Annotated in this window: 49 protein-coding genes and 2 tRNA genes (2 of these 51 only partly in view); 26 read left to right on the forward strand and 25 right to left on the reverse strand. The window is 68.2% G+C overall.

The window, feature by feature from the left end; all coding sequences use genetic code 11:
- From ACTJIL_RS02840 to ACTJIL_RS02860, 5 genes are all read right to left on the reverse strand, one after another.
- Positions 1-557: the start of a dicarboxylate/amino acid:cation symporter gene (locus tag ACTJIL_RS02840; RefSeq protein ID WP_440754085.1), read on the reverse strand. 721 nt of this gene lie to the left of the window's left edge; the window shows 557 of its 1,278 coding nt (coding positions 1-557); its start codon is at positions 555-557; its stop codon lies off the left edge, out of view.
- A gap of 130 nt (positions 558-687) precedes the next feature.
- On the reverse strand, positions 688-1,458 hold the full coding sequence (locus tag ACTJIL_RS02845) for a L,D-transpeptidase family protein (RefSeq protein ID WP_440754086.1): 771 nt from the start codon (positions 1,456-1,458) through the stop codon (positions 688-690).
- Between the two features lie 23 nt (positions 1,459-1,481).
- Positions 1,482-2,333, reverse strand: coding sequence for a MurR/RpiR family transcriptional regulator (locus tag ACTJIL_RS02850; RefSeq protein WP_440754087.1), 852 nt, complete (start codon positions 2,331-2,333; stop codon positions 1,482-1,484).
- Positions 2,334-2,348: 15 nt separating this feature from the next.
- On the reverse strand, positions 2,349-3,446 hold the full coding sequence (locus ACTJIL_RS02855; RefSeq protein WP_440754088.1) for a dipeptide epimerase: 1,098 nt from the start codon (positions 3,444-3,446) through the stop codon (positions 2,349-2,351).
- A gap of 42 nt (positions 3,447-3,488) precedes the next feature.
- On the reverse strand, positions 3,489-4,883 hold the full coding sequence (locus ACTJIL_RS02860; RefSeq protein WP_440754089.1) for an SH3 domain-containing protein: 1,395 nt from the start codon (positions 4,881-4,883) through the stop codon (positions 3,489-3,491).
- 404 nt (positions 4,884-5,287) lie between these two features.
- On the opposite strand from ACTJIL_RS02860, the gene ACTJIL_RS02865 reads away from it, so the two are divergent.
- The 4 genes from ACTJIL_RS02865 (at position 5,288) to ACTJIL_RS02880 (ending at position 12,201) form a co-directional block, all read left to right on the forward strand.
- Positions 5,288-6,727 carry a transglutaminase-like domain-containing protein gene (locus ACTJIL_RS02865; RefSeq protein ID WP_440755822.1) on the forward strand — a complete coding sequence of 480 codons (1,440 nt, stop codon included), beginning with the start codon at positions 5,288-5,290 and terminating at the stop codon, positions 6,725-6,727.
- A 119-nt stretch (positions 6,728-6,846) separates the two neighbouring features.
- On the forward strand, positions 6,847-9,783 hold the full coding sequence (locus tag ACTJIL_RS02870) for a TonB-dependent receptor (protein WP_440754090.1): 2,937 nt from the start codon (positions 6,847-6,849) through the stop codon (positions 9,781-9,783).
- A 94-nt stretch (positions 9,784-9,877) separates the two neighbouring features.
- Positions 9,878-11,494, forward strand: coding sequence for a serine hydrolase domain-containing protein (locus ACTJIL_RS02875; RefSeq protein WP_440754091.1), 1,617 nt, complete (start codon positions 9,878-9,880; stop codon positions 11,492-11,494).
- An 11-nt stretch (positions 11,495-11,505) separates the two neighbouring features.
- Positions 11,506-12,201 carry a M15 family metallopeptidase gene (locus tag ACTJIL_RS02880; RefSeq protein ID WP_440755823.1) on the forward strand — a complete coding sequence of 232 codons (696 nt, stop codon included), beginning with the start codon at positions 11,506-11,508 and terminating at the stop codon, positions 12,199-12,201.
- Between the two features lie 385 nt (positions 12,202-12,586).
- On the opposite strand, the gene ACTJIL_RS02885 is transcribed toward ACTJIL_RS02880, so the two are convergent.
- Positions 12,587-12,838, reverse strand: coding sequence for an acyl carrier protein (locus ACTJIL_RS02885; protein WP_440754092.1), 252 nt, complete (start codon positions 12,836-12,838; stop codon positions 12,587-12,589).
- A gap of 123 nt (positions 12,839-12,961) precedes the next feature.
- On the opposite strand from ACTJIL_RS02885, the gene ACTJIL_RS02890 reads away from it, so the two are divergent.
- A complete protein-coding gene (locus tag ACTJIL_RS02890; protein ID WP_440754093.1) occupies positions 12,962-15,064 on the forward strand; it encodes an ATP-binding protein in 2,103 nt (700 codons plus the stop codon).
- A gap of 21 nt (positions 15,065-15,085) precedes the next feature.
- Here the strand turns inward: ACTJIL_RS02890 and ACTJIL_RS02895 are convergent, their stop codons facing one another.
- The 4 genes from ACTJIL_RS02895 to rnd all read right to left on the reverse strand — a co-directional run bounded on the left by ACTJIL_RS02895 (position 15,086) and on the right by rnd (position 18,770).
- Entirely contained in the window at positions 15,086-15,991 is a 906-nt protein-coding gene (locus tag ACTJIL_RS02895) for a crotonase/enoyl-CoA hydratase family protein (protein WP_440754094.1), read from the reverse strand.
- A gap of 43 nt (positions 15,992-16,034) precedes the next feature.
- Entirely contained in the window at positions 16,035-17,270 is a 1,236-nt protein-coding gene (locus ACTJIL_RS02900; RefSeq protein WP_440754095.1) for a beta-ketoacyl-[acyl-carrier-protein] synthase family protein, read from the reverse strand.
- Positions 17,271-17,550: 280 nt separating this feature from the next.
- Positions 17,551-17,626 (reverse strand) — tRNA-Ala (locus tag ACTJIL_RS02905).
- Between the two features lie 13 nt (positions 17,627-17,639).
- Positions 17,640-18,770: a ribonuclease D gene (rnd, locus tag ACTJIL_RS02910; protein ID WP_440754096.1), complete on the reverse strand. Its 1,131-nt coding sequence runs from the start codon at positions 18,768-18,770 to the stop codon at positions 17,640-17,642.
- Positions 18,771-18,934: 164 nt separating this feature from the next.
- On the opposite strand from rnd, the gene ACTJIL_RS02915 reads away from it, so the two are divergent.
- Positions 18,935-20,758 (forward strand): formylglycine-generating enzyme family protein, encoded by a 1,824-nt coding sequence (locus tag ACTJIL_RS02915; protein ID WP_440755824.1) that lies wholly within the window; start codon positions 18,935-18,937, stop codon positions 20,756-20,758.
- Between the two features lie 32 nt (positions 20,759-20,790).
- Positions 20,791-21,702 carry a M48 family metallopeptidase gene (locus tag ACTJIL_RS02920; protein WP_440754097.1) on the forward strand — a complete coding sequence of 304 codons (912 nt, stop codon included), beginning with the start codon at positions 20,791-20,793 and terminating at the stop codon, positions 21,700-21,702.
- A gap of 145 nt (positions 21,703-21,847) precedes the next feature.
- Here the strand turns inward: ACTJIL_RS02920 and phbB are convergent, their stop codons facing one another.
- The 6 genes from phbB to epmB form a co-directional block, all read right to left on the reverse strand.
- On the reverse strand, positions 21,848-22,588 hold the full coding sequence (phbB, locus tag ACTJIL_RS02925; protein ID WP_440754098.1) for an acetoacetyl-CoA reductase: 741 nt from the start codon (positions 22,586-22,588) through the stop codon (positions 21,848-21,850).
- Between the two features lie 13 nt (positions 22,589-22,601).
- A complete protein-coding gene (phaR, locus tag ACTJIL_RS02930; protein WP_440754099.1) occupies positions 22,602-23,096 on the reverse strand; it encodes a polyhydroxyalkanoate synthesis repressor PhaR in 495 nt (164 codons plus the stop codon).
- Between the two features lie 60 nt (positions 23,097-23,156).
- A complete protein-coding gene (locus ACTJIL_RS02935) occupies positions 23,157-23,897 on the reverse strand; it encodes a beta-ketoacyl-ACP reductase (protein ID WP_440754100.1) in 741 nt (246 codons plus the stop codon).
- Between the two features lie 52 nt (positions 23,898-23,949).
- Positions 23,950-24,864 carry a tRNA glutamyl-Q(34) synthetase GluQRS gene (gene gluQRS, locus ACTJIL_RS02940; protein WP_440754101.1) on the reverse strand — a complete coding sequence of 305 codons (915 nt, stop codon included), beginning with the start codon at positions 24,862-24,864 and terminating at the stop codon, positions 23,950-23,952.
- Between the two features lie 96 nt (positions 24,865-24,960).
- Positions 24,961-27,045 carry an EAL domain-containing response regulator gene (locus ACTJIL_RS02945; RefSeq protein ID WP_440754102.1) on the reverse strand — a complete coding sequence of 695 codons (2,085 nt, stop codon included), beginning with the start codon at positions 27,043-27,045 and terminating at the stop codon, positions 24,961-24,963.
- Positions 27,046-27,093: 48 nt separating this feature from the next.
- Complete coding sequence (gene epmB / locus ACTJIL_RS02950) at positions 27,094-28,128, reverse strand: EF-P beta-lysylation protein EpmB (RefSeq protein WP_440754103.1); 1,035 nt, start codon at positions 28,126-28,128, stop codon at positions 27,094-27,096.
- A gap of 101 nt (positions 28,129-28,229) precedes the next feature.
- On the opposite strand from epmB, the gene efp reads away from it, so the two are divergent.
- From efp to folE2, 6 genes are all read left to right on the forward strand, one after another.
- Complete coding sequence (efp, locus tag ACTJIL_RS02955) at positions 28,230-28,796, forward strand: elongation factor P (protein WP_440754104.1); 567 nt, start codon at positions 28,230-28,232, stop codon at positions 28,794-28,796.
- A 91-nt stretch (positions 28,797-28,887) separates the two neighbouring features.
- Positions 28,888-30,234 carry a TRZ/ATZ family hydrolase gene (locus ACTJIL_RS02960; RefSeq protein WP_440754105.1) on the forward strand — a complete coding sequence of 449 codons (1,347 nt, stop codon included), beginning with the start codon at positions 28,888-28,890 and terminating at the stop codon, positions 30,232-30,234.
- A gap of 124 nt (positions 30,235-30,358) precedes the next feature.
- The gene (gene ubiG / locus ACTJIL_RS02965; RefSeq protein WP_440754106.1) at positions 30,359-31,084 is read left to right on the forward strand and encodes a bifunctional 2-polyprenyl-6-hydroxyphenol methylase/3-demethylubiquinol 3-O-methyltransferase UbiG; all 726 of its coding nucleotides are present in this window, start codon (positions 30,359-30,361) and stop codon (positions 31,082-31,084) included.
- Entirely contained in the window at positions 31,074-31,772 is a 699-nt protein-coding gene (locus ACTJIL_RS02970) for a phosphoglycolate phosphatase (protein WP_440754107.1), read from the forward strand. The genes ubiG and ACTJIL_RS02970 overlap by 11 nt, the downstream gene beginning before the upstream one ends.
- Positions 31,773-31,841: 69 nt before the next feature.
- Positions 31,842-32,501: a phytoene/squalene synthase family protein gene (locus ACTJIL_RS02975; RefSeq protein WP_440754108.1), complete on the forward strand. Its 660-nt coding sequence runs from the start codon at positions 31,842-31,844 to the stop codon at positions 32,499-32,501.
- Between the two features lie 243 nt (positions 32,502-32,744).
- Positions 32,745-33,668 carry a GTP cyclohydrolase FolE2 gene (gene folE2 / locus ACTJIL_RS02980; protein ID WP_440754109.1) on the forward strand — a complete coding sequence of 308 codons (924 nt, stop codon included), beginning with the start codon at positions 32,745-32,747 and terminating at the stop codon, positions 33,666-33,668.
- A 229-nt stretch (positions 33,669-33,897) separates the two neighbouring features.
- On the opposite strand, the gene ACTJIL_RS02985 is transcribed toward folE2, so the two are convergent.
- The 3 genes from ACTJIL_RS02985 to yidD are packed head-to-tail and all read right to left on the reverse strand — an operon-like array spanning position 33,898 to position 36,314.
- Positions 33,898-34,731 (reverse strand): M23 family metallopeptidase, encoded by an 834-nt coding sequence (locus tag ACTJIL_RS02985; protein ID WP_440754110.1) that lies wholly within the window; start codon positions 34,729-34,731, stop codon positions 33,898-33,900.
- A complete protein-coding gene (locus tag ACTJIL_RS02990) occupies positions 34,731-36,077 on the reverse strand; it encodes a dihydroorotase (protein WP_440754111.1) in 1,347 nt (448 codons plus the stop codon). The genes ACTJIL_RS02985 and ACTJIL_RS02990 overlap by 1 nt, the downstream gene beginning before the upstream one ends.
- 9 nt (positions 36,078-36,086) lie before the next feature.
- Positions 36,087-36,314, reverse strand: coding sequence for a membrane protein insertion efficiency factor YidD (gene yidD, locus ACTJIL_RS02995; protein ID WP_440754112.1), 228 nt, complete (start codon positions 36,312-36,314; stop codon positions 36,087-36,089).
- A gap of 133 nt (positions 36,315-36,447) precedes the next feature.
- Between yidD and dksA the strand changes: the two genes are divergently transcribed.
- Positions 36,448-37,455, forward strand: coding sequence for an RNA polymerase-binding protein DksA (gene dksA, locus ACTJIL_RS03000; RefSeq protein ID WP_440754113.1), 1,008 nt, complete (start codon positions 36,448-36,450; stop codon positions 37,453-37,455).
- A 70-nt stretch (positions 37,456-37,525) separates the two neighbouring features.
- Here dksA and ACTJIL_RS03005 read toward each other — a convergent pair whose 3' ends face one another.
- From ACTJIL_RS03005 to cysS, 3 genes are all read right to left on the reverse strand, one after another.
- On the reverse strand, positions 37,526-38,755 hold the full coding sequence (locus ACTJIL_RS03005; RefSeq protein WP_440755825.1) for an MFS transporter: 1,230 nt from the start codon (positions 38,753-38,755) through the stop codon (positions 37,526-37,528).
- A 20-nt stretch (positions 38,756-38,775) separates the two neighbouring features.
- Positions 38,776-39,213, reverse strand: a complete 438-nt coding sequence (locus tag ACTJIL_RS03010; RefSeq protein ID WP_440754114.1) for a SufE family protein — start codon at positions 39,211-39,213, stop codon at positions 38,776-38,778.
- A 287-nt stretch (positions 39,214-39,500) separates the two neighbouring features.
- Positions 39,501-40,871, reverse strand: a complete 1,371-nt coding sequence (gene cysS / locus ACTJIL_RS03015; protein WP_440754115.1) for a cysteine--tRNA ligase — start codon at positions 40,869-40,871, stop codon at positions 39,501-39,503.
- 164 nt (positions 40,872-41,035) lie between these two features.
- Between cysS and ACTJIL_RS03020 the strand changes: the two genes are divergently transcribed.
- The 9 genes from ACTJIL_RS03020 (at position 41,036) to ACTJIL_RS03060 (ending at position 51,836) form a co-directional block, all read left to right on the forward strand.
- Entirely contained in the window at positions 41,036-41,482 is a 447-nt protein-coding gene (locus ACTJIL_RS03020; protein WP_440754116.1) for a hypothetical protein, read from the forward strand.
- A 305-nt stretch (positions 41,483-41,787) separates the two neighbouring features.
- Complete coding sequence (locus ACTJIL_RS03025) at positions 41,788-42,810, forward strand: N-acetylornithine carbamoyltransferase (protein ID WP_440754117.1); 1,023 nt, start codon at positions 41,788-41,790, stop codon at positions 42,808-42,810.
- A gap of 55 nt (positions 42,811-42,865) precedes the next feature.
- On the forward strand, positions 42,866-44,098 hold the full coding sequence (locus ACTJIL_RS03030; RefSeq protein WP_440754118.1) for an argininosuccinate synthase: 1,233 nt from the start codon (positions 42,866-42,868) through the stop codon (positions 44,096-44,098).
- Positions 44,099-44,272: 174 nt separating this feature from the next.
- On the forward strand, positions 44,273-45,376 hold the full coding sequence (locus tag ACTJIL_RS03035; RefSeq protein ID WP_440754119.1) for an acetylornithine deacetylase: 1,104 nt from the start codon (positions 44,273-44,275) through the stop codon (positions 45,374-45,376).
- Between the two features lie 110 nt (positions 45,377-45,486).
- Positions 45,487-46,803 (forward strand): acetylglutamate kinase, encoded by a 1,317-nt coding sequence (locus tag ACTJIL_RS03040; RefSeq protein WP_440754120.1) that lies wholly within the window; start codon positions 45,487-45,489, stop codon positions 46,801-46,803.
- A 3-nt stretch (positions 46,804-46,806) separates the two neighbouring features.
- Positions 46,807-47,424, forward strand: a complete 618-nt coding sequence (locus ACTJIL_RS03045; RefSeq protein ID WP_440754121.1) for a GNAT family N-acetyltransferase — start codon at positions 46,807-46,809, stop codon at positions 47,422-47,424.
- Entirely contained in the window at positions 47,417-48,385 is a 969-nt protein-coding gene (argC, locus tag ACTJIL_RS03050; protein WP_440754122.1) for an N-acetyl-gamma-glutamyl-phosphate reductase, read from the forward strand. The genes ACTJIL_RS03045 and argC overlap by 8 nt, the downstream gene beginning before the upstream one ends.
- Before the next feature lie 206 nt (positions 48,386-48,591).
- Entirely contained in the window at positions 48,592-49,884 is a 1,293-nt protein-coding gene (gene argH, locus ACTJIL_RS03055) for an argininosuccinate lyase (RefSeq protein ID WP_440754123.1), read from the forward strand.
- Positions 49,885-49,910: 26 nt separating this feature from the next.
- The gene (locus ACTJIL_RS03060; protein ID WP_440754124.1) at positions 49,911-51,836 is read left to right on the forward strand and encodes a CocE/NonD family hydrolase; all 1,926 of its coding nucleotides are present in this window, start codon (positions 49,911-49,913) and stop codon (positions 51,834-51,836) included.
- 16 nt (positions 51,837-51,852) lie between these two features.
- Here the strand turns inward: ACTJIL_RS03060 and ACTJIL_RS03065 are convergent, their stop codons facing one another.
- Together ACTJIL_RS03065 and ACTJIL_RS03070 are read right to left on the reverse strand one after the other, a co-directional pair.
- On the reverse strand, positions 51,853-53,115 hold the full coding sequence (locus ACTJIL_RS03065; protein ID WP_440754125.1) for a CynX/NimT family MFS transporter: 1,263 nt from the start codon (positions 53,113-53,115) through the stop codon (positions 51,853-51,855).
- 113 nt (positions 53,116-53,228) lie between these two features.
- Positions 53,229-53,305: transfer RNA gene (locus ACTJIL_RS03070), tRNA-Pro, on the reverse strand.
- Positions 53,306-53,448: 143 nt separating this feature from the next.
- Here ACTJIL_RS03070 and hisS point away from each other — a divergent pair.
- The 3 genes from hisS (at position 53,449) to ACTJIL_RS03085 (ending at position 57,336) form a co-directional block, all read left to right on the forward strand.
- Positions 53,449-54,828, forward strand: coding sequence for a histidine--tRNA ligase (gene hisS, locus ACTJIL_RS03075; protein WP_440754126.1), 1,380 nt, complete (start codon positions 53,449-53,451; stop codon positions 54,826-54,828).
- 235 nt (positions 54,829-55,063) lie between these two features.
- Entirely contained in the window at positions 55,064-56,962 is a 1,899-nt protein-coding gene (locus ACTJIL_RS03080) for an HAL/PAL/TAL family ammonia-lyase (RefSeq protein ID WP_440754127.1), read from the forward strand.
- Entirely contained in the window at positions 56,959-57,336 is a 378-nt protein-coding gene (locus tag ACTJIL_RS03085) for a hypothetical protein (protein WP_440754128.1), read from the forward strand. The genes ACTJIL_RS03080 and ACTJIL_RS03085 overlap by 4 nt, the downstream gene beginning before the upstream one ends.
- A gap of 109 nt (positions 57,337-57,445) precedes the next feature.
- Here ACTJIL_RS03085 and ACTJIL_RS03090 read toward each other — a convergent pair whose 3' ends face one another.
- Positions 57,446-57,671 carry the 3' end of a sensor domain-containing diguanylate cyclase gene (locus ACTJIL_RS03090; protein WP_440754129.1) on the reverse strand. Its footprint extends 1,574 nt past the window's final position, so the window shows 226 of its 1,800 coding nt (coding positions 1,575-1,800); its start codon lies off the right edge, out of view — the gene reads right to left on this strand; its stop codon occupies positions 57,446-57,448.

Raw genomic sequence — 57,671 nt, forward strand, 5'->3', positions numbered from 1 at the left:
TCGGCGATCGCCTGCACGAAGTCCAGCAGCCGCGTCTTGTGCGCCGGATCGATGCGGTTCAGGGCGAAGCCGAAGAACAGCGCGAACACCACCAGCGGCAGCATCGCGCTCGCGGCGGCGGCGGCGACCACGTTGGCCGGGATGATCGCGGCGACCGCCTCGCCGAAGCCGCCCGGCGCGCTGCCGGCGGCCACCGGCGTCAGCGCGGTGCGGAACGACTGCACCAGCGCCTCGTCGCGCGGCAGCAGCGAGAGCAGGGCAGGTGCGGCGAGCGCGGTGTAGATCGCCGCCAGGGTCAGCAGGATGAGAAACACCACGATCGCCTTGCGCGCGGTGCGGCCGGACGAAGCGGCGTCGCTGGCGGTGTTGACGCCGAGCACGATCAGCGCCGCCACCAGGGGCACCACCGTCATCTGCAGCGCGTTGAGCCACAACCGGCCGACCGGCTGCACGAAGCCGGCAACGGTGACGGCCGTAGCCGGATCCCAGAACGCGAGCGAGAGGCCGATGACGGCGCCCAGCGCCAGTCCGAGCAGTACGCGGGTGGTCATCGACATGCGGTGCGGTTCTCGTGTGGAAAGGAGGACATCATTGTTGTAGGAGCGGCTTCAGCCGCGAGCTTTTGCTGTCGCCCCTTCCCCTGCGAAGGCCGGGGGAGGGAGTAAAGGCTCGCGGCTGAAGCCGCTCCTACAGGGAAGGCGAAGGCAGGTGCCAGACAGCTTGCAGGCGATCATATTCGGCCGTCGGCAGCAGCACGAACACCGGCTTCGAATCGGGCCGCAGCCAGCCGTACAGCCGCTGCATCGTGGCGTCGGCCATCGCCGTGCAGCCGGCGGTCGGCGCGCCGGGCGCCTTCCACAGGTGGGCGAAGATGCAGCTGCCCGCGCCCCTGCGCGCGTCGGGGTTGTGTTCGATCACGAAGCCGCTGCGGTAGCGCTGGTCGCCATCGTTGTGCAGGTCCAGGCGCATCGGCTCGCTGGAGCCCTGCACCGCGGCGTCGCCGACCTGCCTGGCGTCGACGATGCGGTTGTACAGCGGCGAAGCCACGACATCCATACACCAGCTGCTGGCCTGCATCTGCGCGTAGGGCAGGGCGGTGCCGCCCTGTGCCGCGTAGCCGAAGGCCTGGCCGATGGCGAACACGCCAGCCGGCGCGCGGCCGTCGCCCTCGCGCTTGATCGGGCCACCGGCTTGCGCAGCGTGCAGGCCGATGCCCCAGGCCGACCCGCTGCGGCCGATGCTCACCGGTGCGGCTTCGCCCTGTTCGCGCCAGGCATCGCCATCGTCGCGCACGAAGGTGCGCAGGGTGCCGGTGGTGGCATCCCAGTCCGCGGTGGTGACGAGCACCAGCTGGCGGGCATCGCGCCACGCGCTGGCATCGGCGCGCGGGCCGACGGTGGTGCAACCGGCGAGCAGCAGGACGGCGAATGCGAGAACGATGCGAAGGGTGGTGTTCATGGTGATCGGGGCGCTCCTGCGGATCAGGTATCGAGCATCGGGTGCATCAGCTCGAGGTTGATCGACAGTTGCTGCAGGCGGCCTTCGTCCTCGCACAGCAGCTGGAAGATCAGGTCAAGCAACTGTTGCAACGCGGTCTGGTACAGCAGCGGCTGGATGTGCGCGCGCTCGTCGTGCGCGGAGACCAGCAGCGACAGGTCGGCGTGCGCGCGCAGCGGATTGGCCGTGTGCCGTGTCACCGTGACCACCTTGCCGTGTCGTTCGTGGAACAGCCGCGCGATCTGGCACAGCGACGACTGCCGGCCATGTTCGGAAAACACCAGCAGCACGTCGCCGTCCGACGTGGTGGACACGGCCGCCGGCATCAGCACCGGGTCGAAGTGATGGACGGCGAGGATGCCCAGCAGCGACAGCCTCATGGCGAAGCCGCGGGCCTGGATGCCGTCGGCCCCCAGCCCGATCACGAACACCTTCTGCGCGCCGCGGATCGCATCGGCGATGGCGTCGATCGTCTCCGGTGGGTTGATCAGCCGGGTTTCCTCCCCGGCCTGCGCCTTCGCGCGCCACAGGCCCTCGGCCAGCGCGGCGTGCGGGTGCGGCGGGTCCTCGCTGGCGGCGGGCAAGCCGTTCTCGTCGTTGCCGTCGCCGCGTGCGAGCGACTCGCCGACCGAGTACTTCAGGTCCGGATAACCCTTGAACCCGAGTTTCTGGCTGAACTTGACCACGCTCGACTGGCTGATGCCCAACGCGCTGGCCAGCTGCTGCGAGGAGTAGTCGCGCAGCAGGTGCGCGTTATCGAGCACGAAGTCGGCGATGCGGCGCTCGATCGCCGACATCTGGTCGCGCTCGGAGCGGATCTTGAGCAGCGGCGACATGGCGTTTCCCGGGGGTCAGACCGTGAGCGGCTCGAGGCCGCGGATCTCGCGGATGCCCAGCCCCGGCGCATCACTGATCGAGATCTCGGATTCGTTGAACGTCACCCCGCCGTCGACCGGGTCGAAGGCGCACAGCGACGGGCCATCGAGGTCGACCTTGGTGATGACGCCGGACTTGGCCACCGCCACATGCACCGCGGCGGCGACGCTGATGCTGGTCTCGAGCATGCAGCCGATCATGCACTCCACCCCGTACAGCGCCGCGATGTCGGCGATGCGGATCGCATTGGAGATGCCGCCGGTCTTCATCAGCTTGATGTTGATGATGTCGGCCGCGCGGGCCTTGATCAGGTCGATCACCTGCAGCGGCCCGAACACGCTTTCGTCGGCCATCACCGGCGTGTGCACGCGGTCGGTGACGTACTTCAGGCCGTCGATGTCCTGCGCCTTGACCGGCTGCTCCAGCAGTTCCAGGCGTACCCCGGCGTCCTCGAGTGACTGCATGGCATAGACCGCCTGCTTGGCGGTCCAGCCCTGGTTGGCGTCCAGGCGTAGCAGCGCGCGGCCCTCGACCGCGGCATAGATCGCCTTGACCCGCTCGATGTCGACGCCGATGTCCTTGCCGACCTTGATCTTCAGCGACTCAAAGCCGCGGTCCACCGCGGACAGCGAGTCGGCGACCATCTTGTCGATATGGTCGACGCTGATGGTGATGTCGGTGGTGATCACCGGCTCGCCACCGCCGAGCATCTTGTACAGCGGGGTGTCGTAGAGCTGCGCCCACAGATCGTAGACCGCGATCTCGACCGCCGCCTTGGCGCTGGTGTTGCGTTCCAGCGCGCCCTGGATCAGGCGGGTGATGCGGTTGAGGTTGGCGACCTCCTCGCCGATCAGGCGCGGGGCGATGAACTTGTTGATCGCCGAAACGATCGAGCCGTGGGTATCGCCGGTAATCACCGCGGTAGCCGGCGCCTCGCCATAGCCGACGTGTCCGGTGTCGGTGTGGATGGTGACGACAATGTCCTCGACAAGCTCGACCGTGCGCAGCGCGGTCTTGAACGGTGTCTTGAGCGGAACCCGCAGCATGCCGAAGCGGATGTCGGTGATCTTCATTGCGTCGCCTTGTGTGATGGGATGCCAGGCCGGACGGGACCGTCAGGGCCGGATGCGCTGGATGTTGGTGATGCGGTCGACGTAGGTCTGCGAGGCGTTGAACCGCAGCGGCGTCAGCGGCGTCACCGACACCCCGTTGAGGTGGCCGCTGACCAGCTTGCCGTCGGGACCGAGCCAGCTGCCGCCGTTGGTGTCGTGGATGACATAGGGCATGCCGTTGTCGTGCCCGATCACCATCATCACGTGGCCGGGGATGTAGACCAGGTCGCCCACCTGCAGGTCGGCGACCGCGTCCATGCGCTTGTCGCGGCTGTCGGCGGCATCGAACGCAAGCCGGTTCAGCGCCGGGCTCACGCTCTGATCGCGGGTGTTGCGCGGCAGTTGCACGCCGAAGCTGCGATAGACCTCGGACACGAAGCCGCTGCAGTCGCGGGTGTTGTACGAATGGCCCCAGCCGTAGCGTTCGCCAAGGAATTTGAACGCCTGGCGGATCAGGTTGGCGCGGGTCAGCGGCAGGTAGTCGGGCGAGACGTCGGCCGTGCGCGGCAGCAGCGCGGGCACGATGCGCAGGCTGCCGTCGTCGTTGCGCACCGGCAGCTCGACCACGTGCGAGGCGTAAGCGGCCTGGCCGTTGACCGTCTGCGTCCCCGGCCATTCGCGCAGCACCGGCACGCGCACGCCCATGTCGAGCTGCAGGTCCGAGACCGCGGGCAGGTCGGGCGTGAACGTGGTGCGCACGTGCGCACCGGTGACCACCAGGTAAGGCACCTTGCGGGTATAGGAGAAGACCTGGGTCTTGCTGCCCTCCGCCACGGACTGCTTCTCGATCCAGGCCGCATAGAGGTTGCCGACCACGAACCACCACTTCTTGTCGCGGCTCTCGTGGACGATCGCCACCGGGGTGCCGGGGAAGAAGGCGCTTTCCTGGAAGCGGTCGATGTCGGTGTCGCCGATGCTGCCGAACACCCGCGTCGTGGTCGGGAAGGTGCGCAGGTCGGCGCGCCGGACGACCAGCCCGTAGCGGGTTTTCTGGGTCTTCGGGATTGCCTTGAGGTTCAGGGCGTCCATGAGTCCGTCGAGGGTCTTCTTCGACACCGGCTTGCCCTGCACGTCGTACAGCGGCTTCGACGGGCGCGACGACAGGTCTTCGATCCACTCGCGCACTTGCGCCGCATCGAGTTCGGCGGGCAGGCCCTCGACATCGTGCAGCGAGGGATCGTCCTGCTGCAGCTTGCGGTTCTGCGATGCGATCGCGCCGCGGTCGAGGATCACCTTGTCGGCCTGGCGCTGGCGGCCGACCCAGTAACCGGGCGTGAGCTGGGTGGTGTCGACGCCGATCACACCGGTCGGCTGCGGCGCGATACGAGCGTCGGCGTGCGGCGCGAAGGCGCCTGCGGACAAACCCAGCAGGGCAGCGAGGAGGAAGGTGCGCTTCATCGGATCGATCCTGCGTCAATGGGAGGAAGAACAGTGTCCGTGACTTGCGCGGATACAGGCGTGCAGGACGCCGGAGAGCACCGTGCGGATCGCGCAGGCATTGCTGGAACAAGTTTCTTGCACTGCAGCATGAATTCCCCCCGACGCAGATGCAGCGCGCCCGTCGCGGGCATCATGGAATACATATTTCTTCCTATGCAAGTTTTTCGAATAAATTATTGACGATGGTGTGGGCGCATGTTACACAGCCGTGACGATGGGACACATGTAGCGGGGCGGGAAGCGGCGTGTATTTCACCTTGATCCATCCGGTTCGCACGCTGCCCACGACGTCGGTGGCGGCAGGCCGACGCCCGCGCCTCTGGCTGGCCGGCAGCCTGCTGTGGGCGGTGATCGCCTGTGGCGTGGCAGCCGTGCAGGCCGCACCCGTACCGCCATCCGTGGGGCAGGTGTCGGCGCTGGTGGACACCGGTGATTTCAAGGCCGCCGAAGCCGGCGTTGCCGAAGCGCTGGGCCAGCCGGGCCTGTCGTCCGACGAACAACGTGCCTACGCTTTCCAGCGCGAACGCATGCGCCGCATCCTGCTCGACTTCACGCTCGACGAAGGCGACGTCGAGGCACGGGTCCGCAAGCAGATCCCGGACCTGACCGACGCCGAATTCGCGAAGTGGAACGCGGCGGGGCTGTTCGAACACCAGGTCATCGACGGCCGCACGCTCTACTTCAACCGTTCGCCGTCCAACCTGTTCCGCCTCAGCAAGGAGGCGCTGTCGCGCCGCGATCCGAAGCTGTCGCCGATCAGCGACGGCCCGATGGAATCGCTCAATGCGCAGCAGCGCGCGATCCGTGACGCGGCGCCGGCCGGGCATAGCAGCAGCGTGCTGCCGCTGCGGCTGCGCATGACCCAGAAGCTGACCGTCGATGCCGATGCGGTGCCCGCCGGCGAGACCGTGCGCGCCTGGATTCCGTATCCGCAGTCGTTGCCGGGACACCAGGAAGACATCCGGTTCGTCTCCAGCCTGCCGGCAGCGCACGAGATCGCTCCGGAGACGGCGCCGCAGCGCACCGTGTCCCTGGAAAAGCCGGCCCGGGCGGGCGCGCCGACGGAGTTTGCAGTCACTTATGAATTGACGATCTTCGGCCAGTACCACGCCATCGATCCCGACAAGGTAGTGGCGGCCGAGATCACCCCCGAGCTCGCGCCCTTTGTTACCGAGCGCGCGCCGCACGTGGTGTTCACCGATGCGATGCGCGCGTTCTCGCGCAAGGTGGTGGGCGACGAAACCAATCCGTACCGCATCGTGCAGAAATTGTTCGCCGCGGTCGACGAGATTCCCTGGGCGGGGGCGCGCGAGTATTCGACCATCGCCAACATCAGCGATTACGCATTGCATGCCGGCCACGCCGACTGCGGCCAGCAGACCCTGCTGTTGATCACGCTGCTGCGGATGAACGGCATCCCGGCGCGCTGGCAGTCCGGGATGGTGTTCAGCGACGGCGACTACGGCAACATCCACGACTGGGGGCAGGTGTACCTCGCGCCCTATGGCTGGGTGCCGATGGACGTCACCACCGGCCGGCTCGCCGCCGACAAGGGCAACGGCGACGACCCGTCCATGGAATGGTTCTACCTCGGCGGCTTGGACAACTGGCGGATCGCCTTCAACCAGGACTGGGACCAGCCGTTCCAGCCGCCGAAGAAGCAGTTCCGTTCCGACAACATCGACTCGCAACGCGGCGAGGCCGAGTGGGACGGCGGCAACCTGTATTTCAACCAGACCGGTTACGACTTCGAATGGCAGATCCTGCCGGTGAAGCACGGACGCGCAACGCTAGACCAATGAATTAGACAACCGACTTCAACAACGGCATCCACAGCATCGACGGGGAGAGAGAAATGAGTAACGAGCGGAATCTGCGCAGACGCGCGCTTTGCATGGCGATGGGGATCTGCCTTGTATCCATGGCCTCTGCGCCGCTGTTTGCGCAGAGCGTGACCGGTGCGGTGGCGGGTCGCGCGGAGGCGGGTCAACAGGTGACGATCACCAATCCGTCGACGGGGCTGACGCGTTCGGTGACGGTGAGCGGGGATGGCAGCTACCGCATCGGCCAACTGCCGCCGGGGCAGTACACGCTCACCACCGGTTCGGGTGAGTCGGTTGCGGTCAGCGTTTCCATCGGTGGCACCACGACGGTCAACCTGACCGGCGCGGGTGCGGTGGACCTCGCTACGGTGCAGGTGACCGGCTCTCGGGTGATCAACCAGGTCGACGTGCGTTCCACCGAGTCGGCGACCAACATCAGGCGCGAGGAGATCGCGCGGATGCCGGTGGACCAGAGCCTGTCCTCGGTCGCGCTGCTGGCGCCGGGCGTGGTGTCCTCCGCCGCCAGCTTCGGTGGCCTGAACTTCGGCGGTTCGTCGGTGGCCGAGAACGTCGTCTACATCAATGGCCTGAACGTCACCGATCCGTATCGCCGCCAGGGCTTCTCCTCGGTGCCCTTCGGGTTCTACGAGGAATTCCAGGTCAAGACCGGTGGCTACTCGGCTGAGTTCGGCCGCAGCACCGGCGGCGTGATCAACGCCGTGACGCGTTCGGGTACCAACGACTTCCACGCCGGCGCGGAGTTCACGATGGAGCCCAACGCCTGGGCTTCCACCATGAAGGACCACTTCTACAAGGACGGCAACATCACCTCACGGGACCGCACCAGTCGGGACGGCGGATCGTTCTACAAGGCCAATGTCTGGGCGTCGGGCGCCTTAATCCAGGATCGCCTGTTCTTCTTCGGCATGTACGAGCAGCGCGACAGCAACCCCAGGGACATCGACACGACCCAGGCGTGGTACACCGACAGCAACAACGACTTCTGGGGCGGCAAGCTCGACTGGCAGATCAATGACAGCCACCTGCTGTCCCTGCTGGCCTTCTCCGACAAGGTCGAATCGGACACGCTCAAGTACAGATACGATTGGGATAGTGCGACGCGCGGCGCGGCCGAGGGTGGTAGCTCCGCGGGATCCGGCGGTGACAACTGGTCACTGACCTATACCGGCAACTTCACCCAGAACTTCGTCGCCAAGGCGATGTACGGCGTGAACAAGCGCAGTTCCAACAGTTTCAGCCAGTGGGACCCCTACTGCAGCATCCTGGACCGCGACGGCACCTACGACGCCATTTTCGGCGAAAGGACAGCCCGGGAAGGTTGTGCCCCGAGTACCGACGGCGTCAACAGCCGGGATGACAAGCGTGAGGCTGCGCGCCTCGACTTCGAGTGGACGCTGGGTGACCACCTGCTGCGCTTCGGCGCCGACCAGGAGGTCATGGACTCCACGACTTCGTCCCTTTTCCCCGGTGACGGCGTGCGCTACAGGTTGATCGGCATCCCCGCCGACGCGACGCCGGACGATCGCGCGCTTCCCAACGGCGCCGTCGTTCCGGCTGGCGTAACCGCCTACCTCGATGGCCGCTACAAGGTCACCGGCGCGCCGGTCAGCACCAAGGCGCAGGCGATCTACATCGAGGACAACTGGAACGTCACCCCCGACCTGCTGCTGAACATCGGCGTGCGTGCGGACAAGTTCGAGAACACGCTGGCCTCTGGCGCCACCTTCGCCAAGGCCGACTTCAGCGACATGATCTCGCCGCGCGTAGGCTTCAGCTGGGACATCAAGGGCGACGGCACCACCAAGCTGTTCGGCAACGCCGGCCGCTACTACATCCCGCTGACCAACAAGCTCACCGACTATTTCGGCGGCGGCACCATCGACGAGCACACGTACTACGTGCTGGACGGCTGGGAAGAGCGGATCGATCCGATCCTCGGCACGCCTTACCTGTACCCGATCATTGGCGAGCAGCTCGGCCCGGTGAATACGGAAGGCAATGCCCCCGCGCCCGACGACGTCCGCACCGCGGTCTCCCGCGACCTGAAGCAGGTCTTCCAGGACGAGTTCATCCTCGGCTTCCAGCAGGCGCTCAGCCCGGCCTGGTCGTGGGGCGTGAATGCAACCTACCGAAAGATGACGCGCGCGGTGGAAGACGTACGCATCAACCACGTGGAAGGCTGCCCGTGGTACTCCGGCGACTGGCCCATCCTCAACCCGGGAGAGACGAACACTTTGTGGTGCCCGGACACCGAGCAGTGGGTGACGTTCGACAACTCGGAGGACGGTTACCAGGCGCTCGGCAGCGGCTTGATCATGGGTTACAAGCGGCCCAAGCGTACCTACAAGGCCGTGGAGTTCCAGCTCGACCGTGCGTGGGATGACAAGTGGGCGCTGAACGTCAGCTACCTGTGGTCCAAGTCCGAGGGCAACATCGAAGGACCGGTGAACTCGGATACCGGCTACAACGACACCAGCCTGGTGCAGTACTACGACCATCCGGCCGTGAACGAGCGCTTTGGCCCGACGTTCAACGACTATCGCCATCAGATCAAGGTGCGCGGCAGCTACAAGTTCAACGACATGTGGAGCGTCGGCGGCACGTTGTCCGTGCGTTCCGGTGGCCCGATCACTGCCTTCGGCGTGCGCTGGCCCAACGACAACCGCAGCGCGGGCGGGCCCAGCGAGTTCAGCGGCGGCGGTTCGGGCTGGCTGTGCGAGTCCGGCTGCGACGACTGGACCACGCGCGAGCTGGTCTACAGTGAGAAGGGCGCGTTCGGCCGCATGCCTTGGGTCACCGACCTGGGGGCCAGCGTGATGTGGACGCTGCCTTCGGACAAGATCGACCTGAAGGCACGCTTCTCCGTGTACAACCTGTTGAACAGGCAGACCGAGATCAACGTGCATTCCCGCTACGAAAGCCTGCCTGGCACCAAGATGCCGTACTTCGGCGAGGCCAGGGCATGGCAGTCCCCGCGTTACATGCAGCTGGTCGTGACCTGGAACTTCTTCTGATCTCCTCCCATGGGCGGCCCGCATGTCGGGCCGCCCTTTTTTTTGCCCGCGCGGGATGGCTGCATGGTCGCGACCGGGCGAGGGATGCCATGCCATGAAGTTTGCACGCCTGATTTTTCCCGCTCTCGCCTGCGCGCTGTTCCCCGTGCTGGCCATGGCCAGCCCTGCGCAGGCGGAGCCGAAACCGCCTTCCGTCGACACGGCCGCGGTCGACCGCGCGTTCGACGACACCGTCGCCCGCTACCACTTGCCGGGGCTGGCGGTCGGCGTCGTCGAGGACGGCAAGGTCGTCTACACCCGCACGACGGGCGAACTGGCGGCGGGTGGCGGCGAGAAGATCGACGCCGACACGCTGTTCAAGATCGCCTCCAACAGCAAGGCGATGACCACCGGGCTGCTGGCGCGGCTGGTCGATGCCGGCAAGCTCGAGTGGGACGATCCGGTGGTCAAGTACCTGCCGGACTTCCAGATGCATGACCCCTGGGTCACGCGCGAGATGCAGGTGCGCGACCTGCTGATCCACAACAGCGGCCTGGGCGCCGGTGCCGGTGACCTGATGCTGTGGCCCGGCCCGAACCATTTCAGCCGCGCTGACGTGATCCACGGCCTGCGCTACCTCAAGCCGATCTACAGCTTCCGCTCGCGCTACGCCTACGACAACACGCTGTACATCGTTGCCGGCGAGGTCGCGGCGGCTGCTGGCGGCGCACCGTACGAGACGCTGGTGCGGCGGGAGTTGTTCGGGCCGCTGGGCATGAGTCGCTGCCAGGTCGGCGAATGGAATCGCGACGCGGTGGGCAACGTCGCCCAGCCGCATGCGCGTCGCGATGGCAGGAATGTGGTCGCGGGCGAAGACGATGCCGTGGTTCCGAACGTGCCGATGATGGCCGCGGGCGGCATCCGCTGCAGCCTGCATGACATGCTCACCTGGGTGACGATGTGGCTCGAGCCGGAAACCTCTGGCCTGGTCGACGGCAAGCCGTGGCTGTCGCCGGCACAGCGCGAGGCGGTGTGGTCGCCGCAGACGATCATGCCGTTGTCGCGGCGGATGCGCGAGTGGGACGACAGCCACTACTCGGCCTACGGTTACGGCTGGCGCCTGGCGGACGTGGACGGCACCCAGAAGGTGTCGCACACCGGCACGCTGTCGGGCATGTATTCGGCGGTCACGCTGCTGCCGCAGAAGCACGTCGGCTTCGTGATCCTGATCAACACCGACGCCGACGACGCGCGCACCGTGCTCAACCAGGTGCTGGTCAAGCAGTTCACCGCGCCCGCGCAACAGCGCACGGTGGCGCACTATGCCGACGAGCTCGATCGCGACGCGCATGCGGCCAAGGTAGAGCGGCCGGTGCCGGATACCTCGTCGCGCCGGCCGGCCGATGCCGCGGGCATGGCCGGCAGGCTCGGCGTCTACCGCGATCCCTGGTTCGGCGATGTCTCGATCTGTCCCGCTGGCGACGGCGTGCGCTTCGCGTCGGTGAAGTCGCCGTTGATGGTGGGCGATGTGATGCGGGCCGGCGACCGTCTGCTTGTGCAATGGCAGGGCAGTGGCGCCGACACCGAGCCGTGGCTGGAGTTCGGGCCGGAGGCAGCGTCGCCGATGACGCTGAAGATGTCGAAGATCGACCCGGATGCAGACTTCAGCAGCGACTTCGAGGACCTGTCGTTCGTGCGGACCGGTGATTGCCCGCGGAGCCTGAAGCCATGAACATTCGCATCATGCTGTACTCGCTGTTCCTGGCAGCCGCGGGCTGCGCATCGACGCCGCCACCGGCCGTGTCGCCCGCAACCGATGCCGAATCCGCCGGCATGGTCGACATCCGCGCGCTGGTGCCGGACATCCGCCTCGACATCCGCTACGCCGGGAGCCACAACTTCGTCGGCGAGCCCATCGACGGCTATGAAGCGCCACGCTGCTACCTGTTGCGTCCCGTGGCCGAGGCGCTGCAGCGCGTCGAAAAGAGCCTGCGCACGCGCCACCGGCGCCTGCTGATCTTCGACTGCTATCGCCCGGTCCGCGCCGTGCAGCATTTCACGCGCTGGGTGCATGACCCGCAGGATCAACGCAACAAGGCCGAGTTCTACCCGACGCTGGACAAGAACGAACTGATGCCGGGATACATCGCCGAGCATTCCGGCCACAGCCGCGGCGCGACCCTCGACCTGACCCTGATGCAGTGCGACGACAGCGGCGCCGGCTGCGTGCCGCTCGACATGGGTACCGGCTTCGACTACTTCGGCGAGCTCGCGCATACCGACTCGCCGAACGTGACCGCCGTGCAGCGCGGCAATCGCCACCTGCTGCGCGACGCGATGCAGGCGCAAGGCTTCGGCAACTATGCCGACGAATGGTGGCACTACACGTTGCGACCGGAACCGGATCCGCGCACCGCGTACGACTTCCCGCTGCGCTGAGCAGCGGCAGGGCAGGGGCGCCTTCCCCGGAGGCGTCCCGGGCGCAGGCCTGGACCAGCGACAGGGCAGAACCCGAAGTGCGGACCTGGGGCGATTCTCGTTCCATCAGCCTCGCAGTCAGCGAGGGACGCCGTTTGGCGACCTCCCGAACACGCCCGCTTCGAGGGCTGCCTTCCGGAATGCGTCGATCGGGACCAACGGTGACGCGGCCCGGAGCATCCCAAGGGCTGATCAACGGCAAACGGTTGAGCGAGCCCCGGAAACATGGCTTCAGCGCCGGATGGCACACTACTTGCGTGCTTCAAAGTGGCCGGAATAGCCGCCGGTCCGGAGCGCGATTCATGAACAACCAGGGCAGGCAGCGCCAACCCGGCCGGACGGTCGCTCAGCTACCCGATCGCTCCATGTTCGCCTCGATGAGGTCTACGATCTCGTCGAGCGAAGGGTTCCTCGGGAGGTCCATGTTCTCGAACGTGAAGTCGAGTTTCGACTCGATGTCCAGCATCAGGTCGACCAGCAGGATCGAATCGATGCCGATGTCGTTCTGCCGGGTTTGGCCATGCAGCCCTTCCGGCTTGACGTCGAACCGCTCCTGCATGAGCGCCTTGAGTACATCCAGGATGTTCGCCCTGTCCAAGGTTGCCTCCGCAGCGGTGGTTGGTGGACATGCAAGAATTGGTCCGCCGCCCCGGCTTCGGGACGGGCTCTATGGTACGAATAGCCGATCCATCATATCAGCGCAAAGCCGGGCAGTTGGCTAATGGACAAGCTCGATCACATGGAAATGCAACGCAACGTCCGGGCGCAAGCCGCGCTCAGGGCGCGGTTCGGCCTGCCGGTCTCGCTGGTCATGCTGGTGGCGACTTTCTTCTGGGCGCCGACGCACCACGCCAGCACGTCGCCGGTGGTGGTCGGCATCGTGAGCTCCTATATCCTGTACATCGTTGCGGCGCTGTATTTTTCATCGAAGCCAAGGTCGCTGTCGGCACGCGACCAGGTCCTGATCACCGCCATCGTCGATCCGTTGATGCTGTCGGGATGGCTGTTCCTGGCCGGTGAATCGTCCACGCTGCTTGTCGGGTTCTACCTGTTCACGATCCTGGGGTTCGGTTTCCGGATCGGCCCGATGGCGATGCATCTGTGCCAGGTCACGTCGCTGGTCGGGTTCTCGCTGGTTGCGCTGGTGTCCCCGGTCTGGGGAGAGCATCCGTTCTTCGCGCTCTCCCATATCGTGCTGCTGGTTGTCGTGCCGTTGTATGCGGCGTCGCTGATGCGCAGGTTGCAGATGGCCAAGGCGCTGGCCGAGCGCGAGAGCCAGGCCAAGTCGCAGCTGTTGGCCAACGTCAGCCATGAGCTGCGCACGCCCCTGACCGGGATCGTGTCCTCGGCCCAGCTGATCGAGGTGGAGGCAGGCGACAGTGCGATCGCCGACAGGGCGCGGGCCATCCTGGCGATGGCGACGTCGCTGGACGGCGAGATCAAGCAATTGCTCGACCTTTCGAAGGTCGAAGCGGGCGCATCGGATGCCGATGCGATCCCGTTCGACCTGCGCCTGGCCACCGGCCACGTCATGCGCGCCCTGGCGCCGATCGCGTCGGTCAAGAAACTGCGGCTCGAACTCGACCTCGACCCCGCGTTGCGGTCGCCGGTGATGGGGCGGCCACAGGATCTGATCAGCGTGCTGATGAACCTTGCCGGCAACGCGGTGAAGTTCACGCATGAGGGTGCGGTCACGATTCGCGTCCGGTTGCTGGAGGAGCGTGCGGGGAGCTACCGGATCCGGTTCGGGGTGCAGGACACGGGCATCGGCATTCCGGCCGATCTCCAGTCCCGGATCTTCGAACCCTTCTTCCAGGTCGAATCCGGTCCCAGCCGCCGGTACAGCGGCACCGGCTTGGGCACCACGATCGCGATGGAACACGTCAAGCGGATGGGATCCACGCTGCACGTCGAAAGCACCGAAGGCCAGGGCTCGCTGTTCTGGTTCGAGGTCGACCTGAGGACGGTTGGCGCCCAGCCCGAGACGCAGGCCGCGCCCGAGTTGCCGGCGGCGGTTGTGGCCAGGCGGATCCTGATCGCCGACGACAACGCGTTGAACCTCGACCTGATGAAGGAAATGCTGCTGAAGGACGGTCACGAGGTCGTGGCGGCCACCAGCGGTGAACAGGCGCTCGTCGCACTGGGAAGCGACCATTTCGATGTCGTGTTCCTCGATTTCAACATGGAGGACATCGATGGCTTGACGGTCTTCCAGACCTACCGGTTCGGACGCGTCGACACGGCGCCCACGTTCTTCGTCACCGCCGATGCCACCGCCGGCACGGCGGGCAAGCTGCACGCGGCCGGTGCCGCGGGCGTGATCCACAAGCCCGTCACCTTCGGCAAGCTCCGGGACGCGATCTCGGGGCTGTGGCCATCGGCCGCTGCCGCCGGCGCCGCTCCGGTGCGCGAACCGCGCAGGGCGGTGTCGCAGATCAAGGCCGTTCCCGTCGAATACCTTGACCCGGAAGCGCTCGAGAACCTGCGGGAGATCAGGGACACCCCCGAGTTCCTGTTCAAGATGATCTCCGAGGGCATGGCGGACATCGAAACGATCGCAGGCGACCTCATGGGCGCGATCCGTTCGGAAGATCTGCCCGGGGTCCACCGGCACGCCCACGCCATGCGCGGCGTGGCGCTGAACATCGGCGCGGTACGCCTGGCCGCACTCGCGGACAGGCTGATGAGCGTCACCTCGGACGCATTGGCCCGGCAACCGGCGCGCTGGATGGACGACCTCGGGGAAACGACGAGCCGGAGCCTCGAAGCACTGGACGCGTTGAGGCAGACGTTCGGGCTGCCGGGAATGGTCAATTCCCGATAGTCCGGCGCCCGGGCGATTGCGTCAGGCTGCGAGTGCCTTGCCGTCCGATGCCTCTCTTTGCTGCAGCATGGCCAGCATGTCCAGCGTGCGCAGCTCGTCGGCCGACAGGCGCATGGCCGTCTCCACCCAGTCGTCGACGATCTGCACGCCGTCTTCGTAGTTCAGCGGCGCCTGCCGGTATCGGCTCTGCTGGACCTTCATCCTCGCCTTGAGGCGGGATGCGTGCTGCTGGATGTAGCGCTCGACCGTCAGCTCGCCCTGTCCCTGCGGGCAGACCTCGTCGATCAGGCCCATCTCGAACAACTCCCGCGCCGTGTAGATCTTCTTGTTGGTCATCATCCTTTCGGCCTGACGAGCCCCGATCACGTTGGCCAGCAGGCCCATGGCGCCGGTGCAGGGGAACAATCCGAACATGATTTCCGGGAAGCCGAACGTGCTCTGTTCCTCGGCGATCAGGTGATCGGTGCTCAGCGCCAGCTCGAAACCGCCTCCCAGCGCCCGCCCCTGGACAAGCGCGATGGACGTGGTCCTTTCCTTGAGCTGCGCGGCCCACGAGAACAGCAGGTTCAGGCATCGCATCGAGTAGTCGTGCAGTCGCGAAGCGTCCGAGCGCTGGATGCATTGCCTGAAGAACTGCAGGTCGCCGCCCATGCTGAAATATTCCGGATGCTGCGACTGGATCACCGTGTAGGGCAACGGGGACCTGTCGCCCGACGACGACAGCACATTGCCTTCCGTGCGCAGTGAATTGACGAGGTTCTGCAATTCGTCGACGAGCGCGGGCGTGAAGTTCTGGAGCCCGGTCCGCCTGTCGATGCCGAGCGTTACCCACAGTGCATCCATCGACAGGTGGCGCACTTGGGTCGAAATACGCCGCGCATCCGTGCGGGCTTCGAAGAGGATGGGGTTGGGGTTCAACTTGCTCATTTCGGGAGCCTCGGATTGATGTTTGCAGTGGAACGGGGAAGTGCTAGCCGGGATTGCGGGACACGATCAGTGCGACGTTGGTGCCACCGAACCCGCACGAGAACGAAAGTGCGTGGTCGAACTCCGCATCCTGGAGAGGCACGGGCCCGACGTGGTTCAACTTGCAGCGTGGATCCATGTCGCCCATGTGGGCGGAGGCGGGCAGGACGCGGTTGTTCATGGCGAGCAGCGTGATCACGAATTCCAGCGCACTCGTTGCGCCCAGCAGGTGGCCGTGCACCGCCTTGGTCGAACTGACGCGCGTCGCATCGTCGGTGTCGCCGAAGACCGAGCGGATGGCGTTGGATTCGATCACGTCGCCGCCGTCCGTCGCGGTTGCGTGGGCATTGAGGTATCCGATGTCGCCGGGTTGCAGCCGCGCGTGTTCAAGCGCGGCCTGGAGCGAACGGACCTGGCCCTCGGGCGCAGGCATCCCGATGTGGTGCGCATCGTTTGATATGCCGTATCCGGTCAGGTAACCGTGAATCCGGGCGCCGCGCCGCTCGGCGCGACTGGCGGCCTCCAGCACCACGAAGGCCGAGCCCTCGCCCAGCACCAGCCCGGTCCTGTCCTTCGAGAAGGGTTTGCAGGTGCGCGAAACGTCGTCCTCGTCGGGCCGGCTCATCGCGCGGGTGCCACTGAACACGCCCAGGACGCCGGCGGTCAGCGGCGCCTCGGCGCCACCGGCGACGGCGACGTCGAGGTAGCCGTCGGCGATCGCGCGCGCGGCCTCGCCCAGCGCGACGCCCGACGAGCCACACGCGCTCGCATGGGTCACCACGGGGCCGAGGATCCGGTGCCGGATCGCGATCTGCGCGGCGCCCGCGTTGGACATGATCGCCATCGCGGCGAACGGGCGTGCCGCCTGCTTGTCTTCGAGCAGCAACTGCCTCGACCAGTCCAGCGTCGCCGCCGCGCCGCCATTGACGTTGCCGTAGTACAGGCCGGCCCGTTGGCCGAAGCCGGTGAAATCCTCGATTCCCGCATCCTGCAGCGCCTGTCGCGCGGCAACGATGGCAAGTTGCTGGCAGCGGTCGAGGAACGGGAGTTCAAGGCGGGTAAACGCATCCGCGAAATCCTGCTTCACCGTACCGGCAGGGAACTCCCTGGACAGCGGCGGAGCCGCGATCCTGTCGATGCCGGATCGGCCCGTGCGCAGTGCGTCGGCCACGCCCTCGACATCGAGGCCGATCGGCGACAGCACACCGACGCCCGTGATGGCGACGGCCTCCTTCTTCATGCATTTCCCCTGGCCAGAGCGAGTCGCGTGCCGTTGAGACTACCCCTAGATACGCCAAATCTCATCGTCGTGGTATTGCGCCGGCGCGGCAGGGCTGGTCCGGCACCGGGGGAGCGCTGCCCCCGGGCAATCGAAGGGAGCGTCGATCTGCGTGGAGGTGTGGGCCGCTTCGAGCTGGGTAAAACGTTCCTCCCCCAACCGGGAAGAATTACAAAAAAGGCCGGAAGCCTTGAAATTACGGGGCTTGCCGGCCTTCTTTGTACGTCCTTGGACGTGTACGTGGTGGAGCGGAGGGGGATCGAACCCCTGACCTCCACGATGCGAACGTGGCGCTCTCCCAGCTGAGCTACCGCCCCACGAGGTTGCGGATTATACGGAGGTGCCGGCCGCGAGACCAGAACCCCCGGCGCCGGGCGACAGCAGGGGGGCGAGCGCCGGCTCGAGTTCGGCCCGGCGCCAGCCCGAGAGCGGGCCGGGCCATTGGTCTGCCCCGGGCGCGCCGAGCAGTTGTTCGAGCCAGCGCCGCGAGGCCAGCACCCCGTCGGGCAGGCCGAGCTCGGCGCTACGCGCGGCGGTGGCTTCCTGGAGCCGGCGCAGGGCCTGCTTGTCGCGCTCTTCGTTGCGTGGCTCCGGCGCCTGCGCTTCGTCGTCGAGCGGTGTCTGTAGCGCCTGCCAGATCGCATCGGCCAGCTTGCGCGGTGCCTTGGGGTTGGCGTCGAGCTGGCGCTGCAGCTGCGCGAGGTCGGCGGCCGGTTCGCGGGCCAGCAGCACGGCCAGTTCGTTGTCCAGGATCCAGCTGCGCGGGCGATCGGCATGGCGCGCGTGCGCCTCGCGCCAGCGCAGCAGGCGCAGCAGGCGCCTGCGCGCGGCTTCGTCGAGGAACTGGGCGGCACGCAGCGACAGGTGCGGCCAGCGGTCGGTTTCGTCGCGCTCGGCGTTGGCCGCCATGCGTGCGCAGTCCTCCTGCAGCCACGCCTCGCGCCCGAGATCGAGCAGGCGCGCGTCGAGCGCGTCGTGCAGGGCGAACAGGTGGCGAACGTCGTCGGCAGCGTATTCGAGCTGCGACGGCGACAGTGGCCGGCGCAGCCAGTCGGATCGGGTCTCGCCCTTGGCGAGCGCGACCTCCAGCACCTCCTGCACCAGCCGCTGGTAGCCGATGCCCGACGCGATGCCCGCCAGCGCCGCTGCCGCCTGGGTGTCGAACAGCGGCTGCGGCACCACGCCGCAGGCGTGCTTGAACGCGACCAGGTCCTCGCTGGGACTGTGCATCACCTTGAGCACGGCGGTGTCGGTGAGCAGCGGCCGCAGCGCGTCGGTGATGCCGGAAGCGAGCGGGTCGACCAGCAGGATGTCGTCGTCGTCGCCCAGCGCGATCTGCACCAGCGCCAGTTGCGGCCAGTAGGTGCGTTCGCGGATGAATTCGGTGTCCAGGCCGACGCGACGGGGGCGTCGTGCGATGCGGTTGTCCAGTTCCGTGGGGTCGGTGATCCAGTGGGGCACGGCGTCGGGGTTCGATGAGGGTGCCCGCAGCCTAACGGTCGCGAGCGGGCAGCGGCAAATGCGCGCCCGGGTGGCGAAGGCCCGCCTGCATGCCAGGACCCGGGGCGATGGCGTAATCTGGCGGCCCGTCCAGGTGGGTGCAGGGTTTGCGCGGAGTTTTCCGGATCGTCGTCGTGGCATGGCTGCTCGCGGGTTGCACGCGCAATCCGGGAGACGCGGCGCGTGACGAACAGGCCGGGCAGGCGACGCAGGCGCGCGAGGGCATCGTCACCATCAGCGGCGACGATGCGATCTCAGAATCGCTGACCTGGCGCCCGCCGGCGGTCCAGGTCCCGCCCGACGACGCCGACGGGGCCCGCAAGCGGGCCGAGGCGGCGCTGGAAGCGGGCAACCTGGCGGCGGATGCGGATTCGGCGATTCCGCTGCTGCTGGCGCTGTCGAAGCAGGCGCCGGATGACAAGCAGGTCCGGGACGACCTGCAGCGCGCATTGCTGGCCGTGGTCGCCCGTGGCGACGCGGCGCTGGCGCGTGCGGACGACGACATCGCCGCGCTGCGCGAGGCGCACCAGATGGCGGCCGTGGCGCGGGCCACGGATGGCGACGACGAGGCGGTGGTTCGCTATCTCGAGCGGATCGACCAGGCCGACACGCTCTGGGAGCTGAATCGCGACGGCGAGCGCGCGCTGGCCGGCGGCCGCTACGGCGAGGACGGCGGCGGCGCGCTGGCGAAGTTCCGCGAGGCGCTGGCGCTGCGGCCCGGGCAGCCGCGTGCGATGCAGGGCCTGGCGGCGACGGAAAGCGCGATGATCCGCAATGCCGAGGTCGCCGCGGAGCAAGGCGATTTCGATACCGCCAAACACTGGTTGGGCGCGGCCGCGAAAGTGCGCCCGGAGATGTCGACCGTGCCCGATGCCGTCGCTCGCATCGAGCGCATGCGCGGCGCCCGCATCGCGCGCCTGCGCGACCTGGGCGTCGCGGCGCTGGCGCAGCCGGACGGCATCGCGACCGCGCGCCGCCATCTTGCCGGGATCCTGTTGATCGCCAGGCCAGGCGATCCGGTCGCGGCGGACCTGCGCGAGCGCATCGACCTGGCCGAACACTACGGGCAGTTCCGCCCGGGCCAGCAGTTCACCGACGGGCTGGAACACGGTGCGCGCGGGCCGCAGATGGTGGTGGTGCCGCACGGCGGCTATCGCATGGGCGCGGAGCCCGGCGACGCGGACGCCGAGGATGCCGAGCGTCCGCAGCACGCCATCCGCTTCGACCGCGGTTTCGCGATGTCGATCACCGAGGTCACGGTGGGCGACTATCGCCGCTTCATCAATGCCACCGGCCGCAAGACGCGTGCGCAGCGGCGCGGGTATTCGATGGCGTACGACGAGCGCAGCGGTAACTTCGCGCGCGTCAGCGGCGTCGACTGGCGCAGCGACTACGCCGGCAATCCGGCGGACGAGAACCTGCCGGTGCTGCACGTCAGTGCCAAGGATGCCGAGGCCTATGCCGCCTGGTTGTCGGAGCAGAGCGGCCACCGCTATCGCCTGCCCAGCGAGGCGGAGTTCGAATACGCCCTGCGCGCCGGCAGCCGCACGACCTATCCGTGGGGCGAGGGTTCGCCGCCGCGGGACGCGGGCAACTTCACCGGCGAACGCGACCGCTCGCCCACCGGGCGGCACTGGAACAACGCCTTCGCCGGCTACGGCGATGGCTACTGGGGGCCGGCCCCGGCCGGGCGTTTCGCGGCCAATCCCTGGGGTGTTCGGGGACTTGCAGGAAACGTGAGCGAGTGGGTCGCCGACTGCTGGCATGATGGCTACCGGCGCGCACCGATGGACGGCACCGTCTGGCTCAATCCCGGTTGCCGGACGCGGGTCGTCCGCGGCGGCTCGTGGGCCAGCGCGCCGGAACAGACCCGCTCGTCATGGCGTGCGCCGGCGGGCGTGGACAGCACCAACGGGCGCATCGGTTTCCGCGTGGTGCGCGAAATCTAGACCGACGGCAGCGGCAGCAGGGAGAAGGCAAGATGCGTCAGAATCCACTCGGTGGCGGGCAGGTCCAGGGCGGGCGGCGCGGGTTCGGTTTCAGCCCGCGGCTGCTGATCCTCGTGGCGTTCATCGTCTACGGCGCCTACTTCTATTTCTCCAACCGGTCGACCGACCCGCTGACCGGCGAGACGGTGCTGATCGACAAGAGCATCTCGCCGCAGGACGAGAAGGCGCTCGGCCTGCAGGCCTACCAGGAGATCCTCGCGCAGGAACGGCCGGTCGACCCGAACTCGCAGATCGCGCGGCAGGTGCGCGAAATCGCGCAGCGGCTGATCGTGAAGATTCCGGAAGTCGAGGATGCGCTGGCAGCCGAACACGGTTTGAAGGCGCAGCACATCGAGGATTCGTTCGACTGGGACGTGACCGTGCTGGAGTCCGACCAGGCCAACGCGTTTTGCCTGCCCGGCGGCAAGATGGCCGTCTATACCGGTCTGGTGCCGGTGGCGCAGAACGCCGATGCGATGGCGATCGTGATGGGCCACGAGATCACCCATGCCCTGCTGCGCCACGGCGCGCAGCGCATGACCGAACAGAAGCTTGCCCAGCTCGGCCAGATGGCCGGGGCGATGAGCGGCATGGACCAGCAGCAGATGCAGATGGCGATGGCGGTGTACGGCTACGGGCGCTCGCTGCCGTATGCGCGCAAGCAGGAGTCGCAGGCCGACGAGATGGGCCTGATGCTGGCCGCTGCGGCCTGCTACAACCCGGAGGAATCGATCGCGCTGTGGGAGCGCATGGGCCAGGCCAGTGGCGGACAGGCGCCGCCGGAATTCGCGTCCACGCACCCCAGTTCGGGCACCCGCATCCAGAACCTCAAGGCGCTGATGCCCAAAGCGCAGGAGTACCGCAAGCGGTTCTGCACCGGTGGCGGCGCCACCGGTGCACCGTAGGCCGGGATGCCGGCGTGTCCTCGCCGGTGTGTCTCCCTTTGAGGTGTTCCCGTAGGAGCGGCGGAAGCCGCGATGCGTTTGCCGGTGAACAGATCGGGATCGCGGTTTCCGCCGCTCTTGCGGAGGGCGGGTGCGGCGGGCCGGTTCAGAACGACATGAACATCCCGCCGTTGACCGGGATGTTGGCGCCGGTGATGAAACCGGCGTCGTCGGCGGCGAGGAAGGCGACGGTCCGCGCGATTTCGTCGGGCTGCCCGAGCCGTCCCACCGGCACGTCCTCGACGATGCGCGCGCGGATCTCCTCGGGCATCGCCATCACCAGCGCGGTCTCGCAGTAGCCTGGCGACACCGAGTTGACGGTCACGCCCTTGCGCGCGACCTCGCGCGCCAGCGCCATGGTGAAGCCATGCATCCCGGCCTTGGCCGCGGCGTAGTTGGTCTGCCCGAACTGGCCGGTCTGCCCGTTCACCGAGCTGATGTTGACGATCCGGCCGAAGCCGCGCCCCGTCATGCTCTCGACGGCGTGGCGGCAGAGGTTGAACACGCCGTCCAGGTTGACCCGCAGCACCGCGTCCCACTGCGCGCGCTGCATCTTGCGCAGGGTGGTGTCGCGGGTGATGCCGGCGGCGTTGACCAGGATGTCGAGCGCGCCATGGCGGCCGACGATGTCGTCGACCAGCCGGCCACATGCCTCGAAGTCGGAGACGTCGCCGGCGGCGAAATGGATGTCGAGGCCGGCGGTTTCCCGGCCGAACGCCTCGATGCGTTCGTCGCGGTCGCCCAGGTCGATGGCGACGACCGTGCGGCCCTGTGCGGCCAGCGATTTGCAGATGGCGGTCCCAAGACCGCCGATGCCGCCGGTGACGGCGGCGATGCGCTTGTCCAATGCAGTCCCCAGCCTACTTGCCGCGCTTGGCGGTGTCCTTGTCCTTGGCGGCGTCCGGGGCGGCGCGTCCCATGCCGGCGACCAGGTTTTCCTGGAAGTCCTTCCAAAGTTCCATGTTGCGCTCGGTGAGCTGGTTCATCATCGACCACGGGGTCTGCCCGAGCACGCCGCCCATCTGCTGGCGGAACTGCGCCTGCTGCTCCATGAACGTCTGCATCGAGCGGTCCAGGTAGGTGCCCATGAAGCCCTGCAGCGAGTCGCCGTACAGGCGGATGATCTGGCTCAGCAACTGGGTCGACAGCATCGGCTGCCCGTCCTGTTCATGCTCGGCGATGATCTGCAGCAGCACCTGCCGGGTGAGGTCCTCGCCGCTCTTGGCGTCGCGGACCTCGAAGTCCTCGCCGTCGACGATCAGCTGGCGGACGTCCTCGATGGTGATGTAACTCGAAATGTCGGTGTCGTAGAGGCGACGGTTCGGATACTTCTTGATGACGCGCGTCTTGGTCATGGAGCAAAGGCTCTAACAATGCGTCCCTGCAGCATGGCGCAGTGCAGCACGGGTTGCAACTTACCACCCCATGTACTGTCCGCCGTTCGCCGCCAGGTTGGCACCGGTGATCCAGCTCGCGTCGTCGGGGATGAAGAAGCTCACCGCGTAGGCGATCTCGTCCGGGTTGCCCAGGCGCCCTGTGGGGATCTGCGCGACGATCTTGTTGCGGACCTCCTCGGGCACCGCCATCACCATGTCGGTGCCGATGTAGCCGGGCGAGACGGTGTTGACGGTGATGCCGAAGCGCGCGTTTTCCTGCGCCAGCGAGATGGTGAACCCATGCATCCCGGCCTTGGCCGCGGCGTAGTTGGCCTGGCCGTACTGGCCCTTCTGGCCGTTGATCGAGCTGATCTGGATGATCCGCCCCCATTTGCGCTCGCGCATGCCCTCGATGACCGGGCGGGTCACGTTGAACACCGAGTTGAGGTTGGTGTTGATGACCTCCTGCCACTGATGCGCGCTCATCTTGTGGAAGGTGCCGTCGCGGGTGATGCCGGCGTTGTTGATCAGGATGTCGACCGGGCCAAGCTGGCGTTCGACTTCGCGCACCATTGCCTCGGCATCCTCCGGGGTCGACACATCGCCCCTGGCCAGCGCCACGTCGAAGCCCTTGGCTTTCATCTGCGCCTGCCACTCGCGCGCCTTTTCCTCGTTGCGATAGTTGGTCGCCACCCGGTGGCCGTTGGCCGCCAGGCGCTTGCAGATCGCCGTGCCGATCCCGCCGGTTCCCCCGGTCACCAATGCCACGCGTGTGCTCATGCCACCGTCTCCTGGTCCTGCATGGAGAGCCAGTTCCCCATTGCAGATGATTCTATGCGGCGTCGATGGCAGTGGTGTTGTGCAATGCGGCGAGCGTCGCCGGCGGGGTGCGCGGAATGTGGCGGGGATCGAAGACGCGCGTCGCCGCGTCGAGTTTCGTGGCAAGCGATCCGGAAGTCGGCCAGGCCTGCCGTGGCTGGCCCAGCGCCAGCCATGCGGCACGCAGCGCCGGCAGCGGATCGTTGCCGTCGACCGGCAGCGCCGCCAGCGACTTCGACAGCTTGCGGCCGTCGGCATCGAGCACTAGCGGCAGGTGTACGTAGCGCGGCGTCGGCAGGCCGAGGCTGCGCTGCAGGAAGATCTGGCGTGCGGTGGAGTCGAGCAGGTCGGCGCCGCGTACGACTTCGGTGATGCCCTGTTCGGCGTCGTCGACGACCACCGCCAGCTGGTAGGCCCAGGGGCCGTCGGCGCGCTTGAGCACGAAGTCGCCGACCACCTGCGCGACGTCCTGCGCCACGGCACCCTGCACCCGGTCGACGAAGTCGACGACGGTGCCGTCGGGCACGCGCAGCCGGATCGCGGGGTCGGGGCGCCGTGCGCCGGCGACGCAGGCGCGATGTACGCCGCCGCTGCCGGCGAGGTCGCTGCGGCTGCAGTGGCATTCGAAGGCGTCGCCGCGGTCGAGCAGGCGTTCGAGCGCCTCGCGGTAGAGCGCGCCGCGGTCGCTCTGGCGCAGTACCGGGCCATCGGGCACCAGCCCGAAGCATTCCAGCGTGCGCAATTGCTGGTCGGCTGCGCCGGGGACCTCGCGTGGTGGATCGATGTCCTCGACCCGCACCAGCCACTGCCCGCCGGCCTGGCGTGCCATCAGCCAGCTGCCGAATGCGGCCAGCAGCGAGCCGAAATGCAGCGGCCCGGTGGGCGAGGGGGCGAAGCGGCCGCGGTAAAGGGATGGAGGTGGGGGCATGAAGACCAAGGGAGCGGCTTCGGCCGCGGGCTTTCCAGGAACATTGCCGGAAAAACCGAAAAGCTCGCGGCTGAAGCCGCTCCTACGAGAGCCGGGTCACTCGAAGTCGTAGCCCATGTCCGGCCCGGCGCCGGCGAGGAACACGCCTTCGACGTAATCCACGCCGGCCGAGAACAGGATCGACATGCTGGCCGCGTCGCTGACGAACTCGGCGATGGAGCGGATGCCCAGCTCGCGCGCCTTGTTGGCGATCTCGCGGATGCGCTCCTGGTTGGCTGCGTTCTTCGGCAGGTCCTCGACAAAGCTGCGGTCGATCTTGATCAGGTTCGGCTTGAGGTGGGCGAGCAGCTGGAACGAGTCCAGGCCGGCGCCGAACTGCTCCAGCGCGATCCGGCAGTCGAGCTTGCCGATGGCGGCGGCGAATTCCTGCGCGGCTTTCAGGTGGGTGAACACCTTCGCTTCGGGCAGCTGCACCACCAGGTACTCGCCGGGCACGCCGTGCGCGGTCAGCTGTTCGCCGATGTAGCGCACCAGGCTGTCGTCGTCGAGCGAGGCCTGGCTGATCTTGACCAGCAGGGTGGTCGGCTTGCCGGCGCTGATGCGCTGGCCGATCGCGGTGATGGTATGGCCGATGACGTAGCGGTCGATCTCCCACAGCAGGCCGTGCTCCTCGGCGATCTGCAGGAAGCTCAGCGGCTTGACCAGTTCGCCGTCGCCGGCGTCCAGGCGCAGGAAGGTTTCATAGACCGCGCCGGTGTCGCCCTGCAGGCTGATCACCGGCTGGTAGTGCAGCACGAAGCCTTCCTGGTCGAGCGCGTCGCGCAGGCGCGCGACCCAGGCCTGGACGTGTTCTTCCTCGGCGCGTTCGATCGCGCTGGGGTCGAAGATCTCGAAGCGGTTGCCGCCAACGCCGATCGACGACTGCACGCCCTGGTTGGCCTTCGCCAGCACCTGGGTGACGCTGGCGATCTTCTCGCCGATCTGCACGCCGCCGATGCTGGCGGTGATCACGCTGGAACGGTTGCCGATCGGGAACACGTGCGAGGCGAACGCTTCGCGGATACGTTCGGCCAGCGCGGTGGTCTGGGCGTAATCGCTGGCGCGCACCAGCACCGCGAGGCTGTGCTCGGAGAAGCGCGCGGCCACGGCCTCGTCGCCGATCGCGGTCTGCAGGCGCTCGGCCATGGCCGCCAGCATGGCATCGGCGGCGTCCAAGCCGATTTCGTGCAGCAGCCGCTGGTAGTGGTCGGGTTCGAGCAGCAACAGGCCGTGCTGGGCCTTGTTCTGCGCGGCATCGGCCACCGCGTCTTCCAGCGAGTGCAGGAAGGTGGGGCGGTTGAGCAAGCCGGTGACCTGATCGCGCTGCCGCAGTTCTTCCAGTTCCTGCGCCAGACCCGGATCGATCTCCTGCTCTTGGCGGCGGAAGATCACCTGCTGGCAGGCCTCCCCCTCGTACGTTGCCGGTGCGAACTCCATCGACGCCGGGAAGCCGTTGCCTTCGGCATCGCGGGCTTCCAGCTCGTAGCGTGGCGGCGGGGCGTCGCCCTTGGCCAGGTCCTTGAGCAGCTGCTTGAAGTCCTCGACGTGCTGCGGCGCCACCAGATCCAGCAGCGACATGCCTTCGAGATCCTCGAACGAGTCGTAGCCGAACATCTCCAGGTAGGCGCTGTTGGCGCGGATGTGCATGCCCTGGTGCACGTAGGCGATGGGGTCGCGCGAGGATTCAATGAGGGTGTCGCAGCGGCGTTCGGTTTCCCGCACACGCGCCTCCAGCCTGCGCAGGGCGCGCCGGCTTTCGAGGTCTTCCCACTCGCTGCGCACCGTCGCCAGCAGCTGCTGGGGCTTGTCGCGCAGGGCGATGTTGCGGGCGCCGGCACTCTGCGCCTCGTGGAAGCTGGCGTCGTCGATGCCGTTGCTCACCGCAACGACCGGGATGTCCTTGCCGCTGGCCGAGACCGACTGCATGACCCCGGCGAACGGAAGGTCCTTGCCCTGCTGCGCGGCGAGGACCAGGTCGATCTGCTGCGCGCCGAGCATCGTGGACAGTTCTTCTTCCGATGCCGGCCGCAGCGGCCGCACCGCGATCCCCGAGTTGCGCAGGGCGCTGACGATGGCCTCGGCATCCTCGACGCTGTCGTCGACGATCATCAGGCGCAGGGCTTGGTCGGGGTTCTTCGACATGCGGGCGTTTATGCCACGGGGCGATGGGCCTAGTCTACGTCGATGCCGTCACAGCGCGCGCTTGGAGGCATCCCCGGCGACCTCGCGCACCAGCTTCGGGACGAGGTAGCCCGACAGCCGCGCGACCAGTGCCGCGTGCAGTTCCAGCGCGCGGGCATCTGACACCTCGAAGTGCGCCGCGCCGGCGACGCGGTCGAGCTGGTGCAGGTAGTAGGGCAGCACGCCCGCGGCGAAGCTGCGCTCGGACAGCGCCGCCAGGGCATCGATCGAGTCGTTGACCCCGCGTAGCAGCACCGCCTGGTTGAGCACGGTGGCGCCGGCGTCGCGCAGCCGCGCCATGGCCGCGTCCACCGCGTCGTCGAACTCGCGCGCGTGGTTGGCATGGACCACCACCGCCACCGGCCACGGCAGCGAACGAAGCCAGTGGCCGAACTCGTCGTCGACACGTTCGGGCAGTACCACCGGCAGGCGGGTGTGGATGCGCAGGCGTCGCAGCTGCGGCAGCGCGCGCAGCAGCCCGGTCAGCTCGTCGAGTTTCGGGGTGGCCAGCGACAGCGGGTCGCCGCCGGACAGGATCACCTCGTGGATCGAATCATCGGCGCGGATCGCCGCGACCGCTTCGTGCCAGCCGCCGGCGGCCGCGGTCTCCTCGGCGTAGGGAAAGTGGCGACGGAAGCAGTAGCGGCAGTGCACCGCGCAGCTGCCGGTCGCCACCAGCAGCGCGCGGCCCTCGTATTTGTGGATCACGCCGTGGCCGGCACGCGCCGCCGCGTCGCCCACCGCGTCCAGCGAGAAGCCCGGAACCGGGCGCATTTCCTCGTCCAGCGGCAGCACCTGGCGCAGCAGCGGGTCGTGCGGGTCGCCGGGGCGCATGCGGGCGACGAAGCCGCGCGGCACCCGCAGCGGGAACTGCGCCGCAGCGGCGTCGGACAGGCCCGGCACGCGGCCCTCGAGGCCGAGCAGGGCCAGCAGCTCGCACGGGTCGCGCACGGCCTCGCGCCACAGGCGCTTCCAGCCAGGGACGTCGCGGGTGCCCGTGCCGACCGGGCCGGGCTGCAGGGCAGGGGAGGCTGCAGGTATCATTCGGGGTCTGTTCCGGGGCGTTCCAGACGTGCCGGAGCCCAATCCCACCATTCTAGCCGCTGCCGCGGCTCGACCCGCCCACGATTTTCCCAGGAGTACCGATGGCCAGTTACGGCATGAACGACGTCAAGAACGGGATGAAGATCCTGATCAACGGCGACCCCGCGATCATCTTCGATACCGAGTACGTCAAGCCGGGCAAGGGCCAGGCGTTCACGCGCGTGAAGTACCGCCTGATCAAGTCCGGGCGGGTGCAGGAAATCACCATGAAGAGCACCGACTCGGTCGATGCCGCCGACGTGGTCGATACCGACATGCAGTACCTGTATGCCGACGGCGAGCATTGGCACTTCATGAACCCGGAAAGCTTCGAGCAGGTCCAGGCCGACAAGGCCGGCATGGCCGGCGCGGAAAAGTGGCTCAAGGGCGAGGAAGACTGCGTGGTGACGCTGTGGAACGGCACTCCGATCCAGGTCACGCCGCCGAACTTCGTCGAACTGAAGATCGTCGAGACCGACCCGGGCGTGCGCGGCGACACTTCCGGCGGCGGCGGCAAGCCGGCCACGCTGGAAACCGGCGCCGTGGTCCGTGTGCCGCTGTTCGTCGGCCAGGACGAGGTGATCAAGGTCGACACGCGCTCGGGCGAGTACGTTTCGCGCGTGAAGTGACGCTGTGTCCGGCTCCGCCCGTGTTTCAAGGCCGTCATTCCCGCGAAGGCGGGGATGACGTCAAAGACATGGAAGAACAAGAACAAGGCGAATGACCGAATCAGCCCCTGAACCCTGCGACCTCCTCATCGAAGCCGGCTTCGTGGTGCCGGTCGAGCCGCACGGCGTCGTGCTCGAGGACCATGCCGTCGCCGTCCGCGACGGCGCCATCGTCGCCGTCCTGCCGCGCGCGGAAGCGCGGGCGCGCTTCGATGCGGCGCAGACCGTCAGCCGCCCCGATGGCGCGCTGGTGCCCGGCTTCGTCAACAGCCACGCCCACAACCCGATGACCCTGCTGCGCGGGGTCGCCGACGACCTGCCGCTCAAGGTCTGGCTGCAGCAGCACATCTGGCCGATCGAGGGCGCGGTGATCGGGCCGGAATTCGTCGCCGACGGTGTCACCCTGGCGATCGCCGAAATGCTCCGCGGCGGCACCACCTGCGTCAACGAGAACTACTTCTTCCCCGACGTGCAGGCCGCCGTCTACAAGCGCCACGGCTTCCGCGCCCGCGTCGGCCTGCCGGTGATCGACTTCCCCACCGCGTGGGCGAAGAGCGATGACGAATACTTCGACAAGGCCGGCGAGGTCCACGACCAGTGGCGCGACGATCCGCTGGTCGCCACCGCGTTCGCGCCGCACGCGCCGTACACGGTCAACGACGCGAACTTCGAACGCGTGCGCATGCTGTCCGACCAGCTCGACGTGCCGGTGCACCTGCACCTGCACGAGACCGCGCAGGAAGTGCAGCAGTCGCAGGACAAGCACGGCCAGCGCCCGATCGCCCGGCTCGACCGCCTGGGCCTGTTCAACGATCGCCTGATCGCGATCCACATGACCCAGCTCACCGACGCCGAGATCCACCTGTGCGCCGAGCGTGGCGTGAGCGTGGTGCATTGCCCGGAATCCAACCTCAAGCTGGCCTCGGGTTTCTGCCCGGCCTGTGCGCTGGAACGCGTGGGCGTGAACCTGGCCCTCGGCACCGACGGCTGCGCCAGCAACAACGACCTCGACATGGTCGGCGAGACCCGCATCGCGGCGATCCTGGCCAAGGCGGTGGCGGATGACGCCGCGGCGTTCGATGCCTTCACCGCGCTGCGCGCTGCCACCCTGGGCGGCGCGAAGGCGATCGGCTTCGACCACCTGGTCGGCTCGATCGAACCCGGCAAGCAGGCCGACCTGGCCTGTTTCGATCTGTCCGCGCTGGAGACGCAACCGCTGCACCATGTGGTCTCGCAACTGGTCTACGCCGCAGGCCGCCACCAGGTCAGCGACGTGTGGATCGCGGGCAGGCACAAGCTGCGCGAACGCGAGCTGGACGGCATGGACGTCGATGCGATCGTCGCCAACGCGAAGCAATGGCGCGCCCGCATCGCCACGATTGACCGCGCGTCGCTGTAGATCGGGGCGACGCCCCGATGCGCGATGGCAGGAAGACCTGCGGCCGGCGTTGAATCCTCGACGCACGCCGCCGGGACACCGTCGGAGACTTAGCTCCGACCTACGACAGCCGGAAAGACATGCCATGAACGCGCCATCGCCCAACTTCCGCCAGTCCGAACTCGACAAGTTCGCCGCGCTCGCCAATCGTTGGTGGGACCCGAAAGGCCCGCAGAAGGCGCTGCATGCGTTGAACCCGGTGCGGCTGGGCTACGTCGCAGATCGCATCGCACTGCGCGGTGCGAAGGTGCTCGACGTCGGCTGCGGCGGCGGCCTGCTCAGCGAGGCGCTGGCACGTGAAGGCGCCGAGGTCACCGCCATCGACCTCGCGCCCGACCTGGTCAAGGTCGCGAAGCTGCACGGGCTCGAATCCGGGGTGAAGGTCGACTATCGCGTGCAGCCGGTCGAAGATCTGGCAACCGGGCAGCCGGGCACGTTCGACGCGGTGACCTGCATGGAAATGCTCGAGCACGTGCCGGACCCGGGCGCGATCCTCTCGGCCTGCGCGACGCTGCTCAAACCCGGCGGCCGCCTGTTCGTGTCCACGCTCAATCGCACGCCGGCCGCGTTCGCACTGGCGATCGTCGGCGCCGAATACGTTGCGCGCCTGCTGCCGAAAGGCACGCATCAGTACCGCGATTTCATCAAGCCGTCCGAGCTTGGCGCGTGGCTGCGCGAGTCCGGACTGCAGCTCGAGGACGTCAGCGGGTTGATGTACGAGCCATGGCGCGACGCCGCGCGGCTCTCCCGGCGCACCGAAGTGAATTACCTCGCCTGTGCGGTGAAGCCGGGAATCGGGAATGGGGAGTAGGGGAGCGGAAAAGCAGCACGTGCGCGCAGGTTTCCCGCGCCTGGTGCTGTTCGACCTCGACGGCACCCTGCTCGACAGCGCGCCCGACATGCTGGCGGCGATCAACGCGCTGCGCGGCGAGCGCGGCGAAGCGCCCGCGGCGCTGGAAGGACTGCGTCCGCACGTGTCGAAGGGGGCCCGCGCGATGATCGCGTCGGCGTTCCCGCGGCTCGACGCCGACGCGCGCGAGGCGCTGGTGCAGCCGTTCCTCGACGCCTACGAGCGCGAGATCGGCTTGCACGGCAAGCCGTTCGACGGCATCGAAGACATGCTCGCCGCGCTCGAGGCCGACGGCGCGCGCTGGGGCATCGTCACCAACAAGCCCGAATACCTCGCGCGGCAGGTGTTGCCGGCGTTCGGCTGGGACACGCGCAGCGCGATCCTGGTCGGTGGCGACACCCTGGCCGAACGCAAGCCGCACCCGTTGCCGCTGCTGCATTCGGCGCAGACGCTCGGGGTGGACCCGGCACGGTGCGTCTACGTCGGCGATGACGAACGCGACATCGTCGCCGCGCGCGCAGCGGGCATGCCGTCGGTGGTCGCGCTGTGGGGGTATCGCCTGGATGAGGACGATCCCGTGGCATGGCAGGGCGACGTGATAGCCGAAATCCCGCGCCAACTTCTCGATCCCGCGGCATGGCCCCTGTAGGAGCGTCCAATGGGCGCGGGCGTCTTGCCGATAAAGCATCGCGCCATGGGGCGCTCCTACAATGACACGATGAACACCGCAGACGAATTCACCGCAAAATTGCATGCGCGCTGGCCGGAATGGGGCATCGGTGCGGTGTTCCTGCCCGCGTCCCAGCGCGAAACCGCATTCGCGTGGTTTGCATTGCTGCAGGAGCTGACCGACGCCGCGTGGACAGGTGCCGACGCCACGCCGGGCCTGGCCAAGCTGGCCTGGTGGAACGAGGAGCTGCTGGGCTGGGCCAAGGGCGCGCGCCGGCATCCATTGGGCGCGGTGCTGCAGCCGCATCCCGCGCCCTGGATGGCGCTGGCTGCGGGCCTGCTGCCGCTGCAGGGCAGCCGCGACCGACCGTTGTCGGCCACACCGGCGCAGGCGGGGCTGGATGGCATCGCGCTGGCCGTGGCCGAATGCGAGCAGGGCTTGTTCGGCACCGGCGCGAACCCCGGCGCGGCTGCCGGGGCGATCGCCTTCGACCTGTTCGCCGTCCGCCAGTTGTTGCGCGGCGAGGTCGACCTGGCGGTGCACCCGCCCGGCACCGGCCCCGCGTCCCGCGCGTGCACCCGGCCGCGACGGCTGCAATCGGCGTTCGTCCGGGAGCGGCTGCGCCGCGTGGCAAGCGGGCAGGCCGCGGCCGTGCGCCCCTGGCGCAGCCTGTGGCTCGCCTGGCGCGCCGCGCGAAGCACGCGCTGAGCGTCGTGCCGATAGGGGCGTCCGATGACGCCTCGCCGGGACCGCGGTGCCGGTGCCCGGTGGGAGCGGCTCCAGCCACGATCTTTTTGGCGTTTTCGCGAAATCTAGGGCTCTCGGCTGAAGCCGCTCGCACAAGGCGCCTGCAAGGATCCAGCTGGCGCGCATCTGGCGGAAACGCAGCGTTGCGCGGCCGTTTGCCCGGCAGCCGTTAAACTGTGGCCCGCTTTCAACCCCCGACCTGCCGTGAATCCTCCCAGCCCCAACCCCCTGCCGGACGTCGCCGGCGACCTCGCCATCGCCGCACGCCCGCTCGACTGGGTGGGCATGGAGCGCATCGCGCTGCCGCTGGCGATCCCCGGTGCCAACGGTGCGCCGCTGCAGGTGGCCGCATCCGCGGACGTCTTCGTCGACCTGGTCGAACCCGTTGCGCGCGGCATCCACATGTCGCGGCTGTACCTGCGGCTGCAGGACGCGCTGGTCGCCGAGGCGATCACCCCGGCCGGCCTGCGCCGGGTGCTGCAGGACTGCATCGACTCGCAGGGCGGGCTGTCGACGAGTGCGCGCATCGTGCTGCGCTACGAACAGTTGCTCAAGCGGCAGGCGCTGGCCAGCGACAACGCCGGCTGGAAGCGCTATCCGGTCGAGATCGACGCCACGCTCGCAGATGGTCACCTGGCGCTGACACTGGCATTCGCGGTCGAGTATTCGAGCACCTGTCCGGCCTCGGCCGCGCTGTCGCGACAGCTCAATGCCGAACGTTTCGCCGACGACTTCGCCGCCGCCCGCCCGCTGTCCACCGGCGTGGTGCGCGACTGGCTCGCCTCCGAACGCGGCCTGGCCGCCACCCCGCACGCCCAGCGCAGCCGCGCCGACGTGCGCGTGCAGCTCAAGCCTTCATTCGGCCAGCTTTCGATCGAAAGCCTGGTCGACGCGATCGAGGCCGCGCTCGGCACGCCGGTCCAGACCGCGGTCAAGCGCGAGGACGAACAGGCCTTCGCGCGGCTCAACGCCGAAAACCTGATGTTCTGCGAGGACGCGGCACGCCGCGTTGCCGCCGCGCTGTCGGCCGACGCCCGCATCGAACGCTTCGACGCCACGGTCTCGCATTTCGAAAGCCTGCACGCGCATGACGCGGTGGCGCGGGTGAGTGGTGGCGGCGCGGCGTAGGCGCCGATTTCGTCTGATTGTTGGCGAAAAGCTCGCGGCTTCCGCCGCTCCTACAGACACTCTGTTCTTGTAGGAGCGGCGGAAGCCGCGAGCTTTTATGCGCTTGCTACCGAGTGCGTTCGAGCACCAGCAGCGGATCCACGCGCACGTCGAACCGCGCCGGGCATGACCATCCGCGCCAACGATGACGGGCGCACCGCCGCGCGTTGCGATGATGAATGGCCGGGTTCTACTGCGTGCGTTCGAGCACCAGCAGCGGATCCACGCGCACGTCGAACCAGCTCATCCCCCAATGCAGATGCGGCCCCGTCGCCCGCCCGGTCGCACCGACCGCACCGACCACCTGCCCCTGCGTCACCCGGTCGCCCACCTTCACGTCGATCCGCGACAGGTGCAGGAAGTTCGAGCTCACGCCATGGCCGTGGTCGATCAGCAGGGTGCCGCCGGTCAGATACAGGTCCGGATCGGCGAACGTCACCACGCCCGCCGCGGGCGCCTGCACCGGCGTCCCGATCGGTACCGCGATGTCCATGCCCGAATGCCCGGCGCCGGGCTGGCCGTTGTACACGCGCCCGCTGCCGAAGCGGCCGCTGATGCGGCCCTGTACCGGCCAGTGGAACGGCGCGGCGAAGTCGGCGCGGTCGTCGTCGCGGGTGCGCGCTGCCGTGACCCGTGCCTGCTCGCGGCGGATGCGCTCGGCGATCGCCGGCGGCGGGTTCACGGTCTTCGGCGGCACGCCGTTGACGTGCTCCAGGGGCCAGTCGCGCGCGCTCACCGCGATGCTTTCGGTCGTCCTCGTGCCGTCGGCACGCAGCACTTCCAGTCGCAGCGGCCCGGCTTCCTGCCGATCCACGCCGAACACCACGGTGCCGTAGGGCGTCGGCCGCAACTCGCGGCCCGCGTAGCGCACCACGCTGCCGGCCGGGACCTTGCCGAACACCAGCGCGCCTTGCGACACGCTGGCGGGAAACACGATGCGGTCGCCGCCAGCGGCTCCCTGCGCGGACGCGCTGCCGGCCGCGCCAAGCGCAAGGACGCATGCCAGCGCTTGCAGCAGGCGCATCAACGATCGAACTCCATCCGCTGGCCCTGCGGCTCGCCGACGATGCGTTCGCCATCCCAGGCCAATTGCCCATTGACCCAGGTGGCGGCGATGCGCGAGTGGAACGTGGTGCCTTCGAACGGCGACCACGCGCACTTCGACAGCACGTCCTCGCGGCGGACCGTGAACGGCGTGTCGTCGATAAGCGCCAGGTCCGCCCAGTAGCCCTCGCGCAGGAAGCCGCGCTGCTTCACGTCGAACAGCTGCGCCGGCGCATGCGCGAGCTTCTGCACCACCTGCGTGTTGCTCAACCGGCCCTCGCGCACCAGTTCCAGCGCTGCCACCAGCGCGTACTGCACCAGCGGCAGGCCGCTGGGCGCGCGCACGTAGGGATTGTGCTTTTCCTCCCACGTGTGCGGCGCGTGGTCGGTGGCCAGCACGTCGATCACGTCGGATGCCAGCGCGTTGATCAGCGCCTCGCGGTCGCTGGCGTCCTTGATCGCGGGGTTGCACTTGATCAGGTGCCCGAGGCGCGCGTAATCGTCGCGGTCGAAACGCAGGAAGTGGATGCAGGTTTCGGCGGTGATGCGCTTGCGCACGCCGTTGGCATCGATCAGCGGGCCGGGCGTGAACAGCGCCAGTTCGTCGGCGGTGGAGATGTGCAGCACGTGCAGGCGGGTGCCGTGGGTGCGCGCCAGGTCCAGCGCCAGCCGGGTCGACTTGATGCAGGCCTCGCGCGAGCGGATGTCCGGATGGCAGGCCGCCGGGATGTCGTCGCCGTATTCGCCGCGATATTTCGCCAGCATCGCGTCGATCATCGGCGTGTCTTCGCAATGGGTGATGATCGGCGTCGGGGCTTCACGGAAGATGCCCGCCAGGGTCTCGGGATTGTCGACCAGCATGTTGCCGGTGGAGGCGCCCATGAACACCTTGATGCCCGGCGCCGTCAGCGGGTCGAGCGTGCGGATCGCCTCGAGGTTGTCGTTGCTCGCGCCCATGTAGAAGCCGTAGTTGGCACGGGCGCGGCCGGCGGCGCGCTGGTATTTGTTTTCCAGTACGTCGGCCGACAGCGTCGGCGGGCTGGTGTTGGGCATGTCCATGAAGCTGGTGACGCCGCCGGCGACCGCGGCGGTGGACTCGGTGGCCATGTCGGCCTTGTATTCCATGCCCGGTTCGCGGAAATGCACCTGGTCGTCGATCATCCCCGGCAGCAGCCGGCGACCGTTGGCGTCGACCACCGTTTCGCCGTCGCGCGCGGCGAGGCCGCTGCCGATGGTCTCGATGCGGCCGCGCGAGATGCGCAGGTCGGCGTCGAACTCGCGTCCCTCGTTGACCAGGCGGGCATTGACGATCAGCGTGTCGGACATGAACGGTTCCTATGGGTTGGGTGCGGGCGGGACCGGGTCGTGGCCGCCCGGGTGCAGGGGATGGCAGCGGCCGATGCGCCGCACGGCCAGCCAGCCGCCACGCAGGGCGCCGTGGCGGGCGATCGCCTGCATGGCGTATTCCGAACAGGTCGGCACGAACCGGCAGCGTGGCCCGAGCAGTGGGCTCAGCCAGCGTTTGTAGGCGCGCAGGAGGGCGATGAGGAGACGATCGATCACGTCGGGTTTTGCAAGAACGCGCGAAAAAGGCCCGCGCGGTTGCCGCTGTAGTCAGGGCAGGGTATAACAGCGCGCTTTCCCATCCAAGGGAATCACATCCCCGGCAAGGGGGATCAGGAAGGACTGCAACAACGTGGCTGTCAAGAAAACCGTGAAGAAGGCCGCCAAGGCCGTCAAGAAGCCCGCCAGGCCCGTCGCCAAGAAGCCCGTCGCGAAACCCGCCGCCAGGAAATCCAGCGCGAAGCCGGCCGCGAAGAAGGCTGTCGCCAAGAAGGCCGCGCCGAAAAAGGCGCCCGTGAAGAAGGCGGCCCCGAAGGCCGCGCCGAAGAAAAAGGCCGTTGCCAAGCCCGCGAAGAAGGTCGTGAAGGCCGCGACGGCGGCAAAGCCGGTGCCGGCCAAGGCCGCGAAGAAGGCGCCCGTGCAGAAGGCCACTAAGCCGGTGGCAAAGGCGGCGCCGGTCGCGAAGAAGGTCGCCAAGGCACCCGCGCCGCAGGCGAAGGCCACCGTGGCCAAGCCGGTCGCGGAGAAGAAGCGGGCCATGCCCGCCAAGCAGGGCGCTTCGGCGTCGAAGCAGCAGAAGCAAGAGGCCGCCAAGCCCGCGGTCGTGCGTTCGCCGTTCGCGCCGCGTCCGGTGGGCAAGGTCGCCGTCGCCGTGGTCTCCAGGGCACCGACGCCCCCGCCGAAGACCAAGTACAAGGTCGTGCCTTACAAGACCGATGAACTGACCGGCCGCCCGATCCTGCCGAAGGATTACCGGCCGAGCGGTGAAGAGGAGTACATGAGTCCGCTGCAGACCGAGTACTTCCGCCAGCGCCTGCTCGACTGGCGCTCGGACCTGGTCGAAGAGTCCAAGCAGACCATCGAGAACCTCAAGGACGAAGTGCGCGACGTCGGCGACGAAGCCGAGCGCGCCACCCGCGAAACCGAGAACTCGCTGGAGCTGCGCACCCGCGACCGTTACCGCAAGCTGATCGGCAAGATCGACAGCACGCTCAAGCGGCTGGATTCGGGCGAATACGGCTACAGCGTCGATTCGGGCGAAGAGATCGGCCTCGACCGCCTCGAAGCCCGCCTCACCGCCGAGCGCACCATCGACGAGCAGGAGCGCTGGGAGCACCTGCAGAAGCAGATCGGCGACTGACCGGCCTGCATATCCGGATGTTTCCGGATGCAATCGAAAAGCCCCGCATCGCGGGGCTTTTTTTTCATGCCTACTGCAGGTCGCGCAGGTCCAGCCGCCGCAGCTTCGGCGCCTTCCAGCCGGTGATGCCGACCACGCCCAGGGTCACGCAGCCGCCCACCACCACGGCCGGCACCAGGCCCAGCAGCCGCGCCATCACGCCGTCGTAGAACGCACCCAGTTCGTTCGACGAGCCGATGAAGATGCCGTTGATCGACGACACCCGGCCGCGCATCTCGTCCGGCGTGACGAGTTGCATGATCGTCGAGCGCATCACCACCGACACGCCGTCGCACATGCCGTAGGCCACCAGGATCGCCGCCGACAGCCAGAAGTGCCGCGACAGGCCGAATGCGATGGTGCACAGCCCGAAGCACGCCACAGCGATCATCAGCACGCGCCCCGCGTGCTTCTGCAGCGGATGCCGCGCCAGCCACAACGCCACGCAGATCGAGCCCAGCGCCGGCGCGCCGCGCAGGATGCCGAGCCCTTCCGGGCCGTAGTGCAGGATGTCCTTGATGAACGCCGGCAGCATCGACACCGCGCCGCCCAGCAGCACGCAGAACATGTCCAGCGTCATCGCCCCGAGCATGATCTGGTTGCCGAGCACGAACTGCAGGCCTTCGCGGATGCTGGAGAACACCGGCGCGCGCTGCAGCAACTGCGGCGGCTCGGTGACGCGCAGGGTGCCGATCGCGATCGCCGCGATTACCACGATGCACCCGGCGGTGCCGTAGGCCACGCCCTTGCCGGCCCAGCCGACCAGCACGCCGCCCAGTGCCGGGCCGACCACCATGCCGCTCTGGAACACCACGCTGCCCAGGCTCGCGCCGTTCACGAACTGCTCGCGTGGCAGCACACGAGCGAACAGGGCGTTGTAGACCGGCCCGAGGAAACTGCGCGCCATGCCGGTGAACGCGATCGCCGCATAGATCGGCCACACGTGGGCCGTCGGCAACCATCCCTGGGTGACGGCGACCAGGGCCAATGCGGTGAGCAGCAGTCCGCAGCAGGCGGCGACGCCGAGCTTGCGCCGCGGCAGGTGGTCGACCAGGTAGCCGGCGAACGGCGCCACGCAGAAGTACGGCAGCACTTCGGCCAGGCCGATCAGGCCGAGCGCGAACGGGCTGCGGGTAATTTCGTAGACATGCCAGCCGACGGTCACCGCCACGATCTGGTAGGACAGGATCGTGCAGATCCGGTACGCCATCAGTGCGCGGAATCCCGGGTTGCGCAGCGGCGAGGGCGCGGCCTCGTCGATGGACGGCGACCCGGCGATGCTCACGCGGCGCGCTGGGCCGTGTCGCGGATGAAGGCAAGCAGCGCCGCCAGGCCGTTGCTGCGTGTCGGCGAAAGGTGTTTGGCGAGGCCGACTTCGGCGATGTAGTCCGCCGGCGTGTCGAGGATTTCGCGTGCACTGCGGCCCGAGTAGACCCGCAGCGCGAGATAGACCAGGCCCGAGACAATGGCCGAGTCGCTGATCGCGGCGAAGTCCAGCCGCTGCGCGTCGCCGGACGGCACGATCCATACCATCGACTGGCAGCCGCGCAGGCGATGCTCTTCGGTCTTCCATTCATCCGGGAACGCCGGCAGTTTGCGGCCGAGGTCGATCAGGTACTGGTAGCGCTCGGACCAGTCGCCGAAGAAGCCAAACTCCTCCCTGATGGCCTGCTGGGCCTGGGCGGGGGAGGGTTCGAGCGGGAAGGGGGTGTCGGTCACGGGCGTGGTCGCCGAAGGTGGCGTCCGGGGCGGAGTGTCTATTGTCTCAAACGCCGCCTGTCCTTGTGGGTTTCTTCTGCCGGCCTCTTGGGCAGGCTCTGCAGGACTAGCGTCAGCTGCGAGCTTTGGCTCCCTCCCCTGCGAAAGCAGGGGAGGGTTGGGGAGGGGTGCCTTCAGCAGCACCGCAATCCGTGGGCACCCCCTCCCAACTTCCCCCTGCCTTTGCAGGGGGAGGGGCCAACGCAAAAACTCGTGGCTGAAGCCGCTCCTGCAGTTGTTGTGGGAGGCTAGCTGCCGCGCTTCCAGCGCACGCCCTGCGGCGTGTCCTCGAGCACGACGCCTTCGGCGGCCAGCTGGTCGCGGATGGCATCGGCGCGGGCGAAGTCGCGGGCCTGCTTGGCCGCAGCGCGTTCATCGATCAACGCCTGGATGCGCGCGTCGTCGTCGCCCGAGGCGCCGCGGCCGAACCAGTCGGCCGGCGCCTGCTGCAACAGGCCGAGCGCAAGGCCTGCACCGAGCAGCTGCGACTTCAGCTGCCGGCGCTCGTCGTCGCCCGTGGCCTTGCGTGCGGCCGTGGCGATCGCGGCCATTTCCGCCAGCGCCTGCGGCGTGTTGAGATCGTCGTCGAGGGCCGATTCGATCGCGTCGGGGATCTGTGGCGTCGCATCGACATCGACCAGGTCGCGCAGCGTGCCGTACAACCGGTCCAGCGTCCGCACCGACTGCTCGATCAGCGCCGGCGACCAGTCCAGCGGCTGCCGGTAATGCGCCGAAAGCAGGGCGTAGCGCAGCGCTTCTGGCGGGTGTGCGCGGACGAGGTCGTGGATCTTCTCTATGTTGCCCAGTGACTTGCTCATCTTCGCGCCGCCGAAGTTGAGCATGCCGTTGTGCAGCCAGAACCGCGCGAACGTGCGGCCGCCGTGCGCGCATTCGCTCTGCGCGATCTCGTTCTCGTGGTGCGGGAACTGCAGGTCGACGCCGCCGGCGTGGATGTCGATGGTTTCGCCCAGGTGGGCGGCGGCCATCGCCGAGCATTCGATGTGCCAGCCCGGGCGGCCGCGGCCCCAGGGCGAGTCCCAGCCCGGCAATTCGGGCGTGGAGGGTTTCCACAGCACGAAGTCGCCCGGGTCGCGCTTGTACGGTGCGATTTCGACGCGCGCGCCGGCCAGCATTTCCTCCGGGTCGCGGCGCGACAGCTTGCCGTAGCCGGGGAAGCTGGCCACTGAAAACAGCACGTGGCCGTCGGCGGCATATGCATTGCCGGACGCGACCAGCGCCTCGATCATGGCAATGATCTGCGCGATGTGGCGCGTGGCTTCCGGTTCGATGTCCGGTGGCGCGACGCCGAGCGCCGCCATGTCTTCGCGATACGCGGCGGCGAATCGGTCGGTGATCGTCGCAATCGGCACGCCCTGTTCGGCGGCGGCGGCGTTGATCTTGTCGTCGACGTCGGTGATGTTGCGCGCGTATTTCAGCGCGCCATGGCGCCGGCGCAGCAGGTCGGCCAGGACGCCGAAGACCACGGGCCCGCGTGCGTTGCCGATGTGCACGTAGTTGTAGACCGTCGGCCCGCAGACATACAGGGTGGGGCAGGCCGGGTCGAGCGGTGCGAATGCCTCGATGCGTCGGGTCAGGTTGTTGTGAAGACGCAGGCTCATCGCGTTCGGTCGCGGGGACGATCCCCGATTCTACCGGCCTGACCCGGAGCACGACAGCCGGGATTCAGCCCTTTCCCGTGGCCTGCCCCTAAACTGCAGGCCGGTCCGGATGGTCCTTGCCCGTCGAGATGCTTCGAATCCGCACGCTTCCCCCAATCCTGGTGGTGACCCTGCTGGCAGCGTCCGCTGCCATGCCGGCGCGTGCGCAGCAGACGGTGATCCAGATCGAGAACGTGCGCACCGAGTACGCCCGCGTGCTGCGCGCGCAGCCGGTCTACCAGACCCTGCGTGCGACCGCGATGGTCGAGCAGTGCGAAGACGGCGTGGTGGCCGATGGCCCAGAGCCCAAGCGCGGCCTGGCGCGGGTAGTGGGCGCGGTCAAGGACGTCCTGACGCCGAACTCGGATGACAAGGACAAGGCGGCCGACCAGGCCCAGCCAGTCGATGGCTGCGAAGTGGTTCCGACCGAGCGCGAGTTCCGCCGGCCGATCGCCTACGACGTCGACTACGTCCACCACGGCGTGAAGTACCGCTCGCGCCTGCCCTACGACCCGGGCAACCGGCTGCGGGTGCGGGTGTCGATTACCCCGATCGTGTCCGGGAGCCGCTAGGGCGATGCCCGGCGAGTTGCATGCGGGTCACCACGCCAGGACGCTTGCGGCCCGCGCCGCCGCGTGCGAGCATTCCCGCCCGATGCAGACCCTGCGCGCCAACGCCGACATCCTGACCTCCGCCCGCATGGCGGCGGGCATGACCTCGCGCGCGCGCCGACCGGAAGCCCGACTCGCTGGGTAGCCGGACCTGCCGCCATTTGCAGTTCCAGGAACAGACCCGGCCTTCGCGCTGGGTTTTTTCGTTTCCGGGCCGGCAAAAGGCGGGTTTGCCACCACCACTTCCTTCACTGAACCACGCAACCATGACCAGGCACTTCCTCAACACCCAGGACTGGACCCGCGCTGAACTCGACGCGGTGCTTGCGCAGGCGGCGCAGTTCAAGCGCAACCCGGCCGGCGACGCGCTCAAGGGAAAGTCCATCGCGCTGGTGTTCTTCAACCCTTCGCTGCGCACCCGCACCAGCTTCGAGCTCGGCGCCTTCCAGCTCGGCGGCCATGCGGTGGTGCTGCAGCCGGGCAAGGACGCCTGGCCGATCGAATTCGACCTGGGCACGGTGATGGACGGCGAAGCCGAGGAACACATTGCCGAGGTGGCGAAGGTGCTCAGCCGCTATGTCGACATGATCGGAGTGCGAGCGTTCCCGAAGTTCGTCGACTGGTCGCTCGACCGCCAGGACCGCGTGCTGCAGGGTTTCGCCAAGTACGCCACGGTGCCGGTGGTCAACATGGAAACCATCACCCATCCGTGCCAGGAACTCGCGCACGTGCTGGCCCTGCAGGAGCGCTTCGGCACGGCGGACCTGCGCGGGAAGAAGTACGTCCTCACCTGGACCTACCATCCCAGGGCGCTCAACACGGCGGTCGCGAATTCCGCGCTGACCATCGCCACCCGCATGGGCATGGACGTCACCCTGCTGTGCCCCACGCCCGAATACGTGCTCGACGAGCGCTACATGGGCTGGGCCGCGCAGAACGTGGCCGAAAGCGGCGGCTCGCTGCAGGTCAGCCACGACATCAACAGCGCCTACGCCGGCGCCGACGTCGTCTACGCCAAGAGCTGGGGCGCGCTGCCGTACTTCGGTGACTGGGAACGCGAGAAGCCGATCCGCGACCAGTACCGGCACTTCATCGTCGACGAGGCGAAGATGGCGAAGACCAACAACGGCGCCTTCAGCCACTGCCTGCCGTTGCGCCGCAACGTCAAGGCCACCGACGCGGTGATGGATTCACCGAACTGCATCGCGATCGAGGAGGCGGAGAATCGCCTGCATGTGCAGAAGGCGGTGATGGCGCAGCTGGCTGCGCAAGCCGGGAATCGGACCTAGGGATTCGGGATTCGAGAAAGCCGGACAGCACCTTCATCTTCCAGGAACCGCAACAGTGACCACCCCCAACCCCCAATCCCCAATTCCCACTCCCGGCTCCACCGACATCGTCCTCGCCTTCTCAGGTGGCCTCGACACCAGCTTCTGCGTGCCGTGGCTGCAGGAACTTGGCTGGAAGGTGCACACCGTGTTCGCCGACACCGGCGGCGTCGATGCCGAAGAGCGCCGCACGATCGAAGCGCGCGCCGCGGAACTGGGCGTGGCCAGCCACGTCACCATCGATGGCGGGCCGGCGATCTGGGACGGCTTCGTCAAGCCGTTCGTGTGGGCGGGCGAGGGCTACCAGGGGCAATACCCGTTGTTGGTGTCCGATCGTTACCTGATCGTCGACGCCGCGCTGGCGCGTGCGCACGACCTGGGCACGAACGCGATCGCGCACGGTTGCACCGGCATGGGCAACGACCAGGTGCGCTTCGACCTGGCGGTCAAGGCCAGCGGCGACTACCGCATCGTCGCCCCGATTCGCGAAATCCAGAAGGAACACACCCAGACCCGCGCCTACGAGCAGCAATACCTCGAGGAGCGCGGCTTCGGCGTGCGGGCGAAGCAGAAGGCCTACACGATCAACGAGAACCTGCTGGGCCTGACCATGTCCGGCGGCGAGATCGACCGCTGGGAGGCACCCGGCGACGGCGCACGCGGCTGGTGCGCGCCGCGCAATGCCTGGCCGGCGGAGCCGCTGCGCGCAACGCTGCAATTCGTCGGGGGCGAGGCGGTGGCGCTGGACGGCAACGAGATGCCGGGGCACAAGTTGCTGGCAAAGCTCAATACGCTGTTCGCGCAGTACGGCGTGGGGCGCGGGCTGTACACCGGCGACACCACCATCGGCCTGAAGGGGCGGATCGTGTTCGAAGCCCCGGGATTGACGGCGTTGCTGGTGGCGCATCGCGCGCTGGAGGAAACGGTGCTGAGCAAGCAGCAGAACCGCTTCAAGCCCGACGTGGCGCGCAAGTGGGTCGAACTGGTGTACGAGGGCTTCTTCCACGATCCGCTGAAGACCGACCTGGAGGCCTTCCTCGCCTCGTCGCAGCAGATGGTCAATGGCGAGGTGGTGCTGGAAACCCGCGGCGGCCGTGCCGATGCCGTCGCCGTGGCGTCGCCGCACATCCTCAACAGCAGCGGCGCGACCTATGCGCAGTCCGCGGACTGGGGCGTGGAGGAAGCCGAGGGTTTCATCAAGCTGTTCGGGATGAGCAGCACGCTTTGGGCGGGGGTCAACCGCGGGTGAAATCAGCCCCTCCCCTGCGAAGGCAGGGGAGGGTTGGGGAGGGGTGCCTTTGGCAACGCCGCGAACCGTGGGCACCCACTACAAACCTCCCCCTGCCTTCGCAGGGAGAGGGACAAGACAAGAGCTCGCGGCTGAAGCCGCTCCTACCGGCAATCGGGAATCCAGACAGACGACATGCTTGACCAGGTCCTCCAACACCTCACCGCATTGGTGTCCTTCGACACCCGCAACCCGCCGCGCCGGATCGGTGTGGGCGGAATCTTCGACTACCTGCGCGCGCAGTTGCCCGGTTTCCGCGTGGAAGTCACCGACCACGGCGATGGCGCGGTGTCGCTGTTCGCCGTGCGCGGTGCGCCCGAGGTGCTGTTCAACGTGCATCTGGACACGGTGCCGTCGTCGCCGGCCTGGACCGGCGATCCGCTGGCGCTGCGGGTGACCCGCAGCCGTGCGATCGGCCTGGGGGCCTGCGACATCAAGGGTGCGGCGGCCTGTCTGGTGGCCGCGGCACAGGCGTCGCGCGGGGATGCCGCGTTCCTGTTCGGCAGTGACGAGGAGGCCAACGATGCGCGCTGCATCGAGGCCTTCCTCAAGCGCCCGCACGGGTTCGGGCACGTCGTCGTCGCCGAGCCGACCAGCGGCGAGGCCGTGCTGGCGCATCGGGGCATCAGTTCGGTGCTGCTGCGCTTCAAGGGCCAGGCCGGCCACGCTTCCGGCGCCGATGCGATCGACTCCAGTGCGCTGCACCAGGCAATGCGCTGGGGCGCCGACGCGCTGGCGTTCGTCGAAGGGGAATCGCACCGTCGCTTCGGCGGCCTGACCGGCCTGCGGTTCAACATCGGCCGCGTCGAGGGCGGGATCAAGGCCAACGTGATCGCGCCGTCGGCGGAGGTGCGCTTCGGTTTCCGGCCGCTGCCGTCGCACGACATCGACGAACTGCACACGCGTTTTGGCGCCCTGGCCGAGTTCGGCACGCTGGAGCGCTACGAGGAAACCTTCCGCGGACCTTCGCTGCCGGCCGGCGATGTCGCCGAGGCCGAGGAGCGGCGGCTGGCCGCGCGCGACCTTGCCGACGCGCTGGGCCTGCCGATCGGCAACGCGGTCGACTTCTGGACCGAGGCCTCGCTGTTCTCGGCGGCGGGACTCAATGCCGTGGTCTGCGGCCCGGGCAACATCGCCCAGGCGCACACCGCCGACGAATGGGTGTCGCTGTCGGAACTGCAGGACTATGCCGAGGCCGCGCGGCGGATCATCGCCAACAACAGCAAAGCCAGCCCCTAGATTTTGTAGGAGCGGCTTCAGTCGCGAGCTTTTTTCATCATGTGCTGGCAAACAAGAGCTCGCGGCTGAAGCCGCTCCTACAAGAAGCACAACGGGATATCGGAACACCCATGCAATCCAACCGCCAGACCCGCCAGACCATCGTCCGCCTGCTTTCCGGCATGGGCAGCACGAAGGAGATCAGCCAGTACCTCAAGCGCTTCTCGCAGCTCGACGCGGCGCGCTTCGCAGTGGTCAAGGTCGGCGGCGCGATCCTGCGCGATGAACTCGATGCGCTGGTGTCGTCGCTGGGGTTCCTGCAGCAGGTTGGACTGACCCCGATCGTGATCCACGGCGCCGGTCCGCAGCTCGACGAGGCGATGCAGGCCGCCGGGATCGACAAGCGCGTCGTCGACAACCTGCGCTACACCGACGCCGCCGTGCTGGCGGTGGTGCGCCGCGTGCTGCGGCAGGAGAACCTGCGCCTGGTCGAGGCGCTGCAGGCCGAGGGCGTGCGCGCGACTTCGATCCAGTCGGGCGTGTTCGAAAGCGCGTTCCTGGACCGCGACAGGTACGGCCTGGTCGGGCGCGTGGCAGCCGTCGACACCGACGGCATCCACGCCGCGATCAAGGTCGGCTCGATCCCGGTGATCGCCTCGCTGGGTGAAACCGCCGACGGCCAGATCGTCAACGTCAACGCCGACTGGGCCGCCAACGAGCTGATCAAGACCCTGCAGCCGTACAAGATCGTCTTCCTCACCGGCACCGGCGGACTGCTCGACAGCGAGGGCAGGGTGATCGACTCGATCAACCTGAGCACCGAGTACGACGAGCTGCTGGCGCAGCCGTGGCTGCACTCGGGCATGCGAGTGAAGATCGAGCAGATCCACGACCTGCTGATGGCGCTGCCGCCGTCGTCGTCGGTGTCGATCACCCGGCCGGCGGAACTGGCCAAGGAGCTGTTCACGCACAAGGGCTCGGGCACGCTGGTGCGGCGCGGCGAGCGGGTGCTGCGTGCGCAGCGCTGGGACGAACTCGACCTGCCGCGCCTGCGCGAACTGGTCGAGTCGGCTTTCGGCCGCCGCGTGGTCGATGACTACTTCGAGCGCACGCCGCTGCTGCGCGCATACGTCAGCGAGCACTACCGCACCGCGGTGATCCTCACCGAAGTCGATGGCGTGCCGTACCTGGACAAGTTCGCGGTGCTCGACGACGCCCAGGGCGAAGGCCTCGGGCGCGCGGTGTGGCAGGTGATGCGGGAAGAAACGCCAAGCCTGTTCTGGCGCTCGCGCCACCACAACGCGGTCAACATCTTCTACTACGCCGAGTCCGACGGCTGCTACCGGCAGGAGAAGTGGAAGGCGTTCTGGTACGGGCTGGATGGCTTCGCGGAAATCGAACGCGCGGTGGCGCACTGTGCCGTGCGCGAACCCACCTTGCGGGACTGAACGATGGACGTACGCGAACACGCCTGGACCACGCCGCCGCGGCTCGCCGGCCGCAACGTCGTGCTCGAACCGCTGTCGCACGCGCACGCCGACGGCCTGCGCGCGGCGCTTGGCGACGGCGAACTCTCGCGCTGCTGGTACACCAGCGTGCCGCCACCGCAGGATGCCGGCGCGTACATCGCCGCTGCGCTGGAGAAACAGGCGCGCGGTGATTCGTGGGCGTTCGCCGTGCTCGATACCGCGGGCGAGGTGGTCGGCAGCACCCGCTGCTACGACATGGATGCTGCCGTCCCGCGGCTGCAGGTGGGCTACACCTTCTACGCGCCGCGCGTGCAGCGCACCGGCGTCAACACCGAAGCCAAGCTGCTGCTGCTCGGGCATGCGTTCGAAGTGCTGGGCTGCATTTGCGTGGGCTTCGAAACCAGCTGGTTCAACCAGCGCTCGCGCGGCTCGATCGCACGGCTGGGCGCGAAGCAGGACGGCATCCTGCGCAGCCACCGCCGCCACGCCGATGGCAGCGTGCGCGACACGGTGGCGTTCTCGATCATCGAAGCGGAGTGGCCGGCGGTGAAGCGCAACCTGCAGGATCGACTCGAGCGCGGAGGGCGCGACAATGGCTGAGAACACGCTGATGGATGCGAGGACCGTCGGCATCGTCGGTGCGCGCGGCCACACCGGCGCCGAGCTGATCCGGCTGATCGCGGGGCATCCGCGCTTCGAGCTTGCATTCGTGTCCTCGCGCGAGCTCGACGGCCAGCCGGTGTCGGCGCACGTGCCCGAGTACCGGGGTACGCTGCACTACGCCAACATCGCCCACGAGTCGCTCGGCGACTTCGCCGTCGACGCCTGCGTGCTCGCGCTGCCCAACGGCAAGTCGGGCGCCTGCATCGCCGGCCTGCTCGCGCACGGCGGGGATCCGGTGATCGTCGACCTGTCGGCCGACCACCGCTTCGACGACGACTGGTACTACGGCCTGCCGGAGCTCACCCGCGGCCGCTACGCCGGGCAGAAGCACATCGCCAACCCCGGCTGCTACGCCAGCGCGATGCAGTTCGCGATCGCGCCGGTGCGCGACCTGGTCGAGGGACCGGTGCAGTGCTTCGGCGTGTCGGGCTACTCGGGCGCCGGCACCACCCCGTCGGACCGCAACGATGTCGACAAGCTGCGCGACAACCTGATGCCGTACGCGCTGGTCGACCACCTGCACGAGCGCGAGGTCAGTCGCCAGTCCGGGCTGGCGATCGAGTTCATGCCGCACGTGGCCCCGCATTTCCGCGGCCTCACGGTTACCGCCAACCTGCACCTGCGCGAACCGGCGACGCTCGACGCCGTGCGCGCGCGGTACGCGGAGCGCTATGGCGACGAACCGCTGCTGCGCGTCGACGACGAGGCGCCGTGGGTCAGCCAGGTCGCCGGCCGCCACGGCGCCGAGGTCGGCGGCTTCACGCTCAGCGACGACGGCCGCCGGCTGGTGGTGGTGGCCACGCTCGACAACCTGCTCAAGGGCGCTGCGACGCAGGCGCTGCAGAATCTCAACCTGGCCTTCGGCTTGCCGGAAACCGAAGGCATCCCATTGGAATGATCTCCGGCTCCCTCCCCTGCGAAGGCAGGGGAGGGTTGGGGAGGGGTTGCGTGGGCTCGCACGATGCTTGCGGACAAGTTGTACCGGGTCCGACGCAACCCCCTCCCAGCCCCCCTGCCTTCGCAGGGGGAGGGGCCAATCAAGAGTCTCGCGGCTGAAGCCGCTCCCACAAGAACCCGCAAGTCCCAGAAGAAGCGAGAACCGTCATGTCCGATTTGCTCTGGCAAAAACCCGGCGTCGCCGTCGACGCGCAGATCCAGGCCTTCCTGGCCGGCGACGACGTGATCCTGGACCGCGAGTTCTTCCTCCACGACATCGCGGCCAGCCGCGCGCATGCCGAAGGGCTGCAGCATCTCGGCATCCTCGACACCGGCGCGCTGGATGACATCGCGCGCGAGCTCGCGGTGCTTGCCGACGACTTCCGCAGCGGCACCTTCGTGCTCGACGAACGCTTCGAGGACGGGCACTCGGCGATCGAGGCGCGCCTGGTCGAACGCCTCGGCGATACCGGCCGGCGCATCCACACCGGCCGCAGCCGCAACGACCAGGTGCTGGTCGCCACGCGACTTTGGCTGAAGGAGAAGCTGGCGCGCACGCAGGCGCTGTGCATCGAAACCGCGGACGTCGCCCTGCGGCGCGCGCGTGCCGAGGCCGACATGCCGCTGCCCGGCTACACCCACCTGCAGCGCGCCGTGGTGTCGTCGCTGGGCATGTGGTGGGGCGCGTGGGCGGAGGCCTTCATCGACAACGCGGCGCGTGCCCGGGACACCCGCGCGTGGATCGACGCGAACCCGCTCGGCAGCGCCGCCGGCTACGGCGTCAACCTGGCGCTGGACCGCGACCACACCACGGCCGCGCTCGGCTTTGCGCGCATGCAGCTTTCGCCGCCGTACGCGCAGCTGTCGCGCGGCAAGTTCGAGCTGGCCGCGCTTGAGGCGCTGGGCAGCGCGATGCTGGACCTGCGTCGCGTGGCCTGGGACCTGAGCCTGTTCACCAGTGCCGAGTTCGGCTTCGTCGCACTGCCCGCGCAATACACGACCGGCAGCTCGATCATGCCCAACAAGCGCAACCCGGACGTGATCGAACTGATGCGTGCGACCTACGCCAGCGTCGCCGCCGCGCGCTGCGAGATCGAACAGCTGCTGTCGCTGCCGTCGGGCTACCACCGCGACCTGCAGCTGTCCAAGGGCGCGCTGTTCCATGGCTTCGGCAAGGGGCTGCAGGCGCTGGCGCTGCTGCCGGACCTGCTGCGCAACCTGGAGTGGAAGCCGGAGCGCATGCGCGCCGCGCTGGAGCCGTCGATGTATGCCACCGATCTTGCGGTAGAGATGGCTAAGGACGGCGTGCCGTTCCGCGATGCCTATCGCCAGGCCGCCGATCCGGCGCGCTGGGCCGAAGGCGATCCCGAAGCCAGCCTCGCCGCGCGCGTGTCACCCGGAGCGTCGGGCGACCTGCGCCTCGATGCGCTGCGGAAGCGATGGGAGGCGCTTCCGCGGTAGAGTCGAGGTTTGCTTTGGGGGACATCATGAAGGCAGCAACCACTCGCCTGTTCCGCTTCCTGTTGCCCGTCCTGTTCGTCGCTGCGCCCGCCTTCGCGCAGACATCGCCGATGACTCCGGACATCCCGCCGGAATTCGTCGCGCCGACGGAGGGCTACGACTACACCCGGCGCGAAGTGATGATCCCGATGCGCGACGGCGTCGGTCTGTACACCGTGATCGTGGTGCCAAAGGGCGCGCACGATGCGCCGATCCTGCTCACCCGCACGCCTTACAGCGCCGACGCCCGGACCAGCCGCATGGCGTCGCCACGCATGCTCGACATCCTGTCGCAGGCGGACGAGGTGTTCGTCCGTGGCGGTTACATCCGCGTCGTCCAGGACGTGCGCGGGAAGTACCGCTCCGAGGGCGACTACGTGGCCGTCCGCCCCTTGCGTGGTCCCTTGAACGACAGCGACACCGACCATTCCACCGACGCGTACGACACCATCGAGTGGCTAGTCCGCAACGTCCCCGAATCCAACGGTCGTGTCGGCATGGTGGGCTCGTCGTACGACGGCTTCACCGCGGCGATGGCGCTGGTCGATCCGCATCCGGCGCTCAAGGTCACCGCGCCGCTGAGCCCGGTGGTGGATGGCTGGATCGGCGACGACTGGTTCAACCACGGCGCGTTCCGCCAGGTGATGTTCCGCTACTACACCGGGCAGATGACCCGGCGCGGCAAGGGCGTCCCGATCGCCAGCGCCGGCTACGACGATTACAGCAACCTGCTGCGCGCCGGTTCGGCCGGGGCGTATGCGCGCTCCATCGGCCTCGAGCAGGTGCCGTGGTGGAACAAGCTCACCGAGCACCCGGCATACGACGTCTTCTGGCAGGAGCAGGCGCTCGACAGGATCCTGGCGCGCACGCCGCTGGACGTGCCGACGATGTGGGTGCAGGGCCTCTGGGACCAGGAGGACATGTACGGCGCCAACCACGCCTATGCCGCGATGGAAGGCAGGGACGGGCGCAACGACCGCAACTACCTGGTGATGGGTCCCTGGCGGCACAGCCAGGTCAAGTCCGAGGGGCGTTCGTTGGGTGTGCTGGAGTGGAACGGCGACACCGCCCTGCAGTTCCGGCGCGACATCCTCAAGCCGTTCTTCGACCAGTACCTGGTGGCCGGCGCGCCGAAGGCCGACACCCCGCCGGTGCTGGTCTACAACACCGGCGAGGACCGTTGGGACCGTCTGCAAGCGTGGCCGCGCAGCTGCGCGCAAGGGTGTGCCAGCAAGCCGAAGCCGCTGTACCTGCGAGCCGGCGGCGCCCTGTCGTTCGAGGCCCCCAAGGCGGGGCAGGCCCGGGACGACGCGTACGACGAGTACGTTTCGGATCCCGCGAAGCCGGTCCCGTACCTGCCGCGCCCGGTGCATTTCGCCGACCATGCGGCATGGACGACCTGGCTGGTCCACGACCAGCGCTTCGTCGACGGGCGGCCGGACGTGCTGACCTGGATGAGCGAGCCGCTGACCGAGCCCCTGCGGATTGCCGGCGAGCCCTGGGTGCACCTGCAGGCGTCCACCAGCGGCAGCGACAGCGACTGGGTGGTCAAGCTGATCGACGTTTATCCCGACCAGGTTGCCTCGAAGCCGGAAATGGGCGGCTACCAGCTGCCGGTATCGCTGGCGATCTTCCGTGGACGCTACCGGGAAAGCCTCGAGACGCCGGCGCCGATCGAGCCGGGCAAGGTGCTGGCGTACGAGTTTGCCCTGCCCAACGCCAACCACGTGTTCCAGCCCGGCCACCGGGTGATGGTGCAGGTGCAGTCGACCCTGTTCCCGCTTTACGACCGCAACCCGCAGACCTTCGTGCCGAACATTTTCTTCGCCGAACCGGAGGACTATCGCAAGGCGACCCAGCGGGTGTGGCACACGCCGCAGGCGGCCAGCTATCTCGCGCTGCCGGTGCCATGAGCGAAGGCAAGCAACGCTACCAGCAATCCTCCAGCACCCGCGGCTTGCACGCCTGCCAGCCGCCGATGACCATCACCAGCACGCTGGCGGCGAGCATCGCGAACGGCCAGGTCCAGCCATGCGTGGCTTCGTGCAACACGCCGAACAGCAGCGGCCCGAGGCAGGCCAGCGCGTAGCCCACGCCCTGCATGAAACCCGACAACGACGCCGAGCCCGCCGGCGTGCGGGTGCGCAGGTTGATCAGGGTCAGGCCGAGCGGGAAGGTGCTGGGGCCAAGCCCGACCAGCGGCACCCACAGCAGCGGCGCCGCCATCGGCGCCAGCAGCAGGCCTGCGAAGCCGCCGAAGTGGCAGGCCGCGCAGGCGAGCACGATCGGGAACGGGTTGCGCACGCGCGCCGCCAGCGCCGGGATCGTCAGCGCGCTGACCAGGCCCAGCGCCGAATACAGCGCCACCATCGCGCCGCCGAACGCCGGCGTGGCGCCGGCCTCGGTGAGGATCTTCGGCAACCAGGTGAACATCGAATACGTCGCCAGCGACGTCATGCCGAACATCAGCGCCATGCCCCAGCCCAGCGACGTGCGCCAGACCTTGCCGCGCGGCGCGGGCGCGGCCAGCTCCGGCGCTTCGTCACCGGCGGCGACGGCGGCGTCGTGGCAGCGGGCGAGGTCGGATTCCTTGCGGCGTTCGATCCACAGCACGCCGATCCACGGCAACGCCGCGGCGATCGCGACCAGTGCCCAGGCGCCCATCGAGATGCGCCAGCCCACGGCGGCCGCCACCGGTACAGCGGCCAGCGCCGGCAGGATCGTGCCCATCTGCAGCACGGTGATGTAGAGCGTGCTCAGCGCGCCGACGCGGTCGGCGAAGTAGCGCTTGACCAGCGGCGGCAGCACCACGTTGCCGATGCCCATGCCGGCCAGCGCGACGATCGAGCCGAACAGCAGCCCGCCGGTGCCGCCGGCGAGCGAGCGAAGCACCAGCCCCAGCGCGGCCAGCCCCATCGACAGCAGCGCGGCGCGTTCGAGCCCGATGCGGTGGGCGATGGCGGGCGTGGCGACGCCGAAGACAGCGAACGCCGCGCTCGGCAGCATCCCCAGCACCCCGGCCATGGTGCCGCCGAAGTCGAACACGCGGCCAAGTTCGTCGAGCAACGGGGTGATCGAGGTGACCGCGGTGCGCAGGTTCAGCGCCGACAGCACGATGCCCACCAGCACCAGCGCGCGACCTTCCGCCAGGCCGGGCCGGACGGAGGAGGGCGGAGGTGCCTGCGTGCTCATGCGATGGGAATCCAGGGGCGGCGCGGGGGAGCGCCCGGGAGAAATTGCCGCGAAGAATGGCCGGAAACGAAAAAACCGGCGCGGGCCGGTTTCGTCTAAACCATTGATTCAATTGGTCGGGGAGACAGGATTCGAACCTGCGACCTCTACGTCCCGAACGTAGCGCTCTACCAGACTGAGCTACACCCCGACTGGGTGAGCCGCGCATTGTAAAGAGGGCGATGGGGTTGCGGCAATAGCCCGGCCATTGTTCGCGCGCTGGCGGCATCGCGCGGGGCGAGCCGGGCGCAGCGGCTAAACTGTGCGGCTAGCGTATTTGCCCGGAGTTCCACCTTGATCAAGCCCCGCACCCCGCCCGGGGTCATGGAGCTGCTGCCCCATGACCAGATCGCGTTCCAGCGGATGCTGGACACGATCCGCCTGACCTTCGAGCGCTTCGGCTTCCTGCCGGTGGAAACACCAGTGTTCGAGCTGTCGGACGTGCTGTTGACCAAGTCCGGTGGCGAGACCGAGCGGCAGGTGTATTTCGTGCAGTCGACCGGGGCACTGGAGAAGGCGGCGGCGGGCGCGGATGGCGGGGCGGGGCAGGCGCTGCCGGAGCTTGCGCTGCGCTTCGACCTGACCGTGCCCTTGGCTCGCTACGTGGCCGAACACGAGCACGAACTCGCGTTCCCGTTCCGCCGCTACCAGATGCAGCGCGTCTATCGCGGCGAACGCGCGCAGCGCGGCCGCTTCCGCGAGTTCTACCAGTGCGACATCGACGTGATCGGCAAGGATGCGCTGTCGCCGCGTTACGACGCCGAGATTCCCGCAGTGATCGCGTCGGTATTCGAGGCACTGGCGATCGGCGAGTTCACCATCTGGCTCAACCACCGCAAGCTGCTGCGCGGGTTCTTCGAGGGGCAGGGCATCGAGGGCGAACGCCAGCTCGCGGTACTGCGCGAACTGGACAAGCTCGACAAGCGTGGCGAGGACGCGGTGCGCGCGACGCTGGTTGGCGAAGGCTTCGGCCTTGCCGCGGACGTCGCCGACAGGCTGCTGGCGTTTTCGCGCGTGCGCTCGGCCGGGCATGACGACGCGCTGGCGAAGCTCGACGCGCTCGGCGCGGGCACGCCGCTGTTCGAGGAAGGCCGCGATGAGCTGCGCGAGCTGCTCGGCCGGCTCAAGGCGATGGGCGTGGCCGAATCGCGTTACGCGATCAACCTGTCGATCGCGCGCGGCCTGGACTACTACACCGGCATGGTCTACGAGACCACGCTCGACGCCTACCCGCAGATCGGATCGATCTGTTCGGGCGGGCGCTACGACAACCTCGCCAGCCACTACACGAAGTCGAAGCTGCCGGGCGTGGGCATTTCGATCGGCCTGACGCGGCTGTTCTTCCAGCTGCGCGACGCGGGCCTGATCGCGGGCGCCGACAGCTCGGTCGACGCGCTGGTGACCTTGCTCGACGATGCCGATCTCGACAACGCCCTCGCGCTGTCGCAGCAACTGCGCGCGGCCGGGCTCAACGTGGAAACCCAGCTCGAGCCGCGCAAGCTCGCCAGGCAGCTGCAGTATGCCGACCGTGCCGGGATCCGTTTCGTGGTGATTCGCGGCGAGAACGAGGCGGCGCGCGGCGTGGTGGCGGTCAAGGATCTGCGCCGAGGCGAACAGTTCGAAGTGGCGGATGCGGAGCTGGCGCAAAGGCTGCTCGCTGAACGCGAACAATGAGAGCTTGCAGGAGCGGCTTTAGCCGTGAGCCTCGCTCCCTCTCCTGCGAAGGCAGGGGAGGGCTGGGGAGGGGTGCCTTCAGCAGCGCGATGAGCTGTGGACACCCCCTCCCAACCTCCCCCTGCCTTCGCAGGGGGAGGGGCCAGAAACCAAAAGCTCGCGGCTGAAACTGCTCCTACAGGCATCCGGGCGACCGGATGTCACCCGAGTTGAATACAACCCACAGGATCGCAGCATGAAATCCATCCATCTCGACGGCCAGTCGCTGACCGGCCGGCAACTGCTCGCAGTCGCCCACGGCGCCACCGTCGAACTCGACGACGACGCGCTGCGCAAGGTTGCGCGCGCGGCCGAGTTCCTCGCCGAACAGGTGCGCCGCGAGGAACCGATCTACGGCGTCTCCACCGGCTTCGGCAGCAACGCCGACAAGCTGCTCGGCGCGCACCCGCTGCGCGACGAACTGCCGGGCGCCAAGCCCAGCGGCCGTTCGCTGCACGAAGAGCTGCAGACCAATCTGATCGTCACCCATGCGGTGTGCGTCGGCGAACCTTTTGCGCCGGAAGTGGTGCGCGCGATGCTCTGCATCCGCGTCAACACGCTGCTCAAGGGCCATTCGGGCATCCGCGTGCAGACCCTGCAGGCGCTGGCGGCAATGCTCAACGCCGGCGTGGTGCCGGTGGTCCCGCAGCTGGGTTCCGTCGGCGCGTCAGGCGACCTCGCCCCGCTGTCGCACCTGGCCATCGTCCTGCTCGGCGGCGGCGAGGCGTTCTTCGAAGGCCAGCGCATGCCGGGTGCGGACGCGCTGCAGCGCGCCGGCCTGCAGCCGGTGTCGCTGTCGTACAAGGAAGGCCTGGCGCTGAACAACGGCACCGCGCAGATGCTCGCCACCGGCATGCTGGCCGTGCAGAAGCTCGAAGACCTGCTCGACACCGCCGACCTCGCCGCGGCGATGACCATCGACGCCTTCGCCGGCCGCCTCGGCGCGTTCGCCGAGGAAGTGCACGCGCTGCGCCCGCATCCGGGCCAGGTGCAGGTGGCGGCCAACCTGCGCTCGCTGCTGGGCGGTTCCACCCTGGCAGACATCCCGTACCACCTGGTGCCGAAGTTCCGCTCGTGGCTGCCATCAAGCTGGGAATCGGATTCGCCGCAGCAGCCGAACTTCGACATCGGCTGGGAGTGGGTGCCGTTCTCGCAGCGCCACGGCCGCGAGAAGTTCTACCAGCGCTTCAAGCCCTTCCGCGGCGGCAAGAAGCACCAGCCGCAGGACAGTTATTCGCTGCGCTGCATCCCGCAGGTGCACGGTGCGGTGCGTGATGCGGTGGCGCAGGCGCGGCGCGTGCTCGACATCGAGCTCAACGCGGTCACCGACAACCCGCTGGTGTTCCCCGACAAGCAGGCCGAGCACGTCGAGCAACAGGTGATTTCCGCCGGCCATTTCCACGGCATGCCGCTGGCGCTGGCGATGAGCTACGTCAAGGCCGCGATCCCGGTGCTGGCGTCGATCTCCGAGCGCCGGCTCAACAAGCTGGTCGACCCGGCCACCAACGACGGCTTGCCGGCGTTCCTGATCGGCAACGAGGACGGTACCGAGTCGGGCTTCATGATCGTGCAGTACACGGCGGCCGCGATCGTCAACGACCTCACCAGCCGCGCGATGCCGGCGTCGGTGTATTCGATCCCGACCAGCGCCAACGCCGAAGACCACGTTTCGATGGGCGCCAACGAAGCGCGCCACGTGCTGGCGATGGCCGACGACCTGGGCAAGGTCCTGGCGCTGGAGCTGTACACCGCTGCGCAGGCGCTGGACCTGCGCAGGCAGATGATCAGCGCCGCACGCGACCTCGCCGGACGTGCCGATGCCCGCGCGCTGGCGGTGAAGGTGCAGGGCGCACCGGCGGCCGATGCCGCCGACCACGCCGGCTTCCTCGACGAGGTGGAAGCGCTGCGCGCCGAACTCGCCTCGGGCGACGACTACCACCCCGGCACCGCGGTCGCCGCCGCGCACGCTGCATTGCGCGACGCCATCGCCTTCCTCGACCGCGACCGCGCGCTCGACGGCGAGGTCGCCGCCGCCGTGCGCCTGGTCGTTGACGGCACCCTGCTCGCCGCCGCCCGCAGCGCCGGCACGGCATGAACCTCGCCCTGCACAGCGGCTGGCTCGGCGCACTGGAAGCGGGCGCGCTGGCGTTCGTGATCGGCCTGCTGGCCTACCTGCTGAGCCACGTCCTCGCCCGCGCGCTGCGCTGGCCGGAAGGACATGCGATCGGCTGGGCCGCATTCGCCGGGGTCGCGATCGGCGCCGGCATCGACCTGTGGCATCTGTTCTCGCTGTTCTTCGTCAATCCCGGCTCCCCGGCGCGCGTGCAACTGGCGCTGGCCGGCATCCATGACCCGGACGGCCTGGGCACGCGCGTGGTGATGGAGATCATGGGCGCACTCGGCGGCGCGCTGGTCGCGTGGATGGCGTTCGAATCGCGCCGCGCGGATGGCAACCCGCCGCGTTCATAACCACAGTTCCCCGAGCGATCCCTGCAGGAGCGGCTTCAGCAGCAAGCTGTCGAGCCGCAAAAGAGCGCACGGCTTCCGCCTGTGCAGATGAATGCAAGGTTCGCGCGGATCAGGCCGCGCTGATCGAGGTCTTCACGCAGTCGCGGCCGTTGGCCTTGGCGGCGTAGAGCGCGCGGTCGGCGATCTCGAGCGCGGCGTCGATGTCGTCGACCGTTCCGGGTGCGATCGTGTGCACGCCCACGCTGGCGGAAATGCGGACGTTGTGGCCCTGGGCGCTGCACGGGCTCTCGACCAGGGAGCGGCGCAGGCTTTCGGCCACTTCCACGGCGTCGTGC

Origin of the sequence: Luteimonas sp. 22616 (assembly GCF_052044325.1) — a bacterium.
Classification (GTDB): domain Bacteria; phylum Pseudomonadota; class Gammaproteobacteria; order Xanthomonadales; family Xanthomonadaceae; genus Luteimonas.

Bases quoted from the DNA above. Each gene is read 5' to 3' on its own strand.
- ACTJIL_RS02845 (WP_440754086.1), bottom strand. From the start codon at position 1,458: ATGAACACCACCCTTCGCATCGTTCTCGCATTCGCCGTCCTGCTGCTC.
- ACTJIL_RS02850 (WP_440754087.1), bottom strand. From the start codon at position 2,333: ATGTCGCCGCTGCTCAAGATCCGCTCCGAGCGCGACCAGATGTCGGCG.
- ACTJIL_RS02855 (WP_440754088.1), bottom strand. From the start codon at position 3,446: ATGAAGATCACCGACATCCGCTTCGGCATGCTGCGGGTTCCGCTCAAG.
- ACTJIL_RS02860 (WP_440754089.1), bottom strand. From the start codon at position 4,883: ATGAAGCGCACCTTCCTCCTCGCTGCCCTGCTGGGTTTGTCCGCAGGC.
- ACTJIL_RS02870 (WP_440754090.1), top strand. From the start codon at position 6,847: ATGGCCTCTGCGCCGCTGTTTGCGCAGAGCGTGACCGGTGCGGTGGCG.
- ACTJIL_RS02875 (WP_440754091.1), top strand. From the start codon at position 9,878: ATGAAGTTTGCACGCCTGATTTTTCCCGCTCTCGCCTGCGCGCTGTTC.
- ACTJIL_RS02880 (WP_440755823.1), top strand. From the start codon at position 11,506: ATGCTGTACTCGCTGTTCCTGGCAGCCGCGGGCTGCGCATCGACGCCG.
- ACTJIL_RS02890 (WP_440754093.1), top strand. From the start codon at position 12,962: ATGGACAAGCTCGATCACATGGAAATGCAACGCAACGTCCGGGCGCAA.
- ACTJIL_RS02895 (WP_440754094.1), bottom strand. From the start codon at position 15,991: ATGAGCAAGTTGAACCCCAACCCCATCCTCTTCGAAGCCCGCACGGAT.
- ACTJIL_RS02900 (WP_440754095.1), bottom strand. From the start codon at position 17,270: ATGAAGAAGGAGGCCGTCGCCATCACGGGCGTCGGTGTGCTGTCGCCG.
- ACTJIL_RS02920 (WP_440754097.1), top strand. From the start codon at position 20,791: ATGCGTCAGAATCCACTCGGTGGCGGGCAGGTCCAGGGCGGGCGGCGC.
- phaR (WP_440754099.1), bottom strand. From the start codon at position 23,096: ATGACCAAGACGCGCGTCATCAAGAAGTATCCGAACCGTCGCCTCTAC.
- ACTJIL_RS02935 (WP_440754100.1), bottom strand. From the start codon at position 23,897: ATGAGCACACGCGTGGCATTGGTGACCGGGGGAACCGGCGGGATCGGC.
- gluQRS (WP_440754101.1), bottom strand. From the start codon at position 24,864: ATGCCCCCACCTCCATCCCTTTACCGCGGCCGCTTCGCCCCCTCGCCC.
- ACTJIL_RS02945 (WP_440754102.1), bottom strand. From the start codon at position 27,045: ATGTCGAAGAACCCCGACCAAGCCCTGCGCCTGATGATCGTCGACGAC.
- epmB (WP_440754103.1), bottom strand. From the start codon at position 28,128: ATGATACCTGCAGCCTCCCCTGCCCTGCAGCCCGGCCCGGTCGGCACG.
- efp (WP_440754104.1), top strand. From the start codon at position 28,230: ATGGCCAGTTACGGCATGAACGACGTCAAGAACGGGATGAAGATCCTG.
- ACTJIL_RS02960 (WP_440754105.1), top strand. From the start codon at position 28,888: ATGACCGAATCAGCCCCTGAACCCTGCGACCTCCTCATCGAAGCCGGC.
- ubiG (WP_440754106.1), top strand. From the start codon at position 30,359: ATGAACGCGCCATCGCCCAACTTCCGCCAGTCCGAACTCGACAAGTTC.
- ACTJIL_RS02970 (WP_440754107.1), top strand. From the start codon at position 31,074: ATGGGGAGTAGGGGAGCGGAAAAGCAGCACGTGCGCGCAGGTTTCCCG.
- ACTJIL_RS02975 (WP_440754108.1), top strand. From the start codon at position 31,842: ATGAACACCGCAGACGAATTCACCGCAAAATTGCATGCGCGCTGGCCG.
- ACTJIL_RS02985 (WP_440754110.1), bottom strand. From the start codon at position 34,731: ATGCGCCTGCTGCAAGCGCTGGCATGCGTCCTTGCGCTTGGCGCGGCC.
- ACTJIL_RS02990 (WP_440754111.1), bottom strand. From the start codon at position 36,077: ATGTCCGACACGCTGATCGTCAATGCCCGCCTGGTCAACGAGGGACGC.
- cysS (WP_440754115.1), bottom strand. From the start codon at position 40,871: ATGAGCCTGCGTCTTCACAACAACCTGACCCGACGCATCGAGGCATTC.
- ACTJIL_RS03025 (WP_440754117.1), top strand. From the start codon at position 41,788: ATGACCAGGCACTTCCTCAACACCCAGGACTGGACCCGCGCTGAACTC.
- ACTJIL_RS03035 (WP_440754119.1), top strand. From the start codon at position 44,273: ATGCTTGACCAGGTCCTCCAACACCTCACCGCATTGGTGTCCTTCGAC.
- ACTJIL_RS03040 (WP_440754120.1), top strand. From the start codon at position 45,487: ATGCAATCCAACCGCCAGACCCGCCAGACCATCGTCCGCCTGCTTTCC.
- ACTJIL_RS03045 (WP_440754121.1), top strand. From the start codon at position 46,807: ATGGACGTACGCGAACACGCCTGGACCACGCCGCCGCGGCTCGCCGGC.
- argC (WP_440754122.1), top strand. From the start codon at position 47,417: ATGGCTGAGAACACGCTGATGGATGCGAGGACCGTCGGCATCGTCGGT.
- argH (WP_440754123.1), top strand. From the start codon at position 48,592: ATGTCCGATTTGCTCTGGCAAAAACCCGGCGTCGCCGTCGACGCGCAG.
- ACTJIL_RS03060 (WP_440754124.1), top strand. From the start codon at position 49,911: ATGAAGGCAGCAACCACTCGCCTGTTCCGCTTCCTGTTGCCCGTCCTG.
- ACTJIL_RS03065 (WP_440754125.1), bottom strand. From the start codon at position 53,115: ATGAGCACGCAGGCACCTCCGCCCTCCTCCGTCCGGCCCGGCCTGGCG.
- ACTJIL_RS03080 (WP_440754127.1), top strand. From the start codon at position 55,064: ATGAAATCCATCCATCTCGACGGCCAGTCGCTGACCGGCCGGCAACTG.
- ACTJIL_RS03085 (WP_440754128.1), top strand. From the start codon at position 56,959: ATGAACCTCGCCCTGCACAGCGGCTGGCTCGGCGCACTGGAAGCGGGC.